50 protein-coding genes (1 of these 50 cut by a window edge) are annotated in these 56,605 nt (G+C 72.3%); 32 read left to right on the forward strand and 18 right to left on the reverse strand.

The features are described 5' to 3' along the window. The first annotated feature begins 398 nt into the window (after positions 1-398). The 5 genes from QSK26_RS35345 to QSK26_RS35365 all read left to right on the forward strand — a co-directional run bounded on the left by QSK26_RS35345 (position 399) and on the right by QSK26_RS35365 (position 6,602). Positions 399-1,907 carry a sugar ABC transporter ATP-binding protein gene (locus tag QSK26_RS35345; RefSeq protein ID WP_285779690.1) on the forward strand — a complete coding sequence of 503 codons (1,509 nt, stop codon included), beginning with the start codon at positions 399-401 and terminating at the stop codon, positions 1,905-1,907. Continuing rightward, positions 1,904-2,944, forward strand: a complete 1,041-nt coding sequence (locus tag QSK26_RS35350) for an ABC transporter permease (RefSeq protein ID WP_285779691.1) — start codon at positions 1,904-1,906, stop codon at positions 2,942-2,944. The genes QSK26_RS35345 and QSK26_RS35350 overlap by 4 nt, the downstream gene beginning before the upstream one ends. Continuing rightward, positions 2,934-3,953, forward strand: coding sequence for an ABC transporter permease (locus tag QSK26_RS35355; RefSeq protein WP_285779692.1), 1,020 nt, complete (start codon positions 2,934-2,936; stop codon positions 3,951-3,953). Before QSK26_RS35350 ends, QSK26_RS35355 begins: the two co-directional genes overlap by 11 nt. Before the next feature lie 33 nt (positions 3,954-3,986). Continuing rightward, on the forward strand, positions 3,987-5,072 hold the full coding sequence (rhaS, locus tag QSK26_RS35360; RefSeq protein WP_285779693.1) for a rhamnose ABC transporter substrate-binding protein: 1,086 nt from the start codon (positions 3,987-3,989) through the stop codon (positions 5,070-5,072). Positions 5,073-5,168: 96 nt separating this feature from the next. After that, positions 5,169-6,602: an L-fucose/L-arabinose isomerase family protein gene (locus QSK26_RS35365; RefSeq protein ID WP_285779694.1), complete on the forward strand. Its 1,434-nt coding sequence runs from the start codon at positions 5,169-5,171 to the stop codon at positions 6,600-6,602. Between the two features lie 13 nt (positions 6,603-6,615). On the opposite strand, the gene mmuM is transcribed toward QSK26_RS35365, so the two are convergent. The 5 genes from mmuM to QSK26_RS35390 all read right to left on the reverse strand — a co-directional run bounded on the left by mmuM (position 6,616) and on the right by QSK26_RS35390 (position 14,226). Beyond that, complete coding sequence (mmuM, locus tag QSK26_RS35370; RefSeq protein WP_285779695.1) at positions 6,616-7,479, reverse strand: homocysteine S-methyltransferase; 864 nt, start codon at positions 7,477-7,479, stop codon at positions 6,616-6,618. A 66-nt stretch (positions 7,480-7,545) separates the two neighbouring features. Beyond that, a complete protein-coding gene (locus QSK26_RS35375; protein WP_285779696.1) occupies positions 7,546-11,064 on the reverse strand; it encodes a glycosyl hydrolase family 2 protein in 3,519 nt (1,172 codons plus the stop codon). Positions 11,065-11,105: 41 nt separating this feature from the next. Beyond that, positions 11,106-11,936 (reverse strand): carbohydrate ABC transporter permease, encoded by an 831-nt coding sequence (locus QSK26_RS35380; RefSeq protein WP_285779697.1) that lies wholly within the window; start codon positions 11,934-11,936, stop codon positions 11,106-11,108. Then, a complete protein-coding gene (locus QSK26_RS35385) occupies positions 11,933-12,904 on the reverse strand; it encodes a carbohydrate ABC transporter permease (RefSeq protein ID WP_285779698.1) in 972 nt (323 codons plus the stop codon). The genes QSK26_RS35380 and QSK26_RS35385 overlap by 4 nt, the downstream gene beginning before the upstream one ends. Then, complete coding sequence (locus QSK26_RS35390; RefSeq protein ID WP_285779699.1) at positions 12,901-14,226, reverse strand: extracellular solute-binding protein; 1,326 nt, start codon at positions 14,224-14,226, stop codon at positions 12,901-12,903. Before QSK26_RS35390 ends, QSK26_RS35385 begins: the two co-directional genes overlap by 4 nt. Positions 14,227-14,438: 212 nt before the next feature. On the opposite strand from QSK26_RS35390, the gene QSK26_RS35395 reads away from it, so the two are divergent. The 5 genes from QSK26_RS35395 to QSK26_RS35415 all read left to right on the forward strand — a co-directional run bounded on the left by QSK26_RS35395 (position 14,439) and on the right by QSK26_RS35415 (position 20,188). Further along, positions 14,439-15,920 carry an FGGY-family carbohydrate kinase gene (locus QSK26_RS35395; protein WP_285779700.1) on the forward strand — a complete coding sequence of 494 codons (1,482 nt, stop codon included), beginning with the start codon at positions 14,439-14,441 and terminating at the stop codon, positions 15,918-15,920. After that, a complete protein-coding gene (locus QSK26_RS35400; RefSeq protein ID WP_285779701.1) occupies positions 15,920-16,507 on the forward strand; it encodes a histidine phosphatase family protein in 588 nt (195 codons plus the stop codon). The genes QSK26_RS35395 and QSK26_RS35400 overlap by 1 nt, the downstream gene beginning before the upstream one ends. Positions 16,508-16,570: 63 nt before the next feature. Next, a complete protein-coding gene (locus QSK26_RS35405; RefSeq protein ID WP_285779702.1) occupies positions 16,571-17,356 on the forward strand; it encodes a DeoR/GlpR family DNA-binding transcription regulator in 786 nt (261 codons plus the stop codon). 268 nt (positions 17,357-17,624) lie between these two features. Continuing rightward, on the forward strand, positions 17,625-19,226 hold the full coding sequence (locus QSK26_RS35410) for an alkaline phosphatase D family protein (RefSeq protein WP_285779703.1): 1,602 nt from the start codon (positions 17,625-17,627) through the stop codon (positions 19,224-19,226). Positions 19,227-19,228: 2 nt separating this feature from the next. After that, positions 19,229-20,188 carry a discoidin domain-containing protein gene (locus QSK26_RS35415; RefSeq protein WP_285779704.1) on the forward strand — a complete coding sequence of 320 codons (960 nt, stop codon included), beginning with the start codon at positions 19,229-19,231 and terminating at the stop codon, positions 20,186-20,188. A gap of 98 nt (positions 20,189-20,286) precedes the next feature. On the opposite strand, the gene QSK26_RS35420 is transcribed toward QSK26_RS35415, so the two are convergent. The 3 genes from QSK26_RS35420 to QSK26_RS35430 all read right to left on the reverse strand — a co-directional run bounded on the left by QSK26_RS35420 (position 20,287) and on the right by QSK26_RS35430 (position 24,637). Further along, on the reverse strand, positions 20,287-21,111 hold the full coding sequence (locus tag QSK26_RS35420; RefSeq protein WP_285779705.1) for an MBL fold metallo-hydrolase: 825 nt from the start codon (positions 21,109-21,111) through the stop codon (positions 20,287-20,289). A 113-nt stretch (positions 21,112-21,224) separates the two neighbouring features. Continuing rightward, positions 21,225-22,343, reverse strand: a complete 1,119-nt coding sequence (locus tag QSK26_RS35425) for a putative PEP-binding protein (RefSeq protein WP_502888785.1) — start codon at positions 22,341-22,343, stop codon at positions 21,225-21,227. A gap of 431 nt (positions 22,344-22,774) precedes the next feature. After that, on the reverse strand, positions 22,775-24,637 hold the full coding sequence (locus tag QSK26_RS35430) for an FAD/NAD(P)-binding protein (protein ID WP_285779807.1): 1,863 nt from the start codon (positions 24,635-24,637) through the stop codon (positions 22,775-22,777). A 377-nt stretch (positions 24,638-25,014) separates the two neighbouring features. On the opposite strand from QSK26_RS35430, the gene QSK26_RS35435 reads away from it, so the two are divergent. The 3 genes from QSK26_RS35435 to QSK26_RS35445 all read left to right on the forward strand — a co-directional run bounded on the left by QSK26_RS35435 (position 25,015) and on the right by QSK26_RS35445 (position 28,050). Further along, positions 25,015-26,517, forward strand: a complete 1,503-nt coding sequence (locus QSK26_RS35435; RefSeq protein WP_285779707.1) for a helicase HerA-like domain-containing protein — start codon at positions 25,015-25,017, stop codon at positions 26,515-26,517. Positions 26,518-26,560: 43 nt separating this feature from the next. After that, positions 26,561-26,686, forward strand: coding sequence for a hypothetical protein (locus tag QSK26_RS35440; RefSeq protein ID WP_285779708.1), 126 nt, complete (start codon positions 26,561-26,563; stop codon positions 26,684-26,686). 161 nt (positions 26,687-26,847) lie between these two features. Continuing rightward, on the forward strand, positions 26,848-28,050 hold the full coding sequence (locus QSK26_RS35445) for a low temperature requirement protein A (protein WP_285779709.1): 1,203 nt from the start codon (positions 26,848-26,850) through the stop codon (positions 28,048-28,050). On the opposite strand, the gene QSK26_RS35450 is transcribed toward QSK26_RS35445, so the two are convergent. Together QSK26_RS35450 and QSK26_RS35455 are read right to left on the reverse strand one after the other, a co-directional pair. After that, on the reverse strand, positions 28,025-28,927 hold the full coding sequence (locus QSK26_RS35450; RefSeq protein WP_285779710.1) for an RNA polymerase sigma-70 factor: 903 nt from the start codon (positions 28,925-28,927) through the stop codon (positions 28,025-28,027). The genes QSK26_RS35445 and QSK26_RS35450 overlap by 26 nt on opposite strands. 149 nt (positions 28,928-29,076) lie before the next feature. Next, positions 29,077-29,583, reverse strand: a complete 507-nt coding sequence (locus QSK26_RS35455) for an FAD-dependent oxidoreductase (protein WP_285779711.1) — start codon at positions 29,581-29,583, stop codon at positions 29,077-29,079. Positions 29,584-29,810: 227 nt separating this feature from the next. Between QSK26_RS35455 and QSK26_RS35460 the strand changes: the two genes are divergently transcribed. Genes QSK26_RS35460 through QSK26_RS35475 form a run of 4 tightly spaced genes read left to right on the forward strand, consistent with a single transcriptional unit; the run spans position 29,811 to position 31,540 of the window. After that, positions 29,811-30,563, forward strand: a complete 753-nt coding sequence (locus tag QSK26_RS35460) for an SDR family oxidoreductase (protein ID WP_285779712.1) — start codon at positions 29,811-29,813, stop codon at positions 30,561-30,563. A 53-nt stretch (positions 30,564-30,616) separates the two neighbouring features. Then, entirely contained in the window at positions 30,617-30,847 is a 231-nt protein-coding gene (locus tag QSK26_RS35465; RefSeq protein ID WP_285779713.1) for a hypothetical protein, read from the forward strand. A gap of 44 nt (positions 30,848-30,891) precedes the next feature. Next, positions 30,892-31,191, forward strand: coding sequence for a ferritin-like domain-containing protein (locus tag QSK26_RS35470; protein WP_285779714.1), 300 nt, complete (start codon positions 30,892-30,894; stop codon positions 31,189-31,191). Further along, positions 31,175-31,540 (forward strand): nuclear transport factor 2 family protein, encoded by a 366-nt coding sequence (locus QSK26_RS35475; RefSeq protein ID WP_285779715.1) that lies wholly within the window; start codon positions 31,175-31,177, stop codon positions 31,538-31,540. Before QSK26_RS35470 ends, QSK26_RS35475 begins: the two co-directional genes overlap by 17 nt. Before the next feature lie 27 nt (positions 31,541-31,567). On the opposite strand, the gene QSK26_RS35480 is transcribed toward QSK26_RS35475, so the two are convergent. From QSK26_RS35480 to QSK26_RS35490, 3 genes are all read right to left on the reverse strand, one after another. After that, complete coding sequence (locus QSK26_RS35480) at positions 31,568-32,080, reverse strand: PadR family transcriptional regulator (protein ID WP_285779716.1); 513 nt, start codon at positions 32,078-32,080, stop codon at positions 31,568-31,570. Positions 32,081-32,215: 135 nt separating this feature from the next. Further along, positions 32,216-34,921 carry a VIT domain-containing protein gene (locus QSK26_RS35485; RefSeq protein WP_285779717.1) on the reverse strand — a complete coding sequence of 902 codons (2,706 nt, stop codon included), beginning with the start codon at positions 34,919-34,921 and terminating at the stop codon, positions 32,216-32,218. Next, positions 34,918-35,742 carry a helix-turn-helix domain-containing protein gene (locus QSK26_RS35490; RefSeq protein ID WP_285779718.1) on the reverse strand — a complete coding sequence of 275 codons (825 nt, stop codon included), beginning with the start codon at positions 35,740-35,742 and terminating at the stop codon, positions 34,918-34,920. The genes QSK26_RS35485 and QSK26_RS35490 overlap by 4 nt, the downstream gene beginning before the upstream one ends. A 118-nt stretch (positions 35,743-35,860) precedes the next feature. On the opposite strand from QSK26_RS35490, the gene QSK26_RS35495 reads away from it, so the two are divergent. Both QSK26_RS35495 and QSK26_RS35500 read left to right on the forward strand, forming a co-directional pair. Next, positions 35,861-36,328: a Dps family protein gene (locus QSK26_RS35495; protein ID WP_285779719.1), complete on the forward strand. Its 468-nt coding sequence runs from the start codon at positions 35,861-35,863 to the stop codon at positions 36,326-36,328. A gap of 574 nt (positions 36,329-36,902) precedes the next feature. After that, positions 36,903-38,261, forward strand: a complete 1,359-nt coding sequence (locus tag QSK26_RS35500) for an alkaline phosphatase PhoX (RefSeq protein ID WP_285779720.1) — start codon at positions 36,903-36,905, stop codon at positions 38,259-38,261. Here the strand turns inward: QSK26_RS35500 and QSK26_RS35505 are convergent. Next, positions 38,231-38,887: a TetR/AcrR family transcriptional regulator gene (locus QSK26_RS35505; protein WP_285779721.1), complete on the reverse strand. Its 657-nt coding sequence runs from the start codon at positions 38,885-38,887 to the stop codon at positions 38,231-38,233. The two genes, QSK26_RS35500 and QSK26_RS35505, sit on opposite strands and share 31 nt — an antisense overlap. A gap of 128 nt (positions 38,888-39,015) precedes the next feature. On the opposite strand from QSK26_RS35505, the gene QSK26_RS35510 reads away from it, so the two are divergent. Then, positions 39,016-41,223, forward strand: coding sequence for an MMPL family transporter (locus QSK26_RS35510; protein WP_285779722.1), 2,208 nt, complete (start codon positions 39,016-39,018; stop codon positions 41,221-41,223). Between the two features lie 110 nt (positions 41,224-41,333). On the opposite strand, the gene QSK26_RS35515 is transcribed toward QSK26_RS35510, so the two are convergent. Next, positions 41,334-42,248: a bifunctional helix-turn-helix transcriptional regulator/GNAT family N-acetyltransferase gene (locus QSK26_RS35515; RefSeq protein WP_285779723.1), complete on the reverse strand. Its 915-nt coding sequence runs from the start codon at positions 42,246-42,248 to the stop codon at positions 41,334-41,336. Positions 42,249-42,347: 99 nt separating this feature from the next. Here QSK26_RS35515 and QSK26_RS35520 point away from each other — a divergent pair, with 99 nt between their 5' ends. The 4 genes from QSK26_RS35520 to thiI all read left to right on the forward strand — a co-directional run bounded on the left by QSK26_RS35520 (position 42,348) and on the right by thiI (position 47,021). Next, a complete protein-coding gene (locus QSK26_RS35520) occupies positions 42,348-43,328 on the forward strand; it encodes an acetylxylan esterase (protein WP_285779724.1) in 981 nt (326 codons plus the stop codon). Next, positions 43,313-44,308 carry a lactonase family protein gene (locus QSK26_RS35525; protein WP_285779725.1) on the forward strand — a complete coding sequence of 332 codons (996 nt, stop codon included), beginning with the start codon at positions 43,313-43,315 and terminating at the stop codon, positions 44,306-44,308. Before QSK26_RS35520 ends, QSK26_RS35525 begins: the two co-directional genes overlap by 16 nt. Before the next feature lie 178 nt (positions 44,309-44,486). Beyond that, a complete protein-coding gene (locus QSK26_RS35530) occupies positions 44,487-45,512 on the forward strand; it encodes a 6-phosphofructokinase (RefSeq protein ID WP_285779726.1) in 1,026 nt (341 codons plus the stop codon). A gap of 285 nt (positions 45,513-45,797) precedes the next feature. Then, positions 45,798-47,021 carry a tRNA uracil 4-sulfurtransferase ThiI gene (thiI, locus tag QSK26_RS35535; RefSeq protein WP_285779727.1) on the forward strand — a complete coding sequence of 408 codons (1,224 nt, stop codon included), beginning with the start codon at positions 45,798-45,800 and terminating at the stop codon, positions 47,019-47,021. A 12-nt stretch (positions 47,022-47,033) separates the two neighbouring features. Here thiI and QSK26_RS35540 read toward each other — a convergent pair whose 3' ends face one another. Next, positions 47,034-47,948: an SDR family oxidoreductase gene (locus tag QSK26_RS35540; protein ID WP_285779728.1), complete on the reverse strand. Its 915-nt coding sequence runs from the start codon at positions 47,946-47,948 to the stop codon at positions 47,034-47,036. A gap of 172 nt (positions 47,949-48,120) precedes the next feature. After that, positions 48,121-49,161, reverse strand: coding sequence for a 3-deoxy-7-phosphoheptulonate synthase (gene aroF / locus QSK26_RS35545; RefSeq protein WP_285779729.1), 1,041 nt, complete (start codon positions 49,159-49,161; stop codon positions 48,121-48,123). A 295-nt stretch (positions 49,162-49,456) separates the two neighbouring features. Here aroF and QSK26_RS35550 point away from each other — a divergent pair, with 295 nt between their 5' ends. After that, positions 49,457-50,068, forward strand: coding sequence for a molybdopterin-dependent oxidoreductase (locus QSK26_RS35550; protein ID WP_285779730.1), 612 nt, complete (start codon positions 49,457-49,459; stop codon positions 50,066-50,068). Positions 50,069-50,153: 85 nt separating this feature from the next. Beyond that, positions 50,154-50,900 (forward strand): LytR/AlgR family response regulator transcription factor, encoded by a 747-nt coding sequence (locus QSK26_RS35555; RefSeq protein ID WP_285779731.1) that lies wholly within the window; start codon positions 50,154-50,156, stop codon positions 50,898-50,900. Positions 50,901-51,744: 844 nt separating this feature from the next. Here QSK26_RS35555 and QSK26_RS35560 read toward each other — a convergent pair. After that, a complete protein-coding gene (locus QSK26_RS35560) occupies positions 51,745-52,584 on the reverse strand; it encodes a deoxyribonuclease IV (protein WP_285779732.1) in 840 nt (279 codons plus the stop codon). A gap of 157 nt (positions 52,585-52,741) precedes the next feature. Here QSK26_RS35560 and uraD point away from each other — a divergent pair, with 157 nt between their 5' ends. The 6 genes in view from uraD to QSK26_RS35590 are tightly spaced (at most 3 nt apart) and all read left to right on the forward strand, a layout consistent with a single transcriptional unit that may run on beyond the window. Beyond that, positions 52,742-53,275 (forward strand): 2-oxo-4-hydroxy-4-carboxy-5-ureidoimidazoline decarboxylase, encoded by a 534-nt coding sequence (uraD, locus tag QSK26_RS35565; protein ID WP_285779733.1) that lies wholly within the window; start codon positions 52,742-52,744, stop codon positions 53,273-53,275. Beyond that, positions 53,272-53,583, forward strand: coding sequence for a hydroxyisourate hydrolase (uraH, locus tag QSK26_RS35570; protein WP_285779734.1), 312 nt, complete (start codon positions 53,272-53,274; stop codon positions 53,581-53,583). Before uraD ends, uraH begins: the two co-directional genes overlap by 4 nt. 3 nt (positions 53,584-53,586) lie before the next feature. After that, the gene (gene pucL, locus QSK26_RS35575; RefSeq protein WP_285779735.1) at positions 53,587-54,486 is read left to right on the forward strand and encodes a factor-independent urate hydroxylase; all 900 of its coding nucleotides are present in this window, start codon (positions 53,587-53,589) and stop codon (positions 54,484-54,486) included. Between the two features lie 2 nt (positions 54,487-54,488). Next, a complete protein-coding gene (locus tag QSK26_RS35580) occupies positions 54,489-55,364 on the forward strand; it encodes an FAD binding domain-containing protein (protein ID WP_285779736.1) in 876 nt (291 codons plus the stop codon). Continuing rightward, entirely contained in the window at positions 55,355-55,828 is a 474-nt protein-coding gene (locus tag QSK26_RS35585; protein WP_285779737.1) for a (2Fe-2S)-binding protein, read from the forward strand. The genes QSK26_RS35580 and QSK26_RS35585 overlap by 10 nt, the downstream gene beginning before the upstream one ends. Further along, positions 55,825-56,605 carry the 5' portion of an 8-oxoguanine deaminase gene (locus tag QSK26_RS35590; RefSeq protein ID WP_285779738.1) on the forward strand. It continues 581 nt past the right edge of the window, so only the first 781 of its 1,362 coding nucleotides appear in the window; the start codon lies at positions 55,825-55,827; its stop codon lies beyond the right edge, outside the window. The genes QSK26_RS35585 and QSK26_RS35590 overlap by 4 nt, the downstream gene beginning before the upstream one ends.

Raw genomic sequence — 56,605 nt, forward strand, 5'->3', positions numbered from 1 at the left:
AACCGCCTGGTCGGCATCCTCCACGGCTGCCTCAAAACACATACCCCCTACGACCAGGCAACCGCCTGGTCACACCGGCAACACGACCTCGCCGCTTGACATTCCGGCTCCAGGGATGTCTGACCCGTCCGTCCCGCTCCCGGTGCGGCCCCCTCGGGGGCGGGCCGCACCCTCCGGGTCGTTCGCCGCCCTCCAGGATCGAAACGCCTTCCAGGATCGAAACGCCTTCCAGGATTGAAACGTGCCAACCTTCCCGCCGGGCCGGAACACCCCCGACCGGCGGAGATCATCACCGTGTAACGCTCTGGAAACGGCGGATTGACGCCATTGACACCCACGGCGGGCTGGCCTAGCTTTCAACACAACGTATTAAAACGTTTTTCAGAGCCGGAGTCGTCGTGAGCGAAGCAGAGGCATCGCGCCCCATACTCGCGCTGAAAGGCGTGAGCAAGTCGTTCGGGGCCGTCCGCGCGCTGCGGGACGTGTCGCTCGAACTGTTCGGCGGCGAGGCGCACGCCCTCGCCGGGGAGAACGGCGCGGGCAAGTCCACACTCGTCAAGACGCTGGCCGGAGTGCACCGGCCGGACGGCGGCGAGATCCTGCTCGACGGGGAACCCGTGGTGTTCGACGGCCCCGCCGCCGCCCAGGCCGCGGGCGTGGCGGTGATCTACCAGGAGCCCACGCTCTTCCCGGACCTGTCGGTGGCGGAGAACATCTTCATGGGCCGCCAGCCGCGCACCGGCCTGCGCCGGATCGACAGGAAGGCCATGCGCGCGCGGACGGCGGCGCTCTTCCAGCGGCTCGGCGTCGGGCTCGACCCCGGCCAGCCCGCCCGCGGCCTGTCCATCGCCGACCAGCAGCTCGTCGAGATCGCCAAGGCGCTGTCCAGGGACGCCCGGGTCCTCGTCATGGACGAGCCCACGGCGGCGCTGTCCGGCAACGAGGTCGCCCGGCTCTTCGGCGTGGTCGAGGCGCTGCGTGAGCAGGGCCGCGCCGTACTGTTCATCTCCCACCGGCTGGACGAGATCTTCGAGCTGTGCCAGCGGGTCACCACGCTCCGCGACGGCGTCAGGATCGCCGGTGAGCCCGTCGCGGGCCTCACCCACGAGGACCTCATCCGCCGCATGGTCGGCCGCGACCTCGGCGCGCTCTACCCCGGGAGGCAGACCGCGCCGGGCGAGGTGGCGCTCAAGGTCGAGCGGCTGACCAGGGAGGGCGTGTTCACCGACGTGTCCTTCGAGGTGCGGCGCGGCGAGATCGCCGCGCTCGCCGGGCTGGTCGGGGCCGGTCGCAGCGAGGTCGCCAGGGCGGTCTTCGGCATCGACAGGTTCGACGCCGGCAAGGTGACCGTCAACGGGGCGCGGCTCCCCGCGGCCTCGCCCACCGCCGCCATGGCCGCCGGTCTCGCCCTCGTCCCGGAGGACCGCCGCCAGCAGGGCCTGGTCATGGAGATGTCCATCGAGCGCAACATCGGGCTGACCGGCCTGTCCTCGCTGCGGCGCGGCCCGGTCATCTCCCGCGCGGCCGAGCGCGCCAGGGCCACGGACTGGGCGCTGCGCCTCCAGCTCAAGTTCGCCCGGCTCGGCGACGGCGTCGGCGTGCTGTCCGGCGGCAACCAGCAGAAGGTGGTGCTGGCCAAATGGCTGGCCACCAACCCGTCCGTGCTGATCGTGGACGAGCCCACCCGCGGCATCGACGTCGGCACCAAGGCCGAGGTGCACCGGCTGCTGTCCGAGCTGGCCGGGCAGGGCATCGCCGTCCTGATGATCTCCTCCGACCTGCCGGAGGTACTCGGCATGGCCGACCGGGTGCTCGTGATGCACGAAGGGCGGCTCACCGCGGAGATCCCGCGCGCCGCGGCCACCGAGGAGAGCGTCATGGCGGCGGCCACCGGGAGGGCGGCATGAGCGGTCCCGGCGTCGCCGCCGAGGCCGCCACCCCGGCGGCGCGCGGCGCGGCGGGCAGTGTGGCGGCGATCCTCCGCGCCCGCGAGCTGAGCCTCGTGGCCGCCCTCGTCGTGCTGATCGGCGTGACCACCGCCGTCAACGGCAACTTCCTGTCCGCCCAGGGCGTCACCGACATCCTGCTCAACACCTCGATCCTGCTGCTGCTCGCCGTGGGCCAGTCGGCCGTGGTCATCACCAGGAACATCGACCTGTCGGTGGGCTCGGTCGTCGGCCTGGTCGCCTTCGCGGTCGGCGACTTCTACGCCGCGGGCGGCGGGCTGGTCCCCGGCCTGCTCCTCGGGGTCGCCGTCGGCGCCGGCTGCGGCCTGGTCAACGGCCTGCTGGTCAGCTTCCTCCGGGTGCCCGCCCTGGTGGTGACGCTCGGCACGCTGTACGTGATCCAGGGCGTGGACCACTACATCGCGCACGGCCGCCAGATCAACGCCGTGGACCTGCCGCCCTCCCTGCTCCACCTGGGCAACGGCGCCGTGCTCGGCGTCCCGTACCTGCCGTTGATCGCCGTGCTGGTGATGTTCGCCTTCGGCCACTACCTGCGCTCCTATCCCTCCGGCCGGGAGTTCTACGCCATCGGTTCCAGCCCGGAGGCCGCGCGGCTCGCCGGCGTGCCGGTGCGCCGGCGCGTCCTGACCGCTTACCTGATCAGCGGCTCGCTCGCCGGGGTCGGCGGCCTGCTGTGGCTGGCCCGGTTCGGCACCGTCATCGCCGACTCCGCCAACGGCTGGGAGCTCACGGTGGTCAGCGCGGTCGTGGTCGGCGGCGTGGCCATCACCGGCGGCGTCGGCAGCGTGTACGGCGCGGCCCTCGGCGCCCTGCTGCTCACCACGATCGGCGGCGCCCTGGTGGTGCTGCGGGTCAACCCCTTCTGGGAGCAGGCCATCACGGGCGCGCTGCTGCTTCTCGCCATCAGTGTCGACCGCGTGCTCGCCCTGCGGGTGGCCCGGCTGCTGCGGAGGAGGAACGTCCGTCATGGCTCCTGATCCCATCCCGGCGGCCCCGGTGCCCGCCTCCGCCGTGAACCGGGGCGGCGCCGGCCGCTTCCTGCGCTGGGACGTGCTCGTCACCGCGCTGCTGATCGCGGTGTTCCTCGGCGGCGCGTCCACCTCCACCGGCTTCGCGAGCGTGGACAACCTGTCGTTCGCGCTCGGCGACCTCGGCGAGATCGCGCTCATCGCGCTGGCCATGACGCTGCTCGTAGTGGCGGCCGAGGTGGACCTGTCCGTCGCGTCGGTGCTCGGCCTGTCCAGCGCGCTCGTCGGAGCCCTGTGGGACGCGGGCATGGCCATCGAGACGATCATCCCCCTGGTGGTCGTGGTGGGCATGGTGTGCGGGCTGGTCAACGGGCTCCTGGTCACCAGGCTCGGCCTGCCCTCCCTCGCCGTCACCATCGGCACCCTCGCGCTCTACCGGGGTCTCGCCTACGTGGTGCTCGGCGACCGGGCCGTCGCGCAGTTCCCGCCCGGCTACGTCTCGCTGGCCGTGGACAACGTGCCGGGCACCCCGATCCCCTACCCGGTGGCGCTGTTCGCGCTGCTCGCCGTGGTCACCGGCGTCGTGCTGCACGCCACCGGCGCCGGCCGCGCGCTGTTCGCCATCGGCGCGCAGGAGGAGGCGGCCTTCTTCGCCGGCATCCGGGTCAAGCGCGTCAAGCTGGTGCTGTTCGTGCTCTCCGGCACGGTGGCCGCCTTCGCCGGCGTGATCTACACCCTCAGGTACGGCAGCGCCCGCGCGGACAACGGCCTCGGCATCGAACTCGCCGTGATCGCCGCGGTGCTGCTCGGCGGCGTCGACTTCGACGGCGGGAAGGGCACCCTCGGCGGCGTGATCGCCGGCGTGCTGCTCATCGGCCTGCTGCGCAACCTGCTCATGCTGAACGACGTCGCCACCGAGATCCAGTCCATCGTGACCGGGCTGCTCCTCATCGTCTCGGTGCTCACCCCGCGCCTCGCGGCACTCGTGCGGCGACGACGCCGCGCGCCCGCCGTATAAGACCCTCGCCCCGTCCAAGCCGAAGGAACCCCCATGGTGAAGATCACCACCAGGCGCTTCGCCTCCAGTGTCGTCGTGAGCCTGCTCGCGCTGGGGCTCGCCGCCTGCGGCGGAGGCACCACCAAGGACTCGACCTCCGCCGCCCCGGCCGCGCCCGCCCCGTCCGCCGCCGCCTCCGCCGACCCGGACGCCCCGGTCAAGGAGGGCCTGAAACTCGCCTTCCTGCCCAAGCAGATCAACAACCCGTACGAGACGATCGTCGACAACGCGGGGATCGAGGCGGCCAAGGAGTTCAAGGGCGAGGCGAAGGAGGTCGGCCCGTCCGACGCCTCGGCGTCCTCCCAGATCTCCTACATCAACACGCTGATCCAGCAGCGCCAGGACGCCATTTTGATCGCGGCCAACGACGCCAACGCGGTGTGCGGCCCGCTCCAGCAGGCGAGGTCCAAGGGGATCAAGATCGTCGCCTACGACTCGGACGCCTCCAAGGACTGCCGCGACCTGTTCATCAACCAGGCCAGCTCCGAAGAGGTCGGGCGCAGCCAGGTGAGGATGCTGTCCGAGATGATCGGCGGCAAGGGCGACATCGCCATCCTGTCCGCGACGGCGAACGCGACCAACCAGAACACCTGGATCGACTTCATGAAGCAGGAGCTGGCCAAGCCCGAGTACAAGGACATCAAGCTGGTCAAGGTCGCCTACGGTGACGACGACGACCAGAAGTCCTTCCAGGAGACGCAGGGCCTGCTCCAGGCGTACCCGGACCTGAAGGGCATCATCTCGCCGACGACGGTCGGCATCTCGGCCGCCGCCCGGTACATCTCCGGCTCGCAGTACAAGGGCAAGGTCGTGCTCACCGGGCTCGGCACGCCGAACCAGATGCGGCAGTTCGTGAAGGACGGCACGGTCCGCGAGTTCGCCCTGTGGAACCCCAAGGACCTCGGCTACCTCGCCTCCTACGCCGCCGCCGCGCTCGCCTCCGGGCAGATCACCGGGGCCGAGGGGGAGACCTTCAAGGCCGGCCGGCTCGGCGAGCGGACGATCGGCAAGGACGGCGAGGTCATCCTCGGGCCGCCGTTCGTCTTCGACGAGGGCAACATCGACGACTTCGACTTCTGACCCGGCCGTCCCGCGGCCCACGAGCACGGACGCCTCCGCCCCGGGCCGGGGCGCAGGCGTCCCCGACGACCACACAGACACGGAGAAAGGACCGCCGTGCCGATCACCAACGGACTTGAGAAGATCACCGCCCCCCGTACCAGGGTGGGGCTCGTCGCGGGCGGTCTCGGCGCCTACTGGCCGCAGTTCCCCGAACTGCTCCCGCAGCTCCAGGCGTCGGCGCGGCGGGTGTCCGCGCGGATGAACGCCCTGGGCTGCGATGTCGTGGACGTGGGCTTCGTCTCCGACGCCCAGGAGGGCGCCGCCGCGGCGGAACGGCTGAGAGAGGCCGGCTGCGACATCATCGTCGGCTTCCTCACCACCTACATGACGGCCACGATGCTGCTGCCGGTGGCCCAGCGCAGCGGCGCCCCGGTGCTGCTGATCAACCTCCAGCCGACCGAGTCGATGGACCACGAGACCTTCGACACCGGCCAGTGGCTGGCCTACTGCGGCGCCTGCCCGCTGCCCGAGATGGCCAACACCTTCATGCGGGCCGGCATCCCCTTCCGCTCGGTGTCGGGTTATCTGGAGGACGAGCGGGCCTGGGCCAGGATCGCCCGCTGGGTGAAGGCCGCCGGGGTGCGGGCCGCGCTGCGCCGGGGCAGGCACGGCCTGATGGGCCACCTGTACCCGGGCATGCTGGACGTCGCCACCGACCTCACCCTGGTGTCGGCGAACTTCGGCGGGCACGTGGAGGTGCTGGAGTTCGACGACCTGCGGGTGCGGGTGGAGAAGGTGACCGACGGCGAGGTCAAGGCCCGGATGGACCTCGCCGCGGAGGTCTTCGAGCTGGACGGCTCGGTGGACGGGGAGGACTTCGCGTGGGCGGCCAGGGTCTCGGTCGGCCTGGACCGGCTGGCCGAGGACTTCGCCCTGGACAGCCTCGCCTACTACCACCGCGGCCTGGACGGCGAGATCCACGAGCGGCTCGGCGCGGGCATGATCCTGGGCTCCTCGCTGCTGACCGCGCGCGGCGTCCCGGCGGCCGGCGAGTACGAGCTGCGCACCTCGCTGGCCATGCTGATCATGGACCGGCTGGGCGGCGGCGGCTCGTTCACCGAGCTGCAGGCGCTGGACTTCGCCCGCGGTCACGTCGAGATGGGCCACGACGGTCCCGCCCACCTGGCGATCAGCTCCCGCCGGCCGCTGCTGCGCGGGCTGGGCGTCTACCACGGCAAGCGCGGCTGGGGCGTGTCGGTGGAGTTCGACGTCACGCACGGCCCGGTCACCGCGTTCGGGCTGCGGCACGGGCGCGACGGCAGGTTCGCGTTCGTCGTCTCCGAGGGCGAGGTCGTGGACGGTCCGCTGCTGAGGATCGGCAACACGACCTCTCGGGTGGACTTCGGCTGCGACCCCGGCGAGTGGACCGACGCGTGGAGCGCCACCGGCATCTCCCACCACTGGGCCCTCGGCACCGGTCACCGCACGGCCGAACTCCGCGCCCTGGCCGACCTGCTGGAGGTGGAGATCGTCGAAGTGGCGCCCTGACCGGCCCGCCCGTTCAGAGGGCGGCGCGGAGGTGGCGGATGTGGTCGGGGGTGGTGCGGCAGCAGCCCCCGATCATGGACGCACCGGCCGCCCGCCAGTCAAGCGCCCGCGTGCCGAACTCGACCGGCTCGGTGGAACCGGTCCAGGCGCGGCCTTCCGCGTCCCACGTCTCGCCCGAGTTGGGGTAGACGACCACGGGCAGGTCGGCGATCTGCCCGATCAGCCCGGTGATGAAGCGGGGCGGGGTGCAGTTGACCCCGACGGCGACCACCTGGGATGCGCCGGTGAACAGCGCGGCGCACTCGGCGAGCGGCGTGCCGTCGCTGATGTGCAGCCCGTCGCGGCAGGAGAAGCTGATCCACGCCTTGACGCCGGGCGTCTCCGCGAGCAGCCGGGAGATCGCCCGCGCCTCGGCGTAGGACGGGATGGTCTCACAGGCCAGCAGGTCGGCTCCGGTGTCGGCGAGCACCCGCCATCTCGGCCGGTGCCAGGCGACCAGGGCGTCCTCGTCGAGGTCGTAGTCCCCGGTGTACTCCGACCCGTCGGCGAGGTAGGCGCCGTAGGGGCCGACGCTGGCCGCGACCAGCCCGCCGCCCGCCTCGTCCCTGGCCTGGGCGGCCAGCTCGACCGAGAGCCGCAGCAGCCGCTCGCCCTCCTGCCCGGTCAGGCCGCGCCGGGCGAACGCGGGCAGGCTCGCCTGGTAGCTCGCGCTCGTCGCCACGTCGGCGCCGGCGGCGAAGAAGTCCAGGTGCGCCCGGCGGATCAGCTCCGGGTTCTCCACCAGGACCTTCGCCGACCACAGCTCGTCGCGCAGGTCGGCGCCCAGCGCCTCCAGGCGGGTGGCCAGCCCGCCGTCCAGGACGAGAAGATTCTTCACTTGAGACTCGGGACTCACCCGGACAGCTTATGTCCCGCAGGTCAGCCCGCATGATGTCACGGTGTGTCACCGAATGATAACGACATCGGACAACGGCGTCGCCGAGCGCAGCCGTACCGGGCCGAACAGCCCGGTGACCCGTTGCCCGGGGAAGACGAAGTGCGTGGGGCTCGCCGCGTCCAGGTAGGGGGCCAGGGTGCCGAGCACGAGCACCTCCACCGTGTTCTCCCCTTCGCCCAGCAGCCCGGCCACGTCGAAGACGTACGGCGAGCAGATCCGCACCCCGGCGGGCCGGCCGTTCACCGTCACCTCCGCCGTGCCGCGCACCCGCCCGAGGTCGAGCACGGCGGGTCCGGCCGTCTCGCCGAGGTTCACCGTGGCCGAGTAGCGGACACCGCCCGAGTACTCCGCGAGGCCCTGCTCCTCCCAGTCGCCCAGCGCCATCCGGCCGGGGCCGCAGGTGAAGCGCACCGGGCCGGCCAGCGCCGCGCCGCCCTCGAAGCCGGGGCGCGCGGCGACGCGCACCTCGACCCGCCGGGCGGACCCGTCGAGCTCCACGGCCGGGCCCTCGCCCAGCGCCCGGTCCCCGGCGTGCACCGAGACCGGGCCGTGCGCGGCCACCTCCATCCGGACCGCGCCCGGCGGGACGTCCACGAAGAACCGCGCCACGTGCCCGGCCGCGCCCGGCACCGCGAACACGGCGGGCAGCGCGGTCTCCCCGGCCTCGATCCAGCCCGCGTCGGGCAGCGGATGCGGCCGCCTGCGCAGATGCAGGGCGGCGGGGTCGCCGTGCTGGCGGCGCCGTACGGCCGCGCCCCCGACGTGCGGGCCGGAGACCGCGAGGCCGTCCAGCAGGACGGCGCCCCCGGTCTCCAGGGTGATCGTGTTCGCGCCGGGGCGGAGCAGCGCGGAGACGTCGTAGCGGCGCACCCGCGGGATGTCCGCCTCGGCGTAGGGGTCGAAGCCGCCCTGGCGGCCCGCCTCCACGCCGTTCACCCGGACCAGGCACGGATCGGTCGAGGCCACCTGGAGCGGCGCCACCCGCAGCGGTTCGCCGTCCGCCTCGACGGTGACCGACAGCCGCGAGCCGGTGATCCACTCGGGCCTCCGGGCGGCCTCCGGGTCGCGCACCAGGGAGACGTGCGCCCGCAGCCGCAGTTCCTCCTCCGGGACGAGGCGCAGCTCCAGCAGGTGTTCGCCGGGGGCGAGCCCGGTCGTGCCGGTCGCCAGGTAGCCCCGGTCGTCCAGGGGCAGCTCCGCGCCGTCCAGCAGGGCGGTCTTGGCGGCGGCGGCGCCCACCACGAGCACGGCCTCCTCTGGCACCGTGACCGCCGTGCGGTAGCGGACCGCCTCGCCCGCCGCGACCACGCCGAAGTCGAGGAACTCCTCAGGCACGTGCCCCTTGGGGCCGAGGTTGTCCCGGTGCACCGGGTCCTTCAGGATGCCGCGCGAGGTGGAGTAGACGGCGGGCCGCCACTCCTCGCCGGTCCCGGCGCGCCACAGGCCGTGCGGGCCGAAGGTCGCGTGCACCGGCTCGCCCGCCGCGTCCCGCAGGGTCCTGCGCTCGACGAAGGCGGGGTCGGTGCAGAAGTCGCCCCAGGTGTCGTCCAGCGTCGGCACGAGCCGTACGTCCCAGATCCGGCCGAGGTCCAGCTCGTGCGGCAGCGGGACGGGCGGCGCGGCCGGCGGGAGCTCCTCGCCGGGGAAGAGCAGCAGCGCGGCGGGGCCGTCGTCGAACGGCACCACGACCTCGGTCACCTCCCCGGTCGCGTCCCGGGTCACCGTGTACGGCAGGGCGCGCGGCTCGCCGCCGAACGGGGAGGCGAGCAGCGGGGTCCCGGTCACGCCGCGCACCCGCACCCGCATCTCGGGCAGGTAGCGGGCCGGGTCGAAGTCGTAGCGGGCGTCCACCCAGCCGAGTTCGACGCCGCGCTCGTCCGGCCGGGCCACGCTCACCTCGCTGGCCCGGGGCGAGGCCGCGGTCAGGAAGACCAGCGTCGTCCCGTCCGCCTCGCGGACCAGCGGCGGCACCGGGGCCTCCACCCTGGGCGCGAAACCCGCCCGGGACAGCGCCTCGCCCAGCCCCGCCGCGTCCGGCGTGTGCACGGCGCCGGGGACCGGGTCGGTGCCGATCGACACCAGCAGCCCGCCGGACGCCGCGAACTCCGCCAGCCGCGCGGCGACGTCCTCGTCCAGCACGGTCACCGCGGGCAGCACGATCACCCGGTAGGACTCGGTGGAGACGCTCAGCCGCCCGTCGCCGGCCTCGGCCCGCAGCACCGAGTCCTCGTCGATCACATCGGCGTCCAGGCAGAGCCGGTCCAGCACGCCGGGCACCGCGCCGAACCACGCCATGTCCCCGACCAGCTCCCCGTAGACCCGCTGCGCCGTGGCCGCCTGCGCGGAGACCGAGCCGTCCAGCCCGGTGCCGGCCTGAGCGGTCGAGGAGGGGAAGAGCACCGCGACGTCACACAGGTGCCTGCCCTGCGACAGGGTGGCGCACAGCCGGGCCACCGCGTCGGCGAACACCCGGTGGTGCCGCCAGTACGGCTGCCGCCAGTCGGTGGACGGGGGAGCCCACTCCCACCAGCCGGCCCTGGTCGTGTAGTAGACCGCGTGCGGGTTGTACAGCGTCGCACCGGCGCGCAGCCAGGGCAGCAGCCAGTCGAAGGTCTCCTCCAGGGTGCCGCCCCAGCCGGTGGAGTGGAACGCCTCGATCCAGGTGCGCGGCCTGCCGTACAGGTGGGCGAGGGAGGAGTGCAGCCGGGCGTCGCCGTGGTGGTCGGAGCCGGGGGCGGAGAACCAGCGGTGCGTGCGGGTGTAGTCGGCGTAGAGGCGCACCCCGTCCACCGGCCGGCCGGCCCTGGCCGGGTCCTGCTGGTCGCAGCCGTTGAGCAGGCCGTGCTTCTCGTGCCACTCGGCGAGCGGCCGGAAGAACGCCTCCTCGGCGAGGTCGGCCCGGGTGCGGTGGAAGTCACGCAGCATGCCGGGGTCGCGGGCCAGCTCCGCCACCCGCAGCGCCCGGCCGCGCCGGCGCAGGAACTCCTCGGCGAAGTCGTCGGACCAGGTCGGCACCGAGGGCAGCTCGTCCTGGAAGGAACCCGCGATCACGCCGCCGAACCGGTGGCCGAGCCGGCGTTCGAACTCCCCGTGCACCCGGTCGAGCAGCACGGCGCACGCCTCGCGGGACAGGTAGTCGAAGCCGCGCCGGGTGACGCTCCCGTCCGGCGCCAGCCACTGCCCGGCGAAGGACGGGTTCTCCTGCACCAGGCGGGCCTGCAGGTCGGCCCCGGAGAAGCCGAGCTGGTCGTAGAACCACAACCGGGCGCCCAGCTCTTCGGCATCCGCGCAGACGCCGTCCAGCAGTTCCCACCACGCCTGCGAGAAGAACGGCGGATCGTCGGCGTCGGAGCCGAACAGCGGCCCGGACGGCGCCAGGTTGAGCACCACCAGGTTGTGCACGCCCCCGGTGACCAGGCGTTCCATCTGGTCGCGCAGCCGGTCGCGGCGCAGCGGCTCCCCGCTCCACCACCAGATGGCGGCGGGGGAGAAGTCACGCGGCGGCTCCTGCGCCAGCCCCCGCACCAGCCCCGCTCGCGGCCCCTGTGGCGGCCCCTGCGGCGGCCTCATCCCTTCAGCCCGCTGGAGAAGCCCTTGATGACGTAACGCTGGAGCACCAGGAAGATCACCACGATCGGCAGCGCGCCGAGCACCAGCCCGGCGAAGACGAGCCCGTAGTCGGACACGTACTGCCCGACGAAGGCGAAGATGCTCACCGGGACCGTCTCGAAGCCCGATCCGCCGAGGTAGAGCAGCGGGGTGAAGAAGTCGTTCCAGATGAAGACCGCGTTGAGGATCAGCACCGTGCCGGTGATCGGCCGCAGCAGCGGGAAGACCACCCTGGTGAACGCCGTCAGGTGCGAGGCGCCGTCGATCTGCGCGGCGCTCGCGTACTCGCGCGGCAGCGCCCGGATGAACCCGGTGTAGAGGAAGACGGTGAACGGGAGCTGCACGCCGGTGTAGAAGAGGATCATCCCGGCCGGGCTGCCGATCAGGCCCAGGTTGTTGATGAGCTGGTAGAGCGGGATCGTGCCGAGCTGGAAGGGCAGCACGATGCCGAGCAGGAAGAGGATGTAGAGCCCGTAGCCGAGCCGCGTCTGCACCCGGGCGAGGAAGTAGGCGGCGAAGGAGCCGAGCGCGATGAGCGCCACCAGGCTGGCCACCGTGATGATCGTGCTGTTCATCAGCGAGGGGCCGAGCGCGGCGGAGGACCACGCCTTGGCGAAGTTGTCCAGGGTGGGCGGCGCGGGCGGCGAGAGGGGCGCCTCGGCGATCTGCGCGGGGTTCTTCAGGGACAGGGTGATCAGGGCGTAGACCGGGAACATGAAGGCGACCGCCACGGCGATCATGACGAGCTCCAGGAGGAACGTGGCCCTGCCGTACCGCAGATGGTTCACTGCGCGACCTCCCTGGAGCGCAGGTAGTAGATCTGGACGAAGGAGACGGCGGCCACGAAGAGCGCGAGCACCAGCGCCACCGCCGTGCTGTAGCCGAACTTCCCGTAGACGAACGCCTGCTTGTACAGCACCGTGGACAGCGTCTCCGTGGCGTAGCCGGGGCCGCCGTTGGTGGCGGCGAAGACCTGGTCGAAGAGCTTCAGCCCGCCGATCGTGGACAGCATCAGGTTGATCGTCAGCGCGGGGGCGAGCAGCGGCCAGGTGACGAACCGGAAGCGCTGCACGGTGCCGGCGCCGTCGATCATCGCGGCCTCGTGCAGCTCGACCGGCACCCCTTCCAGCCCGGCCAGGAAGATGACCATCGAGTAGCCCGCGTTCTGCCACACCACCATGCCGGCGATCGACCACAGCGCGAGCGAGGGGTCGCCCAGCCAGTCGTGTCCCGGCAGCCCGAAGAAGCCGAGCAGGCCGTTCAGCCCGGCGTGCGGGTCGGGGTTGTAGATGTACTTCCACAGGAAGGCGATCATGACCGGGCTGACCACGACCGGCGCGAAGAAGACCACCCGGAGCACGGTCCTGCTCTTGATCCGGGCGTGCGCGCCGAGCGCGAGCAGCAGGCCGACGCCGTTCTGCACGACCACGATGGCGATCGTGAGCAGCACGGTGTTGCCGATCGAGCCGAGCGCCTGGTCGTCGCCGAGCATCGTGCGGAAGTTCGCCAGGCCGACGAAGGACATGTCGCCGCCGATGCCGCTCCAGTCGGTGAAGGCGTAGACGACGCCCGCGATGCTCGGGTAGAGCACGACCAGCGCGTAGACGAGCAGCGCGGGCGCGGCGAAGAGCCACGGCGGGGACAGCGCGGCGCCGAACCGCCCGCCGGCCCGGCGCCGGCGGGGCGCGGGGGCGGCGGGCGTCCCGGCGGGCGTCCCGGTCGTGGGCGGGCTCCCGCTCCGACTGGTGACGCTCACTTCTTGTACGCCTCGTCCATCTTCTTCAGCGCGTCGCCGATGCTGGTACGGCCGGCCAGCAGGTCCTGCACCACGGCGAAGTGGGTGGGCTGCACCTCGGCGTTGGGCCACCGCTGGTCCATGAACGGCACCGCGCGGTCCTTGGTGAAGGGCAGGAAGGACTCCACGGCCGGGTCGATGGTGGAGTTCGCGTCCTGGGTCAGCGGGATGGCCGAGATCGCCTTGGCGTAGGCGTTGATGTTCTCCTGCCGGCCGAGGAAGTCGATGAACGCGGTCGCCTGGTCCAGGTGCTTGGACTTGGCCCCGGCCCCCAGGCCGACCACGACGCCGGCCGGGATCCACACCTGGGCCGCGTCGTCGGCGCCCGGCACCGGGAACATCGACAGGTCGTCCGGGCCGGAGGCGGCCTTGCGGAAGTCGGGCAGCACGGCGGACACCTGGATGGCCATGCCCGCCTTGCCGGTGGCGACCATGGAGGTCTGCTGCTCGAAGGTGGTGCCGTTCGGGTTGTCGTTGAAGAAGCCGCGCTTCTGCAGCTCCAGGTACATCTCCATGGCCTGCACCCAGCCCGATCCGGCGAAGGTCGCCTGCCCGGCCAGTTGCTTGTCGTCGAAGGTGGGGTCCTTGGCGTAGACCGTGGAGGGGACGAGCGCGTAGGTGATGAGCTGGGTGACCCAGGGCGTCTGCGCGCCCAGCGCGATCGGCGTCTTACCGGCCTTCTTGATCTTCTCGCACACGTCGAGGAACTCGGTCCACGTGGTGGGCGGGGCTTCGACGCCGGCCTCCTGGAAGACCTTCTTGTTGTAGATGGCGCCGATCACCGACGAGCCGGCGGAGAAGATGTAGGTCTTGCCGTCCTGCTGGAAGGCGGGCTTGAAGCCGGTGGGGATCGTCTTCGTCCACGCCTGGGCGGACAGGTCGGCGAGCAGCCCGGCGGAGGCGATCTGGCTCATCGACATCGCGCTGCCGTTGCCCGGGTAGACCACGTGCAGGTCGGGGGCGTTGCCCGCGCCGAGCTGGGTGCGCAGCGAGGTCTGCACCTGGTCGGTCGGGGCGTAGGACGCGCCGATCGACACCTGCGGGGCGACCTTCTTGTAGGCCGCGACCAGCGCGTCCATCGGCGTCTTCTGGTCGGCCACGCCGACGAAGCTGAGCTGGGTGGCCCCGCTGCCGCCCGCCGCCGCGCCGGTGGTCTCCGGCCGGGTCGAGCACGCCGCCAGCGAGGCGGGCGCCATGGCGGCGACGGCGATGCCGCCCATCAGGCGGAAGAACTGGGCGCGGCTGACCTTGGCGTCGCGCAGGCGGTCGGGCACAGGGGGCATGTTCTTTTCTCCTCGGACTAGCTCGGATCCGTGGGCCGAACATCGGCGTGTCAGTCCGCCGCCGTCCACTCCGCGCTACGCTCTTGTTAAATCTAACGTTTTAGGGTGTGATTTTGTGATTATTGCGTGGAGACTATGGTCAGCCGCCCGGAGTGTCAAGGGTCACAACCGGGACGAATCATCTGGAAGCGGGGGAGGGATCACCACCACCCATGGGTTCTGAGATCTTCACGGACGATCCCGTCTGGGCAGGGATCGACATCGGCACCCAGGGGGTCCGGGTGGCGCTCGTGGACGGCCGGGGCAAGGTGCTCGCCACCGGATCCGCTCCGCTACAGAGCGTACGCGGCCCAGGTCGCCGTCACGAGCAGGACCCCCGGGACTGGTGGCGGGCCGCCTGCGCCGCGTGCGCGGAGGCCACGGCCGCCGTGGACGCGGGCAGGGTGCGCGCCCTCGCCGTGTGCAGCACCTCGGGCACGTTCCTGCTCGCCGACGCCGCGGCCCGCCCCCTCACCCCCGCCCTCATGTACGACGACGACCGGGGCGGCCCGTACGCCGAGCGGGTGGGCGAGGAGGGGCGGGACCTGTGGGCCCGGCTCAGCCTGCGCGTCCAGGCGTCCTGGCCGCTGCCCAAGCTGCTCTGGCTGGCCGCCGGCGGCGGGCTGCCGGCCGGCGCCCGGCTGCTGCACTCGGCCGACTACCTCGCCGCGATGCTGGCGGGCGGGCTCACCGCCACCGACTCCAGCCACGCGCTCAAGACCGGCTACGACTCCCTGAACGAGCGCTGGCCCGCCGAGGTGCTCGCCCGCCTGGACCTGCCCGGGACGCTGTTCGGCCCGGTCGTGCGGCCGGGCACGCCGATCGGCGTGGTCGCCGCCGAGGCCGCCAGGCTGACCGGGCTGCCCGAGGGCTGCCAGATCATCGCCGGGATGACCGACGGCTGCGCCGGCCAGATCGCCGCGGGCGCGCTCACACCGGGCGCCGGGGTGTCCGTGCTCGGCACCACGCTGGTGCTGAAGGGGGTCAGCGCGGACCTGCTGCACGACCCGGACGGCGCCGTCTACAGCCACCGCCACCCCGACGGCGGCTGGCTGCCCGGCGGCGCGTCCAACGTGGGCGCGGGCGTGCTCGCCGCCGCCTTCCCCGGCCGCGACCTGGCCGACCTGGACCGCCGCGCGGCCCGGCACGAGCCCGCCGGGCAGGTCGTCTACCCGCTCACCGCCAGGGGCGAGCGGTTCCCCTTCTACCGCCCCGACGCCGAGCAGGTGTCCGTCGGCAGGGCCGGGAGCGAGGAGGAGCACTACGCCGCCCTGCTCCAGGGCGTCGCCTACGGAGAGCGGCTCGGCCTGGCCGCGCTCGCCCTGCTCGGCGCGCCGGTCACCGGGTCGCTGGCACTGGTCGGCGGGGCGACCCGCAGCGCCTACTGGTCCCAGCTGCGCGCCGACGTGCTCGGCATGCCGGTGGAGATCCCGCGCCACCCGGAGGCCGCCGTCGGGATGGCCGTGCTCGCCGCGGCGGGCGCCGCCGGGGAGCCCCTGAGCCGCACGGCCGAGCTGATGATCCCGCGCGGCGCGCGCGTCGAACCGCGCCCCGACCGCGTCGAGCGGTTCGAGAAGAGCTTCGCGCGCCTGGTCGAGGCGCTGGTGGAGCGCGAGTATGTCACCCCTGAACTGGCAGCTGAGGCGGTAGCGTGATGACGATCTTCCTTTCCCGGCACGGCCGTACCGACTGGAGCGCGCGCGGGCTCTACGCGGGCGTGAGCGACATCGAGCTGGACGAGGAGGGGCACCGCCAGGCGGGGCTGCTCGCCGACTGGGCCGCCGCCGCGGAGCTGACCGCCGTGGTGGCCTCGCCGCTGGTCCGCGCGGTGCAGACGGCCACGGGCGCGGCGCGGGCGGCGGGCGTGCCGCTGCGCACCGACCCCCGGCTGCGCGAGCTGGACTTCGGCGTCGCGGAGGGCCGGCCGCGCTCCGACCTCGACCCCGAGGTGGTGCGCGCGTTCGAGGCCGACCCGGTCGGCTCCTTCCTGCCCGGCGGCGAGGACCCGGTCAAGGCCATCGCCCGGGTCACCGAGTGCCTCACCGAGCTGGGCTCGGCCGGGCGGGTCCTGGTGGTGGCGCACAACACGATCCTGCGCCTGGCGCTGTGCGGCCTGCTCGGCATCCCGCCGGTGGACTACCGCAGACGGCTGCCCCTGTTCGAGCACGCGACGGTGACCGAGCTGACGGCGGGCCCGTCCGGCATGGCTCTGCGGCGCTTCAACGTCCCGCTGGGCCGCTAGGATGCCCGGACACGCGTGCGGCCACGCCGGTCGGGAACGCGGCGGACTCATGGAGCGGGGCAGATGAATTCGCGTCAGCCGGCCGTCGGCGGCGCCTCCCGAAGGCAGTCGATGGCCGAGCACGTCATGCGGCAGGGCTCGGCCTCGGTGGCCGAGCTGGCCGAGACGTTCGGGGTCAGCGTGATGACGGTGCACCGCGACCTGGACGAGCTGGAACGGCAGGGCATGGTCCGCAAGTTCCGCGGCGGGGCCAGCGCCCAGGCGTCCAGCGTCTTCGAGAGCAACATCGTCTACCGGCTGACGGCGAACCAGGAGGAGAAGGAGGCCATCGCCCGGCACGTCGTGCGGCAGATCGAGCCGGGCGGCTCGGTCATGCTGGACGACTCGACCACGGCGCTGGCGGTCGCCCGGCAGCTCGGCGAGGTGACCCCGCTCACGGTGGTGACCAACTTCCTGGAGGGCATCAAGCTGCTCACGGGCGTGCCCGGGGTGCGGCTGATGGCCCTCGGCGGGGAGTACCACCCGACCCACGACTCGTTCCTCGGGGTGGCGTGCGTGGACGCCGTGGAGGCGATGAGCACCGACGTGGTGGTCGTCTCGACCTCGGCGATCTCCGACCGGTACGCGTTCCACCAGGAGCAGGAGATCGTGCTGGTGAAACGGGCGATGCTCAACTCGGCCACCCGGCGGATCCTGGCCATCGACAACACCAAGCTGGACCGGGTGGCGCTGCACCGGGTGGCGCCGCTGGACGTCTTCGACCTGATCGTGGTGGACTCGCGGGCGCCCGCGGCGGCCGTCGACCGGCTGCGCGAGCGCCACCTCAACGTCGAGGTGGCCGAGATATAACAGCCCCGATGTTAGATATCGCAATGTGATGCTTTCGATGGCGTTCCGGGACCTGTGTCTGGGTCAGGTCCCGGCGGGTCCGGGGCGGTGGCCGGGTCATCCCGGCGTCGGCGGGAGTTGACCCGCCATACTTAACAAAGATCCTTGTTAAGTGCTCACCTCGCTTGGTAAGAATGGTGGGCTGCAGCAGATCGACTCCCGTTCACCCCCTGTCGAGGCCGTTCCGCGGCGCCGCCGCGAGCGGTCCTCCCCCCTCTCTGGGAGACCCATGGACGACGATCGGCGGCTGTCCCGCCATCTCACCGACAGTTCTCGCCGAGGCTTCCTCGGCGTCACCGGGGCCGCGTTCACGCTGGCCTTCGGCGCCCGGCTGGCCGACCCGTGGACGCCGAGCGCCCCGGCGGCCAGATCGGCCGACTACCCGTTCCAGCTCGGCGTCGCCTCCGGCGACCCGCTCACCGACAGCGTCGTGCTGTGGACCCGCCTCGCCGCCAAACCGCTCGAACCCCTCGGCGGCATGCCGTACGCCCGTCAGCGGGTGGACTGGGAGGTGGCCGAGGACGAGCGGTTCACCCGGCGGGTACGGCAGGGCAGCACGTGGGCCACGCCGGAGTACGGCCACTCGGTGCACGTCGAGGCGCGCGGGCTGCGGCCCGGCCGGGAGTACTTCTACCGGTTCAGGACGGGCCGCGAGATCAGCCCGGTGGGCCGCACCAAGACCGCGCCGGAGCACACCGGCCTGTTGAAGCTGGCCTTCGCCTCGTGCGCCTCCTGGCCCGACGGCTTCTACACCGCCTACCGGCACCTCGCCGAGGAGAACCCGGACGTCGTCTTCCACCTCGGCGACTACCTCTACGAGTACGGCATCCTCGCCGACGGCGGACGCAGGAAGACCCCCGTGCCCGACCAGTTCCGCGTCCAGTGCGACACCCTGGACCGCTACCGCATCCAGTACGGCCTCTACAAGAGCGACCCGGACCTGCAGGCCGCGCACCAGGCGGCCCCGTGGATCGTCACCTGGGACGACCACGAGGTGCTGGACAACTACGCCGCCGAGGTCGGCCCCGGCGGCAACGTCTCCGAGCAGGACTTCCTGGTGATCAGGGCGAACGCCTACCGGGCCTTCTGGGAGAACCAGCCGCTGCGGCTGCCGCAGCGCCCCCAGGGGCCGGAGGCCCGGCTCTACCGCAGGTTCCGCTTCGGCGGCCTGGCGGAGTTCAACGTGCTCGACGGCCGGCAGTACCGCTCGGACCAGCTCTGCGGCGACGGGCAGCAGGTCGGCTGCGACGAACGGCTCGACCCCTCCCGCACCATGCTCGGCGACGAGCAGGAGCGGTGGCTGCTCGACGGGCTCGGCAGGTCCCGCGCGACGTGGAACGTGCTGGCCCAGCAGGTGGCCATCTCCCAGCTCGACTTCGACCCGGCCGCGCCGCAGCGGCTCAGCATGGACCTGTGGGACGGCTACAAGGCGGCCCGCGACCGGATCTTCACCGGGATCGTGGACCGCAAGGTGCGCAACCCGGTCGTGCTCACCGGCGACATCCACTACAACCTCGCCGGCGAGCTCAAGGCGGACTTCGACGACCCCGACTCCGCCACGATCGGCATCGAGCTCGTCGGCACCTCCATCAGCAGCGGCGGGAACGGCAACCCCGCCACCGGCCTGCCGCCCGGCGGACGCGACGCCGTCAACCCGCACATCCGGTTCTCCAGCTACACCCGCGGCTACGTGTCCTGCGAGGTAACCCCCCAGCAGTGGCGCACGGACTTCCGCGTCGTCCCCTACGTCGACCGCCCGGGGGCGCCCGTGGAGACCAAGGCCACCTTCACCACCCTCGACGGCCACCCCGGCCTGAACACGGGAGCGTAGCGATGAAGTCCAGGCGTCTCACCCTCGCGCTCGCGGCGGTCGCCGCGGTGGCCGTCGCCGGGCCCGTGGTGGCCACGGCCCAGAGCGGCGAGGACCCCGGCCCCGCCGTACGGACCCCGGCGCAGGCGGTCGGCCCGATCGACCAGCCGGAACCCGCCGTGAAGATCGGCCCCGCGCACGGCAGGGGGAACGGGAAGCAGAAGGTCGTCCCCGTCGCGGACACCGAGCGGATCCAGGTCGTCGCCGGCGGCGACCCCGGGTGCCCGGCGGCCGTCCAGGTCGGCATGCGCAACCAGACGAAGAAGGACGTCTACTCCGACATGACGGTCGAGTTCGACGGCCCGCTGACGCCGTCCCGGCCGATGCTGTCCAGCTACCTCCCGGCCGGCTACGAGCTCGGAGCCAAGCTGCTGCTCACCGCGCCGCAGCAGGCCACCCCCGGCGACTACAGCCTGAAGCTCGACGTGGCCGGCGAGGACCTGACCGTCCCGGTGAGCGTGGTCGCCCTCGACGACATCGAGAACGGCGGCAACCTCGCGCTGCGCCGCCCCGCCACCGCGTCCTCCACCGTGCTGTCCGGCAACTACCCGGCCTGCGGCGCCGTCGACGGCGACAGCACCTCCGACGGCTGGGCCGGCGGCAACGGCTGGAACGACGGCACGTCCCGGGTCTGGCCGGACACCTTCGACGTCACCCTCGACGGCCCGCACCAGCTCTCCCGGGTGGACCTCTACACCCTCGACACCGAGCGCTACCCCGCCGCCAAGTACGGCCTGCGCGACTGGGACGTCCAGGTGCGGGCGGGCGGCCAGTGGCAGACCGTCGCCCAGGTGCGCGGCAACGTCGCCGGCCTGGTGAGCTCCCGGTTCACCCCGGTCACCGCCGACGCGATCCGCATCCTCACCCTCGGCTCAAACAGCGGCGACTACAGCCGGATCATCGAGGTCGAAGCGTACGAGTGACCCGGAGGGCCGCCCCGGAGGACGCCGGGGCGGCCCGCTGCTTCACCAGGCGGTCACGGGATGCGTCCCGCCGCCCCGGAGGACGCCGGGGCGGCCCGCTACCGGCAGATGACGAAACGCGGGTAGGGATGCCGGCCGGGCCGGTCGCCGATCTCGTCGATCGCCGCCCGGATCGCCCGCAGGTCCGCGACCGTCATCTCCAGCGGCGGCTCGTCCGGCTGGTAGGTGGTGCGGATCGGGTAGTCGACGCCGGGCTCGCTCGTCATCTCAATATGGCAGCCGAGGACGTGGCTGACCGGCCGGGTACCGGCGAAGGCGATCAGCCGGTCGATCGTGGCGCGGAAGGCGTCCCAGTCCTCGACGTACAGCCGGCCCGGGTAGACGGTGTCACCGGTGAGCAGCAGCCCGGTGGCGGGGTCGTGGAAGACGACGGCCGCCTCGTGGTGCCCCGGCGCGGCGAAGCACTCCAGCACCCGCCCGCCCAGGTCGACGGTCGCGACCCGGCCGGGATCCGCGTCGAATCCGAAGTACGCCCACGCCTCCGCCCGCCCCGCGCCGACCACCTCGGTGCCCGGCCGCCCGGCGAACTGCCCGTCGCCCGCCACATGGTCGCCGTGCCCGTGCGTGTGCAGCACCAGCAGCCCGTACCCGTCCCGGGGGTGTACGGCGAGCCACCGGCCGATCACCTCGTCCACCACCCGGCGCAGCGGGAACCACTCCGCGGACGCGGTCGCCCCGGTGTCCACCAGCACCGCCCGCGTCTCCCCGAACAGCAGGAACATGAACGGCGCCTCGTAGTCGATCGCCTTGTTCTGCCGCAGGATCACCGTGTGCTCGTCATAGTGGTGCACCTGGATGTCCGGATCGGCGTTGTGCTTCGCCGACGGCGACCCGTGGATCCACCGCACGCCCAGCGCTCCCACCCCGCCGCCTCCCGCCGCATCCCGTCCCGCGAGGGCGTCTCCACCCTCCCGGCATGCGAACCTAGCGCACCACGCCTCCCCCGGCCGCGGCCGGGGGACGTCCCGCACGCGCGCTACCGCGGGTTCACCCCCCGGGCGAGTCGTTGCAGCTCGGCGGTGCACATCATGAACCTGCGCGTCGGCAGGTGCCGCACGTAGTGGTCCAGGTCGGAGCCCAGCGCGAACACGTGCACCGGGGTGCCGCCGCCCGCCTCGACCGCCTGGCGCAGGCCGGCCATGACGGCGGGATGCCGGGTCTGGTAGGAGGGGGCGACCAGGTGGTTGCCCCGGTCCGCGGCGAGGTAGAACTGGGTCAGATCCTTGGTCCCGACGAACAGTTCGCTCGCTCCGGCGGCACAGAACTCCGCCGCCGAGTGAACGGCGGCGGGAGTCTCGACGAAGACCGACAGAGGCATGTCCTCGGGCAGGTCGAGGTGCAGCCGCAGCCGCAGGAACTCCTCCCGGTCGTTGACGAACGGCACCGCGAAGCTCACCCGCGCCGACTCGGGGCCCAGGCGTTCCCGCAGACGGGCACGGAGGGCCTGGAACGCCAGCGGGTAGTGGTGCTCCTTCAGCAGCCCCCGCGCGCCGTGCAGGCCGAGCTCCGGATTGGGTTCGTGGTCGACCTCGACCCCGGTCGTGATCTGGGCCGCGTCGTCCGACCGCAGGTCGAGCATCCTCATGACGAGTCGCTGGCCGGGAAGGAGCTCCCCGGCGAGCGAGCACAGCTCCGCCGCGACGGCCCTGCCGTAACGCGCGGCCTCGCCCGCTCCCGCCCTGAGCGAGTCGAGGGGGCTCAACCCCGCCGAGAGGCAGACGAACTCCTCGCGGATGAAGTAGGAGTCCACCTGCTCGACCCGGGGGGTGAACGTGTTCATCGACCGGATGTCCGCCACGCCGGCGATGACCACGCACACCGAGCCGAGATCGCCGGGGGTGACGGCCGGGGACTCCGGGGAACGCCTGGCGGACTCGGCGTCGCCGAGCACGACCGACTGGCGATCGGTCCGGATCGTGACGTGACCGGCGTGACCGGTGAGGTCGGCGAGATCAGACGGGGAAACCCGCAGGACCGGAATTCCCCGGGTGCGGCACAGGGACTGCATATGACCGGTCCGGCCGCCACGGGAGCAGATGACGGCGGAAGAGGCGAGGATGGCGTCGTAGAGTTCGGGACCGAGTCTTTCGACCACCAGGATGGAACCGGCGACGGGTTTCCCGCTGTGATTGCAGGCGCCACGGACACTCGCGGCAGGCGAACCGGCGAGCAGAACCCCGGGAATTTCGCGGGGAATCGCCCACTGGTTCCGGGACGGTTCATGGACGTCGAGAGTACTGGGCGGCTTCATGGCGATCCGTTTCTGTCAAGCCGCCGTGTCCGTACCGGGGAAGGGCGCCCGCGCGAAGCCGTCCCCGGGACGTCGCCCGGGTGGCCGGTGGTACGAGTGCCGCGACGTGGCCCGCGATCCACTGCATCCGATGGGGTCATGACTTGAGGCTCGCAGCAGTCCGGCCGGTCGCGCATCTTCTCGACTGCTGCCCGGCGGAGTTTTCCCGCGGAGGGTAAAAGGAGTTGTCAGGATCGTTCGCGGAATCGCGCCGGCCGTCGCCCCCGTGAGCCGCTTCAGTTACTCGAATCCGTCGAATCCGCCAGTCCGAGAATGGACCGGAGGTCCCGCGGTGTCACCGACAAATCGTTGAGCCTGACGGTGGCCGCGGCGTTAATGGCGAACCGCAACTTGCGATCCGTTACAGAAATGCCACCGCTCGGTGAGATGTTCCGCATCACCTGAATGCTCTCTTCGAGGCGGGCCATCAGGGCTTGACGGTCGGCGCGCCGCCGGGCGGCCATCCGCCGCACGTCGAGCATGATCGAGCGCTGGGCCGCTTCGTTCGCCTCCCGGTCCGGGGTCCCGGTCAGCCTCGCGGCGACCTCGCCGGCCTGCTCGTCGTAACAGGACTCCAGGCGGTGCAGCACGGTGGCCGCGACCTCCACCGAATGGTTCTTGATCGCGGCGAGGTTGAAGGCGAACGCCCCCGTTCGCCCGTATCGCACGATCTCGTCACCCTCGCGCGGACCGCCCACCACGGAGATCGGGCCGGACGGGCCGCCCGCGGGCCCGACGAGGTTGCCGCGGCCGTCCACCTCGACGCCCCGCCCGGTACGCCGGTGCGGCAGGGCGATCTCCTTCCGCAGCAGGTTCGCCCACAGGACCGAGTCGACGCGCTCGTAGTCGGACTCCCGCCCGAAGTTCGAGATCACGAGATCGGCCTCGACGGTCCGCGTCGAAGCCTGCCCCGCGACGGACACGACCAGCGTGCCCGCGTCGGTGCCGCGGATCTCCTCGACCCTCCCGGAGGTGAGGACGACTTGCCCGCCGTCGGCCATCGCCGCGTCGACTATCTCGGTCGTGTAGGCCACGGCGCCCACCCGCAGGGTGGCCAGCAGGCTCCCGTAGCCGTCGAGGATCGCGCGGAGATCGGAGGAGGGGACGCGCTCCAGGATCTCGGGCAGATAGGGCTCCCACGACTTGGCGACCCGTTCAGTGATCACGGCCGGGGACACGTCGGGGAACTCGCGGGCGACGGTGGCACAGGCCCGCTCCCACTCGTCCCTGAACCGCCGGACGAGATCCTCCCGCCCCTCGTAGACGTCGCCGTGCAGCCGAGGGGGCGGCAGGCTGAGGACGCGGTGCCGGTGGTCCGCGGGATAGGTCCGGGGCGTCAGGCCGGAACGCGAGATCATGTGAATCTTCCCCGTGTGGCCACGGCGCAGCAGAAGCGCCGCCGAATCGTACGCGCTGAGCAGCGTGCCGACGATCGCCACGACGGCATCCCGCCGAAGGCCGAGAAAACGCTCGATCCCCATTTCCGAATACGGCTGACGGATGAACGAGGGATGGTTCATCACCTCGGCCGCGAAAGCCGGCTGTTTCGTCTCCAGCCCGGTCGCGAGAACGACGTGGTCGGCTTCGAGTACCGTCCGGCCCCCGCCGTCACCGGCCGGCGAGGAGTAATCGTCGACGACGACGTGCACGTGGTCGCCGAGGACTTCCAGATCGACCACTTCGCCGCCGGCTTCGACCAGGGTCACGCCCTCCGACGCTTCGCGAGCGGCCTCGGCGAGGCGGCTGGCGAGATAGTCGGGGTAGATCCGGCGGGGAGCGGGCGCGGACTCGGTGAAGGTGAAGTTCCGCCACTCCACGGGCCAGTCGGACCGGTCGGCCTCGTGGTTGGCCCACAGCACGAAGTCGTCGACGTCCTCGCGGAACACCGACATGCGGCCCGCCTGGATGTTGAACACGTGGTGCCAGTGGTTCCCCGCCCGGTGGTAGGCCACCCCGGCGCCCCGGTAGTCAGGACGCCGCTCGACCAACACGACCTGGACGGGCTCCCTGGCGAACCGAAGAAGGCGGATGGCGGTCGCGGTACCCCCCAGCCCCGCTCCGACAATGACAACTCTGCGGCTTCTCTCGGCGCATTTCACCTTTACTACCCCTGTCCTCTCTGGCAATGGCCGGCGAAAACCGGAAGACCTGACCCGAGGTCGTGCCGTTCCGTGGAGTGGATTCGAGTGATCAGTCGGTACGTTACCGCTGCCGGCCATTCACCGGCGCCGTGTCACGTATATCGCTTGAATGCCGTCCGGCTCCGTAACAGTCGCCGGGAGTGCCCCGGGGCCAGCGGGCTGACGCCCTTTCCCATCCTCATCAGGGATGGGTAACGACATGGTGCGGGACTGTTCGGCGGATCCGCCCGGGGCAGGTAGTAACTCAGTGAGGGACGAGCGGGGGCGTCTCGCGCCCTGCCGAAGGCACTGACCGGGCACGGCGTCGTGGGCGCGGCGAGCGATCGGGGGGTCTGATGAAGGGGTACGACTTCCAGGGACCGGCGCTGGAACTCGGGGCCCTGGTGCGTGCGGACGGCACGGCCGACGCCTCGGAGCGGATCCGGATCCCCCTGAGCATGCTGAACCGGCACGGACTGGTGGCCGGAGCCACCGGAACGGGGAAGACCAAGACGCTCCAGCTCGCGGCGGAGCAGCTCGCGGCCCAGGGCGTGCCGGTCTTCCTCGCCGACATCAAGGGCGACCTGTCCGGGCTGGCCTCACCGGGCACGGCCTCCGAGCGGGTCACCTCGCGTGCCGCCGAGGTGGGGCAGATGTGGCGTCCCGCGGCCTGTGCGGTGGAGTTTCTCTCCCTGGGCGGTCTGGGGGATGGCGTGCCGATCCGTGCCACCATGACCGCGTTCGGGCCGACCCTGCTCGCCAAGGTCCTCGGACTCAACGAGACGCAGGAGTCGTCGCTCGGGCTGATCTTCTATTTCGCCGACCGGAACGGAATGCCGCTGCTGGACCTCAAGGACCTGATCGCGGTCATCCGGTACCTGACCGCCACCCCGGAGGCGCTGGACGGGATCGGCGGGCTGTCGACGGCGACGGCGGGCGTCATCCTGCGCGCGCTGACCAACTTCGAGGCGCAGGGAGCCGAGGCGTTCTTCGGCGAGCCGGAGTTCGACGTACGCGACCTGCTCCGGGTGACGCAGGACGGCCGCGGAGTGATCTCCGTACTCGAACTGCCCGCCGTGCAGGACCGGCCGCAGCTCTTCTCCACCTTCCTGATGTGGCTGCTCGCCGACCTGTTCCACGAGCTTCCCGAGGTGGGCGACCCCGACCGGCCGAAGCTGGTGTTCTTCTTCGACGAGGCGCACCTGCTGTTCGACGGGGCCTCCAAGGCGTTCCTGCAGTCGATCGCCCAGACCGTCCGGCTGATCCGGTCGAAGGGCGTGGGCGTGTTCTTCGTCACCCAGACGCCGGAGGACGTCCCCGCCGACGTGCTGGCGCAGCTCGGCGCGCGGGTCCAGCACGCCCTGCGCGCCTTCACCCCCCAGGACGCCAAGGCGCTCAAGGCGACCGTGTCGACCTTCCCCACGTCCTCCTACGACCTGGAGCGGCTGCTCACCGAACTCGGCATCGGCGAGGCCGTCGTCACGGTCCTGTCCGAAAGGGGCACGCCCACCCCCGTGGCCTGGACGCGCCTGCGCGCCCCCCAGACACTCATGGCCCCCGCAGGCCCGGACGTGATCCAGGCGACCATCGCCGCCTCGCCCCTCCAGCGGAGGTACGGCACGGCGATCGACCGCGAGTCGGCCTACGAGATCCTGTCCGCGAAGCTGGCCGCGCGCCAGCCCCCTCCCGGACCTCCACCCGAGCCGGAGAAGGAACGGGCGCCCGAGCGGAAACAGTCCGTGCTGGAGAGCGTGATGGAGTCGAAGGAGTTCCGCTCCCTGACCCGCTCGGCGGCATCCGCCCTCGGCAGAGAGATCACCAGATCCATCTTCGGCACAGCCCGCCGCGGCCGCCGCTGACCTGCAACACGAAGGTCGCGCCGCCTGTCTCGGCTTCCTCGGCGTGCAGGCTTCCGGTGTGGGCGAGCGCCAGTTCGGCGTGGTCGTCCGCCCGGCTCACCTGGGGATGCAGGCAGGCTTCCGCCAGCTCCGCGCGCAGTCCGGTGACCGCCGTGCGCAGCTCATGTGAGGCTCAGCTCGCGCGTCCTGTCGGCGGGCGCCCGGGATGCGTGTCCCGGCGGCCCCGCTGTCACAGATCGGGAGGCTGTCCGGTCTGACGGGAGGGATTCACGGACCGACAGGAGCGAGACCTTGCCGCCAGCCAGCACCAAGTACCGGATCCGAGTCCGGATGAGCGCCCGTCCCCTCGACGAGCCGCACCGCGTCTCCAGTCAGCTCGAACTCCTGTTCGACCTCACCTTCGTGATCGCGGTCGCCGCGGTCACCGCCCAGCTCGCGCACGACATCGCCGCCGGTCATGGCCTCGCCGGGCTGGTCCCGTTCCTCCAGGTGTTCTTCGCGATCTGGTGGGCGTGGATGAACTTCACCTGGTTCGCCTCGTCCTACGACACCGACGACGTCGCCTACCGGCTGCTGACCATGGTGCAGATGGCCGGCGTGCTGGTGCTCGCGGCGGGTGTGCCGGCCGCGGCCGGTCACGCCGACTTCGGCGTCGTCACGCTGGGGTACCTCATCATGCGGACGGCACTCGTCACCCAGTGGCTGCGAGCCGGTCTTGAGGACCCGGCGAGCCGGCGCACCGCCCGGCGCTACGCCGCGGGCATCGGCCTGGCGCAGCTCGCGTGGCTGCTTCGCTTCCTGCTCACGGAGACCGGCGTCCTGCCCGCGTGGTCCGCGTTCGCGTCCTTCGTCTGCCTGGTCGTCCTGGAGCTCGCGGTGCCACGGTGGGCGGAACGCGCCAGGGCCACCACCTGGCACCCGCACCACATCGCCGAGCGCTACGGCCTGTTCACGATCATTCTGCTCGGTGAGAGCGTCCTCGCCGCGAGCAGGGGAGTCGAAGGAGCGCTCGACGCGGGGGAGGTCGGCGGCCCCCTCATCGTCGTCGCCGCCTCCGGCCTGGTCCTGCTGTTCGCCCTGTGGTGGCTGTACTTCCTCGTGCAGGCCGGTGACGGGCTCAGTGACCGCCGTCACCGGTCCTACCTGTGGGGATACGGTCACTATGGCTTCTTCGCGGCCCTGGCCGCCCTCGGCGCCGGGCTGGAGGTGGCGGTGGAGCAGACCGGGCACGGGGTCGCGGCGTCACCGCTCGCGCTCGGTTACGCCGTCGCCGTCCCGGTCGCCTCGTGTCTCGCCCTGCTCTGGGCGGTACACGCGCTCGTCGTCGCGGAACGCGTCATGTATCCCGCCGCGGTCCTCGGCTGCGTCGCCGCCGTGCTGGCGCTGCCGCTGGTGGCGCCGTGGCTCGGCCTGGCGGCCGTGGTCGCGGCGATCACCACCGGCTGCGTCCTGCTGGCCGCCGTCACGATCGCGGCCAACGGGGCACGCGGGAGCACGCCGTCGGCGGTCAGGCCACGGCCGGCACCGCGGTGATCTTGGCCGGGTTCATCATCCACAGCACCTGGTCGATGCCCTGCTCCGAGACGATGACCGTGAGGACCGTGAACACCTGGCCGTCACGGCTCAGTAACGCGGAGGTCTGACCGTTCGTGTCCGCCCACGACACGTCCACTCCGGCCCAGAAGTGCCCGGCGAACGCCCGGACGTACTTCGCCACCCGCGACGCGCCCACCACGGGGATGCGCGAGGCGCGTACGGCGCCGCCGCCGTCGGAGTAACTGGTCACGTCCGCGGCGAAGAGCTCTTCCAGCGCGGTCAGGTCGCCGGCCCTGGCGGCGGTGACGAAGGCCGTCAGCAGCCTGCGCTGCTCGGTTCTGCTCACGGGGGTACGGCGCTCGACGAGCACGCGCTTGCGGGCCCTGCTCACCACCTGGCGTACCGCCGCCTCGTTCAGCTGGACGATCTCGGCGATCTGCGCGTAGGGGTAGTCGAACGCCTCCCGCAGCACGTAAGCCGCGCGCTCGGTGGGCGAGAGCCGCTCCAGGAGCAGCAGGACGGCGAGTTCCAGCGCCTCGCCGCGTTCGGCGCCGAGGTGCGGATCCGCGCTGGTGTCCACCGGTTCGGGCAGCCACGGGCCGATGTAGGTCTCGCGGCGGACGCGCGCGGACTGGGCGGCGTTGATGGCCAGCCGCGTCGTCGCCGTCGCCAGGAACGCGGCCGGGTTGTCCACCGTGGCACGGTCGTAGTTCTGCCAGCGCAGCCACATCTCCTGCACCAGGTCCTCGGCTTCGGTGACGCTGGCCAGCATCCGGTAGGCGATCCCGAACAGGCGTGGCCGCACGCTGGAGAAGACCGCCACGGCCTCTTCGAGGTCTGCCGGGCCGCCCGGCTCGGTATCCGCCACTGTCATCGCTCCCTCTGGGCCGTCCCGCTGCGGTGCATGACCACGTCGGGCCCCCGTACCCTTTCATATGCCACATGCCCGGCCGCGCCGGCGACGAAGACGGCCTGACCCGCGGTTTCCCGGGACGCCACGTGCGGCGTCCCGGAAGTCGCCTGCTATTCGACGAGTTTGCCGTCGGTCGAGACCTCCCGCATGAGGGTCGCGATCTCGGCGGGAATCGGCGGGATGGCCTGCCTCTCCACCTGTCCGGGACCGGACCACACGAGGTTGACCCGCAGTTCGGTGTCGAGCTCGGGGTAGTCGGAACGGTTGGGGCAGCCGCGGGTCTCGCGACGTTCGAGGGCGGTCTCGATCGTCGCCCGGCCGACCAGGGTGCGCTGGATCTCCAGGCCGGTGTAGTCCCCGGCGTAGGCGGTGCGCCGGTAGGTGTGGGCGCCGAAGAAGCGCGCGTGCTGCTGCCAGGTGTCCTCGGGGTCCATCGTGGCGAGCGCCGCGTTGATGCCGCCCGCCGCGAGCGATGTGTGCGCGTCCGTCTTAGGCCGCTTGCCCACCGCGAGGACGTCGACCCCGCGTTCGGCGAGTTCGATCGCGGCCCGCAGCCCCGATCCCCCGGCGCCGATGACCAGGACCGACGTGGCGATCCGTCTCTCTGGCGAGTGCATGGTGCTCCTTGGGTCGCGCCGGCAAAGCAGTTCCGGGAAGACGACCGGGCAGCGGCGTGATTTGTGACAACCCCGCCGTCACGGCCCCCGCCCACCTCGACGCGCCGATCGTCGCCGACGGCTTCGTGAAAAGAATTCCGCCGCGGCTGTCACAAGCCCCGGGGGTGTCCGGTCATAGCTGGCGACCGGCTGCCGACAGGTGCACCGGGGAACCAGGAAGGTACGTCATGAAGATCGTGGTTATCGGCGGGACCGGGCTGATCGGATCGAAGCTGCTGGCCAGGCTGGGGGAGCACGGTCACGAGGCGGTGGCGGCGGCGCCGAGTACCGGGGTGAACACCCTCACCGGGGAGGGGCTGGCCGAGGTGCTGGCGGGCGCGTCGGTGGTGATCGACGTGTCGAACTCGCCGTCCTTCGAGGCCGCCGCGGTGATGGACTTCTTCCAGACCTCCACCCGCAATCTGCTCGCCGCCGAGGCGGCGGCCGGTGTGGGGCACCACGTCGCGGTGTCGGTGGTGGGAACGGAACGGCTGCCCGAGAACGGCTACTTCCGCGCGAAGATCGCTCAGGAGAAGCTGATCGAGGACTCGTCGATTCCGTTCTCGCTGGTGCACGCGACCCAGTTCTTCGAGTTCGTCCGGGGCATCGCCGACGAGTCCACGGAGGGCGACAAGGTGCGGATCGCGCCCGTGCTCTTCCAGCCCATCGCGGGTGACGACGTCGCCCAGGCGGTCGGCAGGGTCGCGGTGGGGGAGCCGCTGAACGGCCGGACCGAGGTCGCCGGCCCCGAGCGGTTTCGGATGGACGAGTTCTTCCGTGAGGCGCTGGCCGCCTGGGGCGATCGGCGCGTGGTGGTCACCGACCCGCACGCGCACTACTTCGGCAGCGAGGTGACCGAGCGGTCGCTGGTGCCGGGTGACGGCGCGACGTCCGGACAGATCCGGTACCGCGACTGGCTCGCCGGGAACGCCGCGAAGTAACCCGCCTCGCGCGGAGATCCATCGCATCCACCCAAGCCACGCACGGAGGAAAGTTGAGCGTCCCGAGCGGCGAGCACGGTTTTCCGTACGAGCTCGAGATCGAGGCCGAGGCGGAAGTGGCCCTGGTCGAGGCCAGCCACCCGGAGGAGGTCCTCGCCAAGCCGATCACCGACTGGCTGTTCGATCCGGTGGACGCCGAGCGGGCGGAGATCGGCCTGCGCGGCCTGCTCGGCGCCGTCCAGGCGCTGGAGGACGACTCCCGGCCCGACGGTCACGGCGCGTGAAACCGGCGAGAAGTGAAACACCCTTCGACAAGGCGATACACCGAATGAGACACGTAGAGCCGCAGGCGCCCGCCGTTCCCGGCTCGCCGCCCCGGATCGGCACGCTCGACAGCCTCCGGGAGCACCTGCAGTGGGCGATCGAGCTGGAACACGCGACCCTGCCGCCGTACCTGTGCGCCCTGTACTCCCTCGATCCCGAGCGGAACCCGGAGGCCGCAGACGTGGTGGGCGGCGTCTTCGTGGAGGAGATGCTGCACCTGGCGCTGGCCGCGAACCTGCTCAACGCCGTCGGCGGCGGCCCGCGGCTGGACACGCCGGGGGAAGGCGATGCTCGACAGGCATGATCGTGTCGCGCGCCGGTTCGCGGCGGCCTGCGACACGGGAGACGTGGCGGCGCTGAAGGCGGTCCTGGCCACCGACGCGCTGGTCGTGAGCGACGGTGGCGGCAAACTGCGCGCCTCGGTGCGCCCGACCTACGGCGCGGACGCGGTCGCCCGCTTCGTCACCGCCCTGCTGATCGGCCCGCCCGGCACCCACGTGACCGTCGAGTCCGTCAACGGCCGCACCGGGCTGGTCCTGCGCCAGGCGGGCCAAGCCGTGGCCGTCGTCAGCGTGAGCGTCGCCAGAACCGAGGTCACCGCTGTATGGATCGTCCTGAACCCCGACAAGCTGCACCGCTGGCACCGCCCATGACGAACCCGCCGAGGCCACACCCCCGACCTATGGGTCGCCCCCTTGGAGGACGGCCTCGCAGTGGTCCAGCCAGCGCTGTTCCGCCTCGGCCTGGAAGATCATGGAATCGAGCACCAGCGCGTGCGCCGAGGCCGGTTCGGCGGCGCCCTTGGCCCGGGTGAGCTTCTGCGACATCCGCATGGTCGCGGTGCGCTGGGTCCGTACCAGGGCGGCGACGTCCACGCCGGGCGCGGTCACCGCCATCGCCAGCTTGATGGCAAGCTCGTCACGCGGCCGGTCGGCCTGCACGACCGGCGTGGCGAACCATCGGGCGAGGTCGGCCCGGCCCGCGTCGGTGATCGCGTAGATCACGCGGCCCTGGTCGTCGGCCTCGCCCGGCGTCACGAGGCCGTCGCGTTCCATCCGGGAGAGCGTCGTGTAGACCTGCCCGATGTTCAGCGGCCAGGTCGCCCCCGTGGAGGTCTCGAACTCGGCCCGCAACTGGTAACCGTATTTGGCCCCCTGGCTCAGCAGCGTCAGGAGCCCATGCCTGATGGACATGGATACAGCGTATGCATACTCGGTATGGTCATTGTCACGTGTCCCAGGGCTCCGGGCGCGATGGGCGGCGCGCCCGGAGCCCTGACCAGCGGCTCCGCGACACGCCGGGCCCTCCACCGGCCTGACGACCGCTCCTCAGGAGCGCTTCCAGAAGGGACGGCGGGCGCGGTCCCCGGGAGTGCCGGAGCCGGTCCCCGCGTCCCCGCTTCCCGGACCAGTCCCGGAGACGCCGGGGGCCGGGTGGCCGGTGGTGAGGATGGTGAGGAGGTTCACCGTCCTGTGCCACAGAGCGTCCAGGTCGGTGCCGGGGCGTTCGGCCGCTTCCAGGTCGCCGGCGAGGGCCGCCAGTTCGGGCTGGTCACCGAGGTGGGCGGCCAGGGCGGCGAGGCGGCTGCCCAGGTCGGCCAGCAGGGCCGGGCGGTCCGTGACCGGCAGGGACTCGGCGGCGCGCAGCCGGGCGAGTTCCTCGGCCAGTTGCGGGCGCACGGTGTCCAGCGAGTGCCGGACCGCCGGTCGCGGTGCGGACGCGCCCGGAGTGCCGGGCCGCCGCGCGAACAACGGGCCGCGCGAGGGCCTCGAGCGGGTCCGGCCCGTGCCGGGCGCGCCGGGGATCCCGCCGGAACCGGGCATCCCGGGGGAACCGGCGTCGAGTGCGCCCGCCGAGCCGAGCGGCGCGCTCTCCGGTGCCGGCTCCCCGGCGGAGGGCGCGAAGCCGGCGGGGGCCGCGAAGCCGGCGGGCGTGCCGTGGAAGGAGGCGGCGGTCATGGCGTTGAGGGCCATCGGCGCGGCGACGGGCATGTCCCACCCGCTGGGCGGCTCGACCGGCTGGATCACGTGGTGCTTGGAGCCGCCCTCGGCGACGACGCGGCTGTCGATCGCCACGAAGGCGGTGAAACGGCACAGCACGCCGTACCGGAGGGACACGTCGACGATGGCCTGTTCCAGCGCGTGGTCGCCGGTCGCGTAACGGTCTTCGAGGGCGCGCAGGTGGGCACGGGCCCAGATCGCGCGGATCGCCGGATTGCCGGACGCCACCCCGGCCACCCGGCGCTCCCACGGCCGCCCCCCACCGGCCAGCCCCCGCACCGTGACCGCCGCCCCGGACGCCCGCCCGAGATCGGGGACGGCCCCGGACGCCTGCCCGAGATCGGGGACGGCCCCGGACGCCTGCCCGAGATCGGGGACGGCCCCGGACGCCCGCCCGAGATCGGGGACGGCCTCGGGTGCCCGGCTCGTGCCGGGGCCGGACTCCGTCACCCCCGCCGCCGTCCCGGCCGGGGCGTCGTCCCGCGGCGCGGGCTCCTCGGCGGGAGGGGCGTGGTAGCGCCCGGAGACGGTGAGCGGGACGCCGGAGAAGAGGGAGCCGAGATGGGTGATCGTGTCCGGGAGCAGGTCGACGCCCTCGGCCTTGAGCGACAGGTCGGTGACCAGGGGCGCGCCGATCCGGCGGTGGATGTGCTCCATCGCCTCGTCCAGCCGGTCCTCCGACTCCACCAGCTCGCACCGGCCCGCGCCGAGCCCGGCGAGACGGCCGAGGAAGCCGGCGTTCACCGCGCGGTCGATGCCGACCGTGTGCACGCGCACGCCGGACAGCCCGGCGCCCGCCCGTTCCAGGATCTGGTCCTCGTTGCCCACCTGCCCGTCGGTGACGAGCACCAGGACCCGCTCCCTGGCGGAGTCGCCGAGCAGCGCGAGCCCCTGCTGCAGCGGGGCCAGCAGCTCGGTGCCGCCGCGCGCCTCCAGCCGGGACAGGTGCTCCACGGCGCGGTACCGGTTGCGGTCGGTGGCCTCGCACAGGCCCTCCGGCAGCCGCTCCGGCCGTTCCACCACATGGTCGAAGGACAGCACCGCGAACCGGTCGGCGGTGGTGAGCGTGTCGACGATCCTGGCCGCCGCCCGCCGGGCCGCGACCATCTTCCAGCCGCCCATGCTCCCCGAACGGTCGAGCAGCAGCACCACGTCGCGCGGCACCCGGGCCGGCTCCTCCGCCGGCGGCACCACGGTCAGCGCGAACGTGCCGGTCCCGGCGGCGTCCGGATCGGGCGCGAGGACCAGCGAGGTCGAGGCGTCGAACGCCAGCCGCAGGATGAAGTCGCGGTCCAGGCGCTCGCCCGGCTGGAGCCGGACCGACGTGCCCTCGGCGGTGACGACGTGCAGGCTGGACCGCATCTCGCGCAGGTCGAGCCCGGCCGGTTCGACGTCCACGGCGAGCGACAGCCGTACCGGGTCGGGGAAGCCGGGCAGCAGTACCGGCGGGGTGATCCGCGAGGCGTCCGGGACGGCGTCGGTGTCCGGCGCGGTGCCCCGCCCGGCCTGGTCGCCGTCGATCGGCAGGCCCGGGATGTAGCGCGGGGCGACGACGAGCGGGAAGCGGAAGGTGGCCGCGCCGTCCTCGTACGGCAGCGGCTGGCTCAGCGTGAGCCGTATCCGGACCTTCTCGCCCGGCAGGATGTTGCCCACCCGGATGGTGAACACGTCCGGCCGGTCCTCCTCGGCGATGGCGGCCCGCTTGCCGGCCGCGACCGCCGCGTCGTAGTCGGCCCTGGCCTGGCCGCGTTCCTTCAGCACGCCCTCGACCACCCGGTCGTCTGCCTCCATCAGGAACCTGGTCACCGCGGCCCGGTCGGGCAGCGGGAAGACGTACGTCGCCTCCAGCGGCACGTCACACGGGTTGCGGAAGCCCTGCACCACCTCGACGCCGGCGATCAGACCGGCGACGCGGGCGCTGACGTCCACGCTCTCCAGCGGCAGGTTGCCCCGCTCGGTGGCGAGCGCCCCGAGGCCCGCGTCCGGCAGCGGGACGCACTCGTCCGCCTTGAGCGGGATGACGGGAACAGTCATGAGGTGCCTCCTTGTGAGGACGACCGGTCGGTTTCGTGGTTGATGTCTGTCCCGAGGGCGGGGAGGGGGCCGCTTCGCGGGGTGGTGCCGTCTAGGTGGGTGGGGTGCGGGGTGGTGCCGTCGAGGTGGGCGGGGGCGAGCAGGCCGCGCCCGCGGAGTACGGCGAGCAGCGGGCCGGCCGCCGTGACGATCGCGGCGAGGTCTTCGGGCGACGCCGTCCGGGACGCCCCCTCCAGCAGCACCGTCACCCCGGGAGCCAGCCGCACCCCCTGCACGAGAGCGGGGGAGAGCGGCCCGTTCACCGCGGCGGCGGGGATCGCGGGCGGGACTGCGGAGTCCGTGAAGGCCGCGGGTGGCATGGGGGAGGTGGCCGCTGGATCCCGTGGCGCCGCGGTCCAGAACCTCTCACGGCCGGTTGGAGCGTCTCCCCCGGCTCCGTTGGGATGGCCGGGGGAGGCGGGCTCGGGGGCGCGGGGGTGGGGGCGGGCGGAGGGGAGGCGGGCGGCGGATTCGAGTTGGGTGTCGGTGGCGCCGGTGAGGGCCGCCTGGATGTCGGCGATGGAGTGGCCGGCGGCCTGGAGGCGCTTGACGGCGACGAGTTGCAGCAGGTGGCGGCGGCCGTACAGGGCGATGCGGCCACGGCGGGTGAGCGGCGGGTCGACCAGGCCGATCGTCGTGTACCAGCGGATGAGCCGCTCGGTGGGCACCTCGCGCACCCGGCCGCTGGCCGGTCCGTCGGACGGCCCACCGCTCGCGGCCCCGGCCCGCAGCACGCCGGACGCCTGCGCGGCCAGCTCGCGGATGGTCCAGGTCTCGCTCATACCTCGATACTGACACTGTAACTATGACAGTGTCAATGAAGGTGAATACCATGCCCGATGAGGGGTAGGGAGCGCCGGGTCCGAGGCTCGATGTCCCAAGCAGAGGGAGGTAGGCATCATGGCCGCCATCACCAGCTCGCTGGCACCCGATGACAGGAAGATCGTCGGCGAGGCACTCCAGGGGGCGTTGGTCGATCTGATCGATCTGTCACTCCTGGCGAAGCAGGCACACTGGAACCTGATCGGGCATCATTTCCGTTCGCTGCACCTGCAACTGGACGAGATCGTCGCCCTCGCCCGCACGCATATGGACGAGATGGCGGAGCGCGCGGTCGCCCTCGGCGTCAACCCCGACGGCCGCGCGTCCACGATCGCCAACTCCAGCCACGTGCCGCAGTTGGAAAGCGGCTGGCTCCAGGACGGAAAGGTCGTGGTGGTGCTCACCGACATCCTCGAATCCATCATCAAGCGGATGAGGGAGCGCGTGAACGCCACGGAGAAGCCCGACCCCGTCACCCAGGATCTGCTGATCAAGGCCACCCAGGACCTGGAGAAGCAGCACTGGATGGTCCAGGCACAGCGCTAGGCCATGTCGAGAGGCCGGGCAACCACCGCCCGGCCTCTCGTGCTCCGGGGCGCCCCGAACGCACGGGGGCGAGCGTCGGTCCCGGGTCGGGGCGCAAGCCCGCCCATGGCGGGCCTCCTGCGGAGCGGGGCCACCGACACAGGGGGAATTGGGGGCCGCCTCGGTGGATAGGGGGCGGATCGCGTGCGCCGTGCTGGTGGATACGGGGGAGTTGCGTGGGGCGCCCCGGTGGGCGCGGCGGGGGGTTGCGTGCGTCGCCTCGGTGGTTCCGGACACTTCGGTGGGCAGGGTGAGTATGGGGATCAGTGGGGCCGTGTGCAGTCGAGAGTGCCTGGTCGTGCAGCGGGCGGGTGGTTTGTGGCCCACACCGAATGTCCTCGGGAGACTCGGACGGCCCGGTGAACCGCCTTCGAGAACCGTGGGACGGCCACGGTTTCCGCAAAGTTACCGGTGCCGGACCATGCGCATACCTGTCCGTTCACACGGGCGGGGTGCAATCGAGCCGGGCGGCTTGGCAAGCGCGCGTAGCGTGGACCTGACGCACGCGTCCTCGAACATCCGGCATCTATCAGACATGCGGAGGCTGATCCTCATGCTGCGCCGTACGTTCTTCGGTTCAGGCGGCCTCGCCGCCGGGGTCTCGCTCGCCGGTGCGCTCTGGCAGGGGGCGGCGCTCGCGGTCGTGGGCGGCGGCCCGGCCGGGCCCGCGCCCCGCGGCGGGTACGGCGGCAGGCTGCCCGGCCTCGGCGGCGGAGAAGACGGCCCCGAGGGGCACGGCGGTGGCCACCACACCCAAACGCACAGCCATGAAACGCATGGTGGCCGCGACAGCCACGAGGCGCATGGTGGCCGCGGCAGCCGCGAAGGGCGTGGTGGGCACGGTCATGGGGGGCGCGGAGGTCCCTATGGGCCGCTCGGTCCGCCGGATGCCAACGGCATTTCGCTGCCCGCAGGGTTCACCGGCCGGGTGGTCGCCCGGAGCGGGCACAAGGTCGGCGGCCTCACCTGGCACGCGGCCCCGGAGGGCGGCGCCTGCTTCCCGGACGGCGACGGCTGGATCTACGTGTCCAACTGCCGGGTGCCGTTCCTCGGCGGCGCGTCGGCGATCAGGTTCGGCCCGGACGGCGCGGTCCGCGACGCGTACCGGATCCTGTCCGGCACGAACCTCAACCGGGCGGGCGGCGCGACCCCGTGGCGCACCTGGCTGTCCTGCGAGGAGGCGATGCGCGGCTGCGTCTTCGAGTGCGACCCGTACGGCGTGCGTGCCGCGATGCCCCGGCTGGCGCTGGGCAGGTTCCGGCACGAGTCGGCCGCGTGCGACCCCGACCGGGAGGTCGTCTACCTCACCGAGGACGAACCGGACGGGTGTTTCTACCGGTTCATCCCGATCGAGTGGGGCGACCTGACCGAGGGCAGGCTGGAGGTGCTGTGCGGCCCCGACGGGTCGGCTCCGACCGGGCCCGGCCCGGTGACCTGGCAGCCGGTGCCGAGCCCGGCTGCCGTGCTGAAGGCGGCCCGGTACCAGGTCCCGGCGGCGAGGCACTTCGACGGCGGCACCGGCTGCCACTATGCGGCGGGCGTGTGCCACTTCACCACCAGGGGCGACCGCCGGGTGTGGGCCTACGACGCCGAGCGCGGCCTGCTGGAGGTGGTCTGCGACGCGGACGCCCCCAGGGACGGCGTGGAGAACATCACCGCCGGCACCGGCGGAGACCTCTACGTCGCGGGCGACAGCGAGGACATGGAGATCAACGTCGTCGCACCCGACGGCACGCTCGCGCCGTTCCTGCGGATCGAGGGCGGGCACCGGTCGCAGATCACCGGGCCGGCGTTCTCCCCGGACGGGCACCGGCTCTACTTCTCCGCCCAGACCGGCGCCGGCCGGGTGGGCAGCGGCGTGACCTACGAGGTCTCCGGGCCGTTCCGCGGCTGAGCCGTCCCGTCGAGGGCGGGCGCGAGGTAGCCGTTCAGCATGGTCTTCAGCTCGCCGATCAGGGCGGGGGCGTCCTCGGGCTTGGCGGTGACCACCATCGGCATGACGGCCCGCACCGTGGCCACCGCCATCCGCGCCAGGGTGTGGCAGCGGTCCGGGCCCAGGTGGGGGGCGCGCAGCCCGAAGACCTCGGCCACCCGGTGCGCCACCGCCTCGTGCAGGTCGCGCGCCACCTCGGCCAGCCGGTCGCTGGTCGCGGAGCCGTGGAACAGCGCCCAGAACGCCGGCCGTGAGGACTTGAAGGCCACCATCGCGTCCACCAGCCGGTCCACCAGGTCCGGCATCGGCTCGTGCGCGGACTCCTCGGTGAGGTTGCGCTGCCAGAAGAGCCGCTGCTCCTCCTCGTAGCGCCCGACGAGCCCGGCGAGGATCTCGTCCTTGTTCCGGAAGAACTGGTAGAGCGACCCGGGGGAGACGCCGGCCCGCGCGGCGACCGCGTTGGTGGTGGTGTTCGCGTAGCCGGTCTCTGCGATCTCGGCCTCGGCGGCGTCGAGGATCACCTCCATCCGTTTCAGGCCGCGAGCCTGGCGGCGCACGGCGCGCTGCTGCCCGGCGGGTTCGGGCACGGTCCACCTCCCCGTTGACAAATACGAGTGATTACTTGCATTCTCATCCTCGAACAGTAAAACACGAGCAGTTTACCGACTTTGAGGATGGCGATGAAGAGCGCACAGACGATCCACGGCGGCGGCCCATGACCGTCGCCGCCCGCGGCCGTCCCGCGAACGCTCCGCCGGCCCCGCCCCTGCGACGGCTCGGCCACCTCCTGGTACGGCGTCGCCGCGCCGTCCTGATCTGCACCCTGCTGGCGACCGTCATGCTCGGCGCGCTGGCCGCCGGCACCGTCGGCGGCCTGTCCCTGGCCCGCTACGACGCCCCCGGCTCGGAGTCCGACCTGGCGCAGACCGCGCTCGGCGAACGCTTCGGCACGGGAAGCGCCGACATGGTGCTGGTGGTGACCGCGAGGAGCGGCACCGTGGACGACCCGGGGGTGGCCGCCTCCGGGCGGGCGCTGACCGAGCGGCTGGCCGCGGAGCAGGGCGTCGCCGAGGCCGCCTCCTACTGGAGCCGCGGCAACCCGGCGACCCTGCGCAGCGAGGACGGCAGGCACGCGCTCGTCGTCGCCCGCATCCCCGGCGACGCCGACCACGTGCGCGGCACGATCCTGCCCGCGATCCTGCCGGGACTGACCCGGGGCGACGCGGCGACCACCGTCCGGGCCGGCGGCGGCGAGGAGGTCTTCCGCCAGACCGTGCCGCTGGCCAGGCAGGACTTCGTGCGCGCGGAACTCGTGGTCTTCCCGCTGGTCTTCGTGCTGCTCTGGCTCTACCTGCGGCGCGCGGCGGCGGCCCTGATCTCGATCGGGCTCGGCGTCTTCGTCATGGTGGTGTCGCTGGCGCTGCTGCGCGTCCCGCTGCTCTACGCCGACGTGTCCACCTTCGCGCTGAACCTCACCCTGGCCCTCGGGCTCGGGCTCGGCGTGGACTACTCGCTGTTCGTGGTCTCCCGGTTCCGCGAGGAGGTGCGCCTCGGTCACGACCGGCACGAGGCGGTGGCCCGCGCGGTCGAGCGGGCCGGTCGCACGGTGCTGTTCAGCGGCGTCACGGTGGCCGTCTCGCTCGCCGTGCTGCTGCTCATGCCCTTCGACTTCTTCCGCTCCTTCGGCTACGCGGGCATCGCCGTGGTCGCCGGCGGTCTGCTGGGATCGCTGGTCGTGCTGCCCGCCGTACTCGCCACGATCGGCGACCGGGTGCTGCCCAGGCGGGCGCCCCGGGACGGCGGCGGGCGGTTCTGGCAGGGGCTCGCCACCGGGGTGATGCGCCGGCCGGTGCTCTACGGCGGCGCGGCGACCGCGCTGCTGCTCCTGCTCGGCTCGCCCTTCCTCGGACTGAACTTCGGCGTGGCCGACGACCGCATCCTGCCCCTGTCGGCCCCGGTCCGGCAGACGTCGGAGGTGATCAGGACCGAGTTCGCCGCCGAGGAGACCGACGCGCTCCAGGTGGTCTCGACCGGCCCGGCCGGGTCCACGGAGCGGATCGGCGGCTACGCGGCGGCGCTGTCCCGGCTGCCCGGCGTGGCCCAGGTGGACTCCGCCGCCGGGTCCTACGCGGACGGGCGGCGGGTCGGGGACGGGCTGCCCGCCCGCTTCGGGGAACGCGCGGGCGGCGGCGGGACCTGGCTGTCGGTGGTGCCGGACGCCCGGCTGATGGAGGCCGACCCGGTGCGCCTGGTGCAGGACGTCAGGGCGCTGGCGGCGCCGTTCGAGGTGCGGGTCGGCGGCTACCCGGCCGAGCTGGCCGACTACCGGCAGCGGGTGGTGGACCGGTTGCCGGTGCTGCTCGGGCTGATCTTCGCGCTGACCTTCGCGGTGCTGTTCGTGATGACCGGCAGCCTGCTCATCCCGCTCAAGGCCACCGTCCTCAACCTGCTCAGCCTGTCGGTCATGCTGGGCGCGATCGTGTGGATCTACCAGGACGGCAACCTGTCCGGCCTGCTCGGCTTCACCCCGACGGGCAACCTCGACCCGAGCATCCCGATCCTGATGTTCTGCGTCGGCTACGGGCTGTCGATGGACTACGAGGTGTTCGTGCTGTCGCGGATCAAGGAGGAGCACGACCTGACCGGGGACACCGCGACGGCGGTCACCACCGGACTGCGCCGCAGCGCCCCGCTCATCACCGCCGCGGGCGGCATCCTGGCGCTCAGCTTCGCCGCCTACGCCACGGCGGACGTCACCTTCGTGCAGATGCTGGGCGTCGGGATGGCGGTGGCGATCCTGGTGGACGCCACGGTGATCCGGGCGATCCTGGTGCCCGCCTTCATGCGGCTCGCCGGTGAGGCCAACTGGTGGGCGCCCCGCCCGCTGCGCCGCCTGCACGCCCGCATCGGCCTGAGCGACTGACCGCCCGCCGGACCCGGCCGCCCGGCCGGTCGCGGGCGTCGGCCCTCCGGGGTGAGACGGTCGCGGGAACGCCGGGACGTTCGCGTCCGGCCCGGCGCTCCCGCCACCGCTCAGAGCGCGCGGGCCCAGATCTCGTCCACGACCTTCCTGCCCGACTCCTGCCCCTCATGCTGCTCGATCAGCTCGAATCCCGCGTTCCGGTAGATCCGCCGGGCGCCGGTCAGCTCGGCCCGGGTCCACAGCGTGATCCGGCGGTAGCCGGCTTCCCTGGCGAAACGCAGGCACTCACCGACCAGCCGCCCGCCGATGCCCATGCCCCGCGCGGAAGGCTCGACCAGCAGCAACCGGAGCTGGGCCGTCTCCGGCTCCTCGTGCCGCACGCAGAACAGGCACCCCACCCGCTCGCCGTCCACCTCCGCGATCCAGCAGGCCTCGCGCGCCGGGTCATACCGGGTCGCGAACCCGCCCACGACCCCGGCCACCAGCCCCTCGAACTCCCGGCCCCAGCCGTACTCCTGGGCGTAGAGGACGCCGTGCCGGTAGACCACCCAGCCGAGGTCGCCGGCGCGCGGCGGCCGGATCACGTACGGTGCGGCCTGCCGTGGGCCGCCCAGCAGCCGCCGGATCACGGCCATGGCGGAGACGAGGCGCGCCCGGTCCTCCGTGGAGAGCTCGGCCAGCACGTCCTCCAGGTGGGAGACGGCGCGCGCGTCGAGCATGGCGGCGACATCCCGCCCGGCGGCGGTGAGCGCGACGACCTGGCGGCGCGCGTCGGACTCGGAACGCTCCCTGGAGAGGAGGCCGTCCTGCTCCATCCGGGCGAGCATCCGGCTGAGGTAGCCGCCGTCGAGGTCGAGCAGCAGCCGCAGGTCGGCGGCGTCCATCCGGTCACGCCGGCCCAGCTCGTACAGCACCCTGGCCTCGGTCAGCGAGTAGGACGTGTCGTGCATGCCGGCCTGGAGGACGCCGATCACCCCCGTGTAGAAGCGGTTGAACTCCCGGATCGCGGCCACATGAGGGTCCACCCTTGACTCCTCCAAGCAATTCGTTGACTGCGTCAAGGATATACCGCTCGCCATAACGGGCGGAATGGGCCAAAGTGATGGAAAGCGATTGGAGATGCCTTGCCCCTGTTCGACATGCCTCTGGAGCGGCTGCGCGACTACCGTCCCGACCGCGCGGAACCGGCCGACTTCGACGACTTCTGGAAGCGCACCCTCACCGAGGCGGAGGCGTTCGACCTCGCCGCCGAGTTCACGCCGCGTGACTCGGCGCTGGCCGGCGTCGAGGTCTACGACACCGCGTTCGCCGGCTGGCGCGGCCACCGGATCAACGCCTGGTTCCTGCTGCCGCGCGGCGCGGACGGGCCGCTGCCGTGCGTGGTCCACTTCATCGGCTACGGAGGAGGGCGCGGGTTCCCGCACGACCACCTGGTGTGGCCGGCCGCCGGGTACGCGGCGCTCGTGGTGGACACCCGGGGCCAGGGCGGCGCCAGCCCGGAGCGTCCCGGCGCCACCGCCGACCCGGACGGCGGCGACTTCGCCCAGGCGCCGGGCATGATGACCAGGGGCGTCCTCGACCCGGAGACCTACTACTACCGGCGGGTCTTCGCCGACGCGGCCAGGGCGGTGGACGTGGCCGCCGCCCATCCCGCGATCGACCCCACCCGCATCGCCGTACAGGGTGCCAGCCAGGGCGGCGGCATCGCGCAGGCCGTCGCGGCGCTGCGGCCCTCGGTGTCGGCCGCGCTGATCGACGTGCCGTTCCTCACCCACTTCCGGCGCGCCGTCGAGATCACCGACGCCGACCCCTACCAGGAGATCGTCCGCTTCCTGACCAGCCAGCGGCTGGCGGAGGAGCGGGTGTTCCGCACGCTGTCCTACTTCGACGGGGTCAACTTCGCCGCCCGCGGCACCGTGCCCGCGCTCTACTCGGTCGCGCTGATGGACCTGATCTGCCCGCCGTCCACGGTGTTCGCCGCCTACAACCACTGGACGGGTCCGAAAGAGATAGCGGTGTGGCCATGGAACGGCCACGAGGGCGGGGGCGGGGAGCAGCGCGAGCGTCAGCTCCGCTACCTTCGCGAGTTGTGGCTACGAGACTGATCCTCATCGGCGGTTACACGCCGGACACCGGCGGCACGGGCTCGGGCGTCACCGTGGTGCGCGCCGACCCCGGCGGCGGGCTCACCGAGCTCGCCGCCACGCCCGCGTCCGGCCCGTCCTTCCTGGCCCGGCACCCGCGCCTGCCGGTGCTCTACGCGGTGGGGGAGAGTGAGGAGGGCACCGTGGCCTGCTTCGACCGCGGGCCGGGCGGCGCCCTCGCCGAGGCCGGGCGGCGGCCGACCGGCGGCTCCTATCCGTGCCATGTGGCGGTGGACCCGCGGGGCCGCTGGCTGGTCGTCGCCAACTACGGCGACGGCACGCTGAGCGCGCACCGCCTCGACGCGCAGGGCCGGCCGGGCGAGCCCGAGCCGTTCCGGCACACCGGGAGCGGCCCCGACCCGGCCAGGCAGGAGGGCCCGCACGCCCACCAGGCGGTCTTCGGCCCCGACGGCACGCTCTACCAGAGCGACCTCGGCACCGACGAGATCCGCCGCTACCTCGTCGCGGACGAGATCACCCTGCACCCGGACGGCCCGGTACGGCTGGCGCCGGGCATGGGCCCGCGGCACTTCGCCCGGAGCGGCGGCCACTGGTACGTCACCGGCGAACTCGACGGCACCGTGGCCGTCTACGACGACTCCTGGACCGAGCTGAACCGCGTCCGGGCCAGCTCCTCCGCCGCCGAGAACGCCCCGTCCCACCTGGAGGCGTCGGCGGACGGCCGGTACGTCTACGTGGCCAACCGGGGCCCCGACACCGTCACCGTGCTGTCCGCGCCCGGCCTGGAGCGGGTGGCCGAGGTGAGCTGCGGCGGCGACTGGCCCCGCCACTTCGCGATCCTCGGCGACCACATGTACGTGGCCTGCCAGCGCTCGGACGAGGTGACCGCGCTGCCGCTGGCGGACGGCGTGCCCACCGCCCCGGCCGCGACGTTCGCCACCGGCAGCCCGTCCTGCGTGCTGCCCGTCCCGGACTTCTGAGCCGCCCGGGGGTCGTCGCCGCGATACCACATGATCGGGAACACGCGTGCTGATGGTCTAGACCATTGACCTCGGCTCGGGCAGAATGCGTGGGGTCGGCAGGGGGAAGAACGTCCCCTGGCGGTGCTATCGCCTCACAAGAAGTCTGGCTGTGTAACCCCATCGGGAGGAACTCGCCATGCGTATTGGAGTGCTCACCGGCGGCGGCGACTGCCCCGGCCTCAATGCCGTCATCAGGGCGGCGGTCCGCAAGGGCACCACTGTCTACGGTCATGAGTTCATCGGATTCCGCGACGGCTGGCGAGGCCCCCTGGAGGGCGACACCATGCCGTTGGACGTCCAGGCGGTGCGCGGCATCCTGCCGCGCGGCGGCACGATCCTGGGCTCTTCCCGCACCAACCCGTTGAAGATCGAGGACGGTGTGGAGCGGATCCACACCAACCTGGCCAACTCCGGCGTCGACGCGCTCATCGCGATCGGCGGCGAGGACACCCTCGGCGTCGCGAAGAAGCTCTTCGACCGGGGCGTGAAGGTCGTCGGCGTGCCGAAGACGATCGACAACGACCTCGGCGCCACCGACTACACCTTCGGCTTCGACACCGCGGTCAACATCGCGATGGAGGCGATCGACCGGCTGCACACCACGGCCGAGTCCCACCACCGCGCGCTCATCTGCGAGGTCATGGGCCGGCACGCGGGCTGGATCGCGTTGCACGCGGGCATGGCCGCCGGCGCCAACGTCATCCTGATCCCGGAGAAGCCCTTCGACATCGACCGGGTCTGCGCCTACGTGCAGAGCAGGTTCAAGACCCGCTACGCGCCGATCATCGTGGTCGCCGAGGGCGCCCACCCGCTGGAGGGCCAGATGGCCCTGCAGAACGGCGAGCTCGACGCCTTCGGGCACGTCCGGCTCGGCGGCATCGGCGAGTCGCTGGCCAGGGAGATCGAGAAGCGCACCGGTTCCGAGGCCCGCACCACCGTCCTCGGCCACATCCAGCGCGGCGGCACGCCGACCGCCTTCGACCGCGTCCTCGCCACCCGCTTCGGCCTCCAGGCGATCGACGCCGTGCACGCCGGCGACTTCGGCAAGATGGTCGCCCTGCAGCGGACCGAGATCGTCCGGGTCGGCCTGGACGAGGCCACCAGGGAGCTCAAGACGGTCCCGGTCTCCCGCTACGAGGAGGCCGAGGTCTTCTTCGGCTAGACCTTCCCCGGCGTCCCTCTTCGGCCGCGCCGCCGTACGGCGGATCCGGACCTCCTCCGGGTACGGCCTGCGCCCCCGGCACGGGCGGGCGGCGCAGGCCGTACATTCCGTGGTCCGGTGCGTGGCCCGGTGCGCAGTCCGGTGCGTGGTCCGGTGGCCGCCGCGCGCCTGCGCCGGTCTCCGGAATCGGTGCTGTCCGATCCGGACTAAAGTGGCGGGTCACGGCGTTGTCCGGTACGGCTCGGCCGTGCTCGCCGTTCGAACCGTCAGCCGGAGGTAGACAGCATGCTCTCAGGGACGTCCGAAAAGACCAGGTCCGACCTGGGTGAGCCCTGTGTGCTGCTCAAACTCGGCGAGGTCGTCCTCAAAGGCAAGAACCGCGAGCTGTTCGAGCGGCGGCTCCAGGCCAACATCAAGGCGGCGCTGAGCGGCTTCGACTTCAAGGCCGACGTGCGGCAGCGGCACGGCGTCATCGCGGTGTTCCTGCCCGAGGGCACCGACGCCGAGACCGCCGACGCCGTCGCCAGGCGGATTGCCGACGTGCCCGGCCTGGTGTGGATCCACCGCGCCTGGCGGGTCGAGAAGGACCCGCAGGCGGTGCTCAAGGCGGCGCTCGCGCTGGTCGAGGGGCGCGAGGAGATCCAGCGCAAGGCGACGTTCGCGGTGCGCTCCCGGCGCAGGGACAAGCGCTTCCCGCTGCGCTCCAACGAGCTCGACCGGCTCGTCGGCGGCGAGATCAACGACATCTACGGCCTGCCGGTCGACCTGAAGAACCCCGAGCTCACCGTGCACATCGAGGTGGACAGGGACGAGGTGTTCGTCTTCACCGACGGCATCCCCGGCCACGGCGGCCTGCCGGTCGGCACCAGCGGCCGGGCGCTGGTGCTGATGTCCGGCGGCATCGACTCGCCGGTCGCCGCCTACCGGATGATGCGCCGCGGCCTGCGGGTGGACTTCCTGCACTTCTCCGGCATCCCGTTCACCACCTCCGAGTCCATCTACAAGGCGTACGCCCTGGTGCGGGCGCTGGACCGGTTCCAGGGCAGGTCCCGGCTGTGGGTGGTGCCCTTCGGCAAGGCCCAGCAGTCGATCAAGGCGTCCGGTCAGGACCGGCTGGCCGTGATCGCCCAGCGCAGGCTCATGCTGAAGACCGCCGAGGAGGTCGCGCACCGCATCCGCGCCGGCGCCCTGATCACCGGCGACTCGCTCGGCCAGGTCTCCTCCCAGACCCTGCAGAACATCACCGCCCAGGACCACGCGGTCGAGCTGCCCATCCTGCGCCCGCTGATCGGCCTGGACAAGACCGAGATCATGGCCGAGGCCCGCCGCATCGGCACCCTGGAGATCTCCGAGCTCCCCGACGAGGACTGCTGCACCCTCCTCGCCCCCCGCCGCGCCGAGACCCGGGCCAAGATCGAGGACCTCAAGCAGATCGAGAGGCGCCTGGACGCGGAAGACCTCGCCGTCCAGCTGGCCGACTCCCTCCAGGAGTACAAGCTCGACGCCTGACCCCGGCGCGGGTCAGCGGTAGCCGGTGGTGTCGGCGGGCTTGCCGGCGTCCTGGACCTCGGTTACGTAGCGCCAGGCGTCGGGCCGGCTGCCGTCCAGGTCGGTGAAGCCGTAGACCTGGGCGAGTTGCCCGCTGGACAGCGACCGGCCGTTCCAGCGGGCGACGTCAGGGTCGCCGGCGAGCGCCGCGACCGCCCGGCCGACGAAGCGGGTGGTCTCGGAGATGGCGAAATGCGGTTCCCGCTCCAGCGCGTCGCGCCAGCCGGCCTCGGTGACGCCGAAGTGCTCCAGCATGATCTCCGAGCGCATCCAGCCGGGCGTCAGCGCCACGGCGGTCGCCCCGCGCGGGCCGAGCTCCTCGGCCTGGGCGAAGGCCATCCGGATCACCGACGTCTTGGCCAGGTCGTAGAAGAAGGAGATGCGGTAGTTGGCGGCGTTGTACTCGGCGGTGCCGTCGGTCATCTCGACGACGAGGCCGCCCGGGTTCCTCAGCAGCAGCGGCAGGGCGTGGTGGCTGGTGATGATGTGCGTGTCGATCGCCAGGCGCAGGATCCGCAGGCCCTTGTCCAGGGAGTGCTCCCACAGGGTCTTGTCCCAGCTGAACAGCAGCTCACCGCCCCAGATGTTGTTGACCAGCACGTCCAGGCGTCCTTGCTCGCGTTCGACGCGCTCCACGAGCGCCCGCACCTGGCCGGGGTCCAGATGGTCCACCTGGACCGCGATGCCGTGACCGCCCGCCGCGGTGACGAGCTCGGCGGTCTCCTCGATGGTCTCGGGCCGGTCGATCTCCGAGCGCCGCCCCGCGGTGCTGCGTCCGGTGACGTAGACCGTCGCGCCCGCCGCGCCCAGCTCGACCGCGATGCCCCGCCCGGCGCCCCGGGTACCCCCGGCGACCAGCGCCACCTTGCCCTTCGACGTTTCACTCATGCACCAGAAGCTAACGGCGATACCCGACAACGGCTGTCATCTTTTCCCGGCGTCCGGGTCTGTCCCGCGACCGTCCGCGGAGGCGGCCTCTCCGCGGACGGTCGTCATGCCGGTGGTGCCGGTCAGGCGTTGGCGGTCAGGTGGGTCAGGCGGGTCAGGCGGGTCAGGCGGGTCAGGCGGTGGCGGGCTCGGGGAGGGTGGCGGTGGTGCGGCCGAGGAGCGGGGGGAAGCGGGTCAGGACGTCGGTGAGTTCCCGCAGGTCGTCCTCGACGAGGGCCTGCGGGCCGTCGCAGAGCGCCTGCTCGGGGTGCGGGTGCACGTCCACGATGACGCCGTCGGCGCCGACCGCGAGCGCGGCCCGGGACAGCGGGAGCACCAGATCCCTGCTGCCGCCGGAGTGGGACGGGTCGACGATCACCGGGAGGTGGGACAGCCGCTGCGCGACCGGCACCGCCGAGATGTCCAGCGTGTTGCGGGTGGCGGTCTCGAACGTGCGGATGCCGCGCTCGCACAGCACGATGTCGAGGTTGCCGCGCTGGGCGATGTACTCCGCCGCCATCAGCCACTCCTCGATGGTGGCGCTCATGCCCCGCTTGAGCATGACCGGCTTGCCCACCGCCCCGACGGCCTGGAGCAACGCGAAGTTCTGCGCGTTGCGGGTGCCCACCTGGAGCATGTCCGCGTACGACGCGACGAGTTCCACGTCGTGCGCGTCCACCACCTCGGTGACCACCGGCAGCCCGGTCTCGGCGCGCACGTCGGCCAGGATGCGCAGCCCGGCCTCACCGAGCCCCTGGAAGGCGTACGGCGAGGTACGCGGCTTGAAGGCGCCGCCGCGCAGCAGGGTCGCGCCGGCCGCCCGCGCCATCCGGGCCGCCTCCAGCGTCTGCTCGGGCGTCTCCACCGCGCACGGCCCGGCGATCAGCGTCACGGTGTCCGGGCCGATCGGCACGCCGCCGACCGTGACCGTCGACCGCACCGGATGGTTCTCCCTGCTCACCAGCTTGTAAGGGGTGGAGACCCGGATCACGTCGGCCACTCCCGGCATGCCCCGCAGGTTCAGTGTGCCGAACTGCGCGACGTCGCCGACCAGGCCGATGATCGTGCGGCTGACGCCGCGGCTGACGAACGCGTCGCCGCCGGCCGCGGCGACCAGCGCCACTATGGACTCGGTGTCCTCCTGGGTGGCCTCTGGGCCCAAGACGATGACCATGAGCTGTTCTCCTTGAGTGCGGTTCGGGATGGGTGGGCGGAAACGCAGAAGGCCCCGGGTCCGCAGGACCCGGGGCCTTCTCGATCGCCTGGCTGTCAGCGCAGCATCTGGGGGCGAACGGTCCGACCTAGGGGTCCGTCGCCATACCAAAACCAGAACACTGTACGCATCGGGGCCCATGCTAGCGCATGGGACGGACGGGTCCACATGGTGCCCGGGTCCGGATGATGCGCGAGACGGTGGCAGGATGGCGTCCGGGCCCGCGACGCGGTCCGACCGGCGAGGGGAGCGGACGGTGCGCGAAGCCGAGACGGCGCGGGAGGAGAACCGCCTGCCGCCGGGGCAGTACGTCCCCCGCGGGCGCCCGGTGATCCACTACGGGAGGGTCCCGGCGTTCCGGCCGGAGACGTGGGACTTCCGGGTGCAGGGCGCCACGGCGTCGGGCGCGGAGCACCGGTTCGGCTGGGCGGAGTTCTCGGCGCTGGAGCGGGCGACGCTGGTCGCCGACTTCCACTGCGTCACCAAGTTCTCGATCATGGGCAACGACTGGCGCGGCGTCCCGGCCGCCGTCATCCTCGCCGCCGCCCCGCCCGCTCCGGACGTGCGGCACGTGATGATCTGGGGCGAGTACGGCTACAGCGCCAACGTGCGCCTGAGCGACTTCACCGGCTCCCTCCTCGCGATGGAGCTGGACGACAAGCCGATCAGCGCCGAGCGCGGCTTCCCGGTGCGCGCCGTGGTGCCGCACCTCTACGCCTGGAAGAGCGTGAAGTGGGTCCGGGCCGTGGAGTACATGGTCGAGGACCGGCGCGGCTTCTGGGAGGACCGCGGCTACCACAACATCGCCGATCCCTGGCGTGAGCAGCGCTACTCGTACCAGGAGGAACCCGGCGAAGGTCCCCTCTGATGAGGTAGCTCGTTGTAGTCATTTCTTTACCTCACGTGTCCAATGTGGTTGCGGGGATGCGGTAGTGCAGGGCACCGTGGGAGGCATGCTGCGCGTTCTGGCCGTGGACGACGAGGTGCCCGCTCTGGAGGAGCTGGCCTTTCTGCTGCGTCAGGACGCCAGGATCGAGCACGTCGCCACCGCCAACGACGGGGTGTCCGCCCTGCAGGACATGGTGGCGATGATCGGCACGGGGGAGCGGCTCGACGGCGTCTTCCTCGACATCCGCATGCACGGTCTCGACGGCCTCGACCTGGCCCGCCTCGTCGGCGGCTTCCCCGCTCCGCCCAAGCTGGTCTTCGTCACCGCGCACGACGACTGGGCGGTCCAGGCGTTCGAGCTGGAGGCGATCGACTACCTGCTCAAGCCGGTGCGGGCCGATCGGCTGGCCGAGGCCGTGCGGCGGCTCGACGCGGTGGCGACCGGCGCGCCGGCCGCCCCGGTGGAGGACGTCATCCCGGTAGAGCTGGGCGGGCGTACCCGCTTCGTCTCCCAGCGGTCGGTGTGGTACGCCGAGGCGAAGGGCGACTACGTGCGGCTGCACACCGGCGAGGGCAGTTACCTGGTCCGCATGTCGCTGGCCGCGCTGGAGCGCCGGTGGGCCGGCTCCGGGTTCATCCGGGTGCACCGCAGCACCCTGGTGGCCGCCCGGCACGTGAACGAGCTGCGCTTCGAGGGCGGGCGCGTCCTGCTCCGCGTCGGCACCGAGACCCTGCCGGTCAGCCGCCGGCACACCCGCCAGGTCCGCGAGCACCTGATCCGCCGCCCCCGCTCGGTCCCGGCGACCTCCTGACCGTCGCCGTCCGCTCCTTGACCGACGGCATTGCGTGCGGCAGTACTTCGTGACCATGAAGAACGCCTACACGGGAGCGGGCAACGGCATGCTCCCCGCCGGTCACGCCACCATGATCGGCCCGCGGGAGGTCTTCCCCGTGTTCCCGGTCCCGGCGCGGGGCTGAAGGCCGCCCTTTGCGGGTCCGGTATCCGCCGGTAAGAGAGCCGATCTAGCAATATGCGAGCGGGGTACTGCTCGTCCCGGTGCGGCGGCCGAAGTGCCTCTTCCGGAAGGTCGCGGGGCTGCCGCGGCCGGCCGGTGCTGGGGGAGTCTTTCCCCATACACCAGGTCGGGAGGTGGTCGAGAGGGGGTGTGCGCGGGGGGCGTGAGCGCGGAGTGTGTGACCGGATCGGCGTCCGCGTGATGGGGGTGGCCCGCTCCCGGCGATCCGGCCGCCCCCGTAGGGCCGGATCTCGGTCGGGCTCCGAGACCGTGCGAGCCACCCCCATCACGCCGGAACCGTCGGGCCCTACCCCCCGGTAAAAGGCCCGACGGCCAGGTGACCCGGTAGGTCACCCTGGTCTCCGCGCACCGGCCCCTATGAGCCTCGCGACCCATGTCCCCTCCGGTGCTGCGGCGTTGGCTCCGACGCCGGAAACATTACGGTCACGATCTTGGGTGCGAAACCCTGTTTAGCGGCAGCGCGTCCAACGGTGCGTAGCTGTCGATGTGCGGAGAGTGCCCGGCGGGCGAACGGTAGGGAACGCGCGACGAACGGTAGGCGGCGAGTCCGTGCCCGCCCGCCGTACCGCATGCCACCGGGCCCCGGGGCGGATCACCGGGGCCGGACAGGTGAGGAAGGTCAGGAGTCGCGGAGCTTCTTCAGCAGTTCAACGTCCTCGCGGTGTCTCTCTACTTTGCCGGGGGTTTCGATGCAGACGGGAATCCCGGCGGCGACCGGATGGCGCATCACGTCGGCGAAGGGCTGCGCGCCGATGTGGCCGGCCCCGATGTTCTCGTGGTGGTCTCGCTTGGAGCCGCAGGCGTCCTTGGAGTCGTTGGCGTGGATCAGCTTCAACCGGCCGGGGGCGATCCCGTGCAGCGCGTCGAGCGTCTCCGCGACGCCGCCCTCCGCCGCGAGGTCGTGGCCCGCGGCGAAGGCGTGGCAGGTGTCGAGGCACACGCCGGCCCGCGGGTGGAAGTCGAGCGCGTCCAGGTAGGGGCCGAGGTCCTGGACCGTCGCGCAGAGCATCTGCCCCTGGCCGGCCATCGGCTCGAGCAGCAGGTCGGGGCCGCCCTCGGGGATCTCGTCGAGCAGCGGCAGCAGGTGCTCGCGGACCTGGCGCAGCGCGTCGGCCCGCGACTGGCTCACCGCGGAGCCGGTGTGCACGACCACGCCCCGGGCGCCGATCTCCGCGCCGCGCCGCAGGTTGTGCCGGACGGTGGCCACCGACCGCTCCAGCGTCTCGGCGTTGGGCGAGCCCAGGTTGACGAGGTAGGAAGCGTGCACGAAGGTCGGCAGGCCGGCCTCACGGAGCCTCTCGTCCTGCGCCGGGTCGCCCGCGCTCAGCGCCCAGCCGCGCGGGTTGGACACGAACACCTGGATCATCTCGGCGCCGATGTCGGCCGCGTATCTCAGGCCCCCGGTGGCGAGGCCGCCGGTGACCATGACGTGCCCACCGATGGGAGAGGTAACACTCATGATGCGGGCCAGTCTAGGGTCTCCCGGGGACATTCCCCGACGCCGCGCCGGGCGGGGCGCGGTTGGAGCATGCCACGAAAACCCCTGGCGAAGCGGGGTCCGAGTTCGGAGTTCCTGCCCTTTCCCGGCCGGGGGAGCGGTGTGTCTACTGGGTCACATGCCGAACGTCCGACCCGGCGCCCCGTCGCACGGGATCGCCGCCTTCAACGCGCTCAGCGACGACGCCGCGCGGGCGGAACTGCTCGCCTGCTGCGCCTCGCCGGCCTTCGCCGAACAGGTGGCCGCGGCCCGGCCGTACCCGGACGGCGGCGCGCTCGCGACGGCGGCCGGGGACGCGGTCGCGCGCCTGCGCTGGGACCAGGTGCTGGAGGCGCTGAGCGCCCACCCGCGGATCGGCGAGCGGGCGGGCGGCGCGGGCCGGGAGGCGGCCTGGTCGCGGCGCGAGCAGTCGGGCGTCGACGGGGCGGGGCAGGACGTGCGCGACCGGCTCGCCGAGGGCAACCGCGCCTACGAGGAGCGGTTCGGGCACGTCTACCTCGTCTGCGCCACGGGGCTGTCCGCCGCCGAGATGCTGGACCGCCTGGAGGTCCGGCTGGGCAACGACGAGGAGACCGAGCGCGACGTCGTCCGCGGCGAGCTCGGCAGGATCACCGGGCTGCGGCTCGCCAGGCTGCTCGGGGAGGCGTCGTGAGCCTGTCCACCCACGTGCTGGACGCCTCCGCCGGCCGCCCCGCCGCCGGCGTCGCCGTACGGCTGGAGGGCCCCGCCGGGGTGATCGCCGAGGGGCGCACCGACGCCGACGGCCGGCTGTCGGGCTGGCGGCCCGGCGCCGGCCCGCACCGGCTGGTCTTCGGCACCGGCGCCTACTTCGCCGGCCGCGGCGTCGACACGTTCTACCCCGAGGTCACGATCGGCTTCACCGTCGGGGACCCGGACGAGCACTACCACGTCCCGCTGCTGCTCAGCCCGTACGCGTACTCCACCTACCGAGGGAGTTAGAAGGTGGCCGTCGTTCTCGGACCTAACCGTTACGGCAAGGCGGAGACCAGGGTCGTCCGCGTCACCCGTGACGGCGACGTGCACCACGTCAAGGACTGCAACGTCTCGATCGCGCTGTCCGGCGCCATGACGGATGTCCACCTCACCGGGGACAACGCGGCCGTGCTGCCCACCGACAGCCAGAAGAACACCGTCTACGCGATGGCGCGGCGGCACGGCATCGGCGAGATCGAGGACTTCGCGCTGCTGCTCGCCCGGCACTTCACCGGATCCCAGCCGGCGATCCACCACGCCAGGGTCGAGATCGAGGAGTACTCCTGGAACCGGATCCCGGACGGCCCGCCGCACTCCTTCGTGCGGGCGGGCGGCGAGGTCCGCACCTGCGTGGCGCACCACGACCGCGACGGCACCGCGAGCGTGGTCTCCGGCCTGAAGGACCTCGTCGTGCTCAACTCCACCGGCTCGGAGTTCCACGGGTTCGCCCAGGACGAGTACACCACGCTCAAACCGGCCACCGACCGCGTCCTCGCCACCGCCGTCACGGCCGCCTGGCGGCACACGGCGGTGCCCCCGCGGGGCGGGCCCGGCGAGCCGTACGCCGAGTCGTACGCCGTGTCGTACGCCGAGGTGCGCCGCCACCTGCTGGAGGCGTTCGCCCGGACGCACAGCCTGTCCCTGCAGCAGACCCTCTACACGATGGGCCGCCAGGTGCTGGAAGCCCGCCCGGAGATCTGCGAGATACGGCTGGCGCTGCCCAACAAGCACCACTTCGCCGTCGATCTGTCCCCGTTCGGGCTGGACAACGACAACGAGGTGTTCTACGCCGCGGACCGTCCCTACGGGCTCATCGAGGGCCACGTGCTCGACGACGACGCCCCCGACGCCGGCCGGGCCTGGGAGTGACCATGGAGTTCCTGCGACCGCAGACCTGGGCCGAGGCGCTCGCCGCCAAGGCCGAACTGCCCGGCGCCGTGCCCATCCAGGGCGGCACCGACGTCATGGTGGAGATCAACTTCGATGTGCGCAGACCCCCGGCGCTGCTCGACCTGACCAGGGTCGCCGAGCTGGCGCGGTGGTCGGCCGAGCCGGACGGGCGGCTGCGGGTCGGGGCCGGCGTGCCGTACGCGCGGGTGATCTCCGAGCTGGCGGACCGGCTGCCCGGTCTCGCGCAGGCCGCGCGCACGGTGGGGTCGCCGCAGATCCGCAACCGCGGCACGGTCGGCGGCAACCTGGGCGCCGCCTCGCCCGCGGGGGACAGCCATCCGCCGCTGCTCGCCTGCGGGGCGGTCATCGAGGTGGAGAGCGCGGCCCGCGGGGTGCGGGCCGTCCCGGCGGAGGAGTTCTACCTGGGCGTGAAACGCAACGCGCTGGAACCGGACGAGCTGATCAAGGCGTTCGTCACGCCGGTGGCGGGCGGGCCGCAGTACTTCTCCAAGGTCGGCACCCGCAACGCGATGGTGATCGCGGTCTGCTCGTTCTGCGTGGCGCTGCACCCGGCGGAGCGGCGGGCGGGCACCGGCATCGGCTCGGCCGCGCCGGTCCCGCTGCGCGCCCTCGCGGCGGAGGAGTTCCTCGCCGCGGAGCTGGACTGGGCGGGCACGGCCCCGCTCGCCCCCGCGCTGCTCACCCGGTTCGGCGAACTCGTCGGCGCGGCGGCGGCGCCGATCGACGACGTGCGGGGCACGGCGGCCTACCGGCGGCACGCGCTGTCGGTGCTGGCCCGGCGCACCCTGACCTGGGCATGGAACGATCACAGGAAGGCGGCGGAACGATGCGCCTGAACTTCACCGTCAACGGCCGGGCCACGGCCGTGGACGACGTCTGGGAGGGCGAGAGCCTGCTCTACGTGCTGCGCGAGCGGGCCGGCCTGCCCGGTGCCAAGAACGCCTGCGAACAGGGCGAGTGCGGCTCGTGCACGGTCTACCTGGACGGTTCGCCGGTGTGCGCCTGCCTGGTCGCCGCCGGTCAGGCCGAGGGCCGCGAGGTGCGCACGGTCGAAGGGCTGGGCGGGCCCGGCCGGCTGGACCCGTTGCAGGAGGCGTTCGTCGAGTGCGGCGCCGTCCAGTGCGGCTTCTGCACCCCCGGCCTGCTCGTCCAGGCCCACGACCTGCTCGAACGCGTCACCCACCCGTCCGACGCCGAGATCCGCGAGGCCCTCGCCGGCAACCTGTGCCGCTGCACCGGCTACGAGAAGATCCTCGACGCCGTACGGCTGGCCGCCGAGCGCAAGGCGGCGGCGCGGTGAGACACCTGATCATCGAGAACGCCTACATAGTCCCGGTCACCGGCCCGGAGATCCCGTCCGGCCACGTGGTCGTGGCGGGGGACCGGATCGCCGCCGTGGGCGCGGGCCCGGCCCCGGAGGAGTACACGCCGGAAGCCGAGCGGTTCGACGCCAACGGCTGCCTGGTCACCCCCGGGTTCGTGAACACCCACCACCACCTCTACCAGTGGGCCTCCCAGGGCGTCGCGGCCGACGGCACGCTCTTCGCCTGGCTGGTCGCGTCCTACCCGACGTGGGCCGCGATGGACGCCGACGTGGTCAAGGGTGCGGCGACCGCGGGCCTCGCCTGGCTGGCGCTGTCGGGCTGCACCACCTCCACCGACCACCACTACATCTTCCCCAAGGGGCGCGGCGACCTGTTCGCGGCCGAGATCGAGGCGGCCCGCGACGTGGGCGTCCGGTTCCATCCCGCGCGCGGCTCGATGGACCGGGGCGAGTCGCAGGGCGGGCTGCCGCCGGACGGGGTCGTCGAGTCGATCGACCGCATCCTCGACCACACCTCCGAGGTGATCGACGCCTACCACGACCCGTCGTACTCCTCGATGCTGAGGGTCGCGGTCGCGCCCTGCTCGCCGTTCTCGGTCTCGGCCGACCTGATGACCGCCTCGGCGGAGCTGGCCAGGGCCAAGGGCGTCCGGCTGCACACCCATCTCGCCGAGACGCTGGACGAGGAGGAGCACTGCGCCGAGCAGTTCGGCATGACCCCGGCGCAGTATCTGGAGCGGTCGGGCTGGCTGG

The organism is Microtetraspora sp. NBRC 13810 (assembly GCF_030268685.1).
GTDB lineage: Bacteria > Actinomycetota > Actinomycetes > Streptosporangiales > Streptosporangiaceae > BSRQ01.

What these genes read in the sequence shown, in the direction of transcription:
- QSK26_RS35350 (WP_285779691.1), top strand. Translation starts at nt 1,904, where the DNA reads ATGAGCGGTCCCGGCGTCGCCGCCGAGGCCGCCACCCCGGCGGCGCGC.
- QSK26_RS35355 (WP_285779692.1), top strand. Translation starts at nt 2,934, where the DNA reads ATGGCTCCTGATCCCATCCCGGCGGCCCCGGTGCCCGCCTCCGCCGTG.
- rhaS (WP_285779693.1), top strand. Translation starts at nt 3,987, where the DNA reads ATGGTGAAGATCACCACCAGGCGCTTCGCCTCCAGTGTCGTCGTGAGC.
- QSK26_RS35390 (WP_285779699.1), bottom strand. Translation starts at nt 14,226, where the DNA reads ATGCCCCCTGTGCCCGACCGCCTGCGCGACGCCAAGGTCAGCCGCGCC.
- QSK26_RS35395 (WP_285779700.1), top strand. Translation starts at nt 14,439, where the DNA reads ATGGGTTCTGAGATCTTCACGGACGATCCCGTCTGGGCAGGGATCGAC.
- QSK26_RS35400 (WP_285779701.1), top strand. Translation starts at nt 15,920, where the DNA reads ATGACGATCTTCCTTTCCCGGCACGGCCGTACCGACTGGAGCGCGCGC.
- QSK26_RS35405 (WP_285779702.1), top strand. Translation starts at nt 16,571, where the DNA reads ATGAATTCGCGTCAGCCGGCCGTCGGCGGCGCCTCCCGAAGGCAGTCG.
- QSK26_RS35410 (WP_285779703.1), top strand. Translation starts at nt 17,625, where the DNA reads ATGGACGACGATCGGCGGCTGTCCCGCCATCTCACCGACAGTTCTCGC.
- QSK26_RS35415 (WP_285779704.1), top strand. Translation starts at nt 19,229, where the DNA reads ATGAAGTCCAGGCGTCTCACCCTCGCGCTCGCGGCGGTCGCCGCGGTG.
- QSK26_RS35435 (WP_285779707.1), top strand. Translation starts at nt 25,015, where the DNA reads ATGAAGGGGTACGACTTCCAGGGACCGGCGCTGGAACTCGGGGCCCTG.
- QSK26_RS35445 (WP_285779709.1), top strand. Translation starts at nt 26,848, where the DNA reads ATGAGCGCCCGTCCCCTCGACGAGCCGCACCGCGTCTCCAGTCAGCTC.
- QSK26_RS35450 (WP_285779710.1), bottom strand. Translation starts at nt 28,927, where the DNA reads ATGACAGTGGCGGATACCGAGCCGGGCGGCCCGGCAGACCTCGAAGAG.
- QSK26_RS35455 (WP_285779711.1), bottom strand. Translation starts at nt 29,583, where the DNA reads ATGCACTCGCCAGAGAGACGGATCGCCACGTCGGTCCTGGTCATCGGC.
- QSK26_RS35460 (WP_285779712.1), top strand. Translation starts at nt 29,811, where the DNA reads ATGAAGATCGTGGTTATCGGCGGGACCGGGCTGATCGGATCGAAGCTG.
- QSK26_RS35470 (WP_285779714.1), top strand. Translation starts at nt 30,892, where the DNA reads ATGAGACACGTAGAGCCGCAGGCGCCCGCCGTTCCCGGCTCGCCGCCC.
- QSK26_RS35475 (WP_285779715.1), top strand. Translation starts at nt 31,175, where the DNA reads ATGCTCGACAGGCATGATCGTGTCGCGCGCCGGTTCGCGGCGGCCTGC.
- QSK26_RS35480 (WP_285779716.1), bottom strand. Translation starts at nt 32,080, where the DNA reads ATGTCCATCAGGCATGGGCTCCTGACGCTGCTGAGCCAGGGGGCCAAA.
- QSK26_RS35485 (WP_285779717.1), bottom strand. Translation starts at nt 34,921, where the DNA reads ATGACTGTTCCCGTCATCCCGCTCAAGGCGGACGAGTGCGTCCCGCTG.
- QSK26_RS35490 (WP_285779718.1), bottom strand. Translation starts at nt 35,742, where the DNA reads ATGAGCGAGACCTGGACCATCCGCGAGCTGGCCGCGCAGGCGTCCGGC.
- QSK26_RS35495 (WP_285779719.1), top strand. Translation starts at nt 35,861, where the DNA reads ATGGCCGCCATCACCAGCTCGCTGGCACCCGATGACAGGAAGATCGTC.
- QSK26_RS35500 (WP_285779720.1), top strand. Translation starts at nt 36,903, where the DNA reads ATGCGGAGGCTGATCCTCATGCTGCGCCGTACGTTCTTCGGTTCAGGC.
- QSK26_RS35510 (WP_285779722.1), top strand. Translation starts at nt 39,016, where the DNA reads ATGACCGTCGCCGCCCGCGGCCGTCCCGCGAACGCTCCGCCGGCCCCG.
- QSK26_RS35530 (WP_285779726.1), top strand. Translation starts at nt 44,487, where the DNA reads ATGCGTATTGGAGTGCTCACCGGCGGCGGCGACTGCCCCGGCCTCAAT.
- thiI (WP_285779727.1), top strand. Translation starts at nt 45,798, where the DNA reads ATGCTCTCAGGGACGTCCGAAAAGACCAGGTCCGACCTGGGTGAGCCC.
- QSK26_RS35540 (WP_285779728.1), bottom strand. Translation starts at nt 47,948, where the DNA reads ATGAGTGAAACGTCGAAGGGCAAGGTGGCGCTGGTCGCCGGGGGTACC.
- aroF (WP_285779729.1), bottom strand. Translation starts at nt 49,161, where the DNA reads ATGGTCATCGTCTTGGGCCCAGAGGCCACCCAGGAGGACACCGAGTCC.
- QSK26_RS35555 (WP_285779731.1), top strand. Translation starts at nt 50,154, where the DNA reads ATGCTGCGCGTTCTGGCCGTGGACGACGAGGTGCCCGCTCTGGAGGAG.
- QSK26_RS35560 (WP_285779732.1), bottom strand. Translation starts at nt 52,584, where the DNA reads ATGAGTGTTACCTCTCCCATCGGTGGGCACGTCATGGTCACCGGCGGC.
- uraD (WP_285779733.1), top strand. Translation starts at nt 52,742, where the DNA reads ATGCCGAACGTCCGACCCGGCGCCCCGTCGCACGGGATCGCCGCCTTC.
- QSK26_RS35580 (WP_285779736.1), top strand. Translation starts at nt 54,489, where the DNA reads ATGGAGTTCCTGCGACCGCAGACCTGGGCCGAGGCGCTCGCCGCCAAG.
- QSK26_RS35585 (WP_285779737.1), top strand. Translation starts at nt 55,355, where the DNA reads ATGCGCCTGAACTTCACCGTCAACGGCCGGGCCACGGCCGTGGACGAC.